Source organism: Gluconobacter wancherniae NBRC 103581, from assembly GCF_007988885.1.
In the GTDB taxonomy this organism is placed as follows: domain Bacteria; phylum Pseudomonadota; class Alphaproteobacteria; order Acetobacterales; family Acetobacteraceae; genus Gluconobacter; species Gluconobacter wancherniae.
In genome coordinates this window covers 115,343-169,274 of record NZ_BJUZ01000004.1, presented here as the reverse complement: position 1 = coordinate 169,274, position 53,932 = coordinate 115,343, and the positions used below count along the sequence as shown (strand labels likewise).

The 53,932-nt window shown below is 54.7% G+C and carries 44 protein-coding genes and 3 tRNA genes (1 of these 47 only partly in view); 20 read left to right on the top strand and 27 right to left on the bottom strand.

The genetic code is table 11. From position 1 onward, the window contains the following. Nucleotides 1–119: 119 nt before the first annotated feature. From GWA01_RS12375 to atpH, 6 genes are all read right to left on the bottom strand, one after another. Nucleotides 120–6,122 carry a DUF4011 domain-containing protein gene (locus GWA01_RS12375; RefSeq protein WP_228118619.1) on the bottom strand — a complete coding sequence of 2,001 codons (6,003 nt, stop codon included), beginning with the start codon at nucleotides 6,120–6,122 and terminating at the stop codon, nucleotides 120–122. A 171-nt stretch (nucleotides 6,123–6,293) separates the two neighbouring features. Further along, nucleotides 6,294–6,710, bottom strand: a complete 417-nt coding sequence (atpC, locus tag GWA01_RS12370; protein WP_146798493.1) for an ATP synthase F1 subunit epsilon — start codon at nucleotides 6,708–6,710, stop codon at nucleotides 6,294–6,296. Nucleotides 6,711–6,714: 4 nt separating this feature from the next. Continuing rightward, a complete protein-coding gene (atpD, locus tag GWA01_RS12365; protein WP_146798491.1) occupies nucleotides 6,715–8,178 on the bottom strand; it encodes a F0F1 ATP synthase subunit beta in 1,464 nt (487 codons plus the stop codon). Between the two features lie 22 nt (nucleotides 8,179–8,200). Continuing rightward, a complete protein-coding gene (locus GWA01_RS12360; protein ID WP_146798489.1) occupies nucleotides 8,201–9,088 on the bottom strand; it encodes a F0F1 ATP synthase subunit gamma in 888 nt (295 codons plus the stop codon). A gap of 9 nt (nucleotides 9,089–9,097) precedes the next feature. Beyond that, nucleotides 9,098–10,633 carry a F0F1 ATP synthase subunit alpha gene (gene atpA / locus GWA01_RS12355; protein ID WP_146798487.1) on the bottom strand — a complete coding sequence of 512 codons (1,536 nt, stop codon included), beginning with the start codon at nucleotides 10,631–10,633 and terminating at the stop codon, nucleotides 9,098–9,100. Then, nucleotides 10,633–11,205 (bottom strand): ATP synthase F1 subunit delta, encoded by a 573-nt coding sequence (gene atpH / locus GWA01_RS12350; protein WP_146798485.1) that lies wholly within the window; start codon nucleotides 11,203–11,205, stop codon nucleotides 10,633–10,635. Before atpH ends, atpA begins: the two co-directional genes overlap by 1 nt. 294 nt (nucleotides 11,206–11,499) lie before the next feature. Between atpH and GWA01_RS12345 the strand changes: the two genes are divergently transcribed. Then, nucleotides 11,500–12,036, top strand: a complete 537-nt coding sequence (locus GWA01_RS12345) for a cupin domain-containing protein (RefSeq protein WP_146798483.1) — start codon at nucleotides 11,500–11,502, stop codon at nucleotides 12,034–12,036. A gap of 40 nt (nucleotides 12,037–12,076) precedes the next feature. On the opposite strand, the gene GWA01_RS12340 is transcribed toward GWA01_RS12345, so the two are convergent. Beyond that, nucleotides 12,077–12,150: transfer RNA gene (locus tag GWA01_RS12340), tRNA-Gly, on the bottom strand. Between the two features lie 173 nt (nucleotides 12,151–12,323). Here GWA01_RS12340 and GWA01_RS12335 point away from each other — a divergent pair. The 3 genes from GWA01_RS12335 to nusG all read left to right on the top strand — a co-directional run bounded on the left by GWA01_RS12335 (nucleotide 12,324) and on the right by nusG (nucleotide 13,261). Further along, a tRNA-Trp gene (locus GWA01_RS12335) sits at nucleotides 12,324–12,400 on the top strand. 39 nt (nucleotides 12,401–12,439) lie between these two features. Further along, entirely contained in the window at nucleotides 12,440–12,721 is a 282-nt protein-coding gene (gene secE, locus GWA01_RS12330; RefSeq protein WP_228118621.1) for a preprotein translocase subunit SecE, read from the top strand. 9 nt (nucleotides 12,722–12,730) lie between these two features. Further along, nucleotides 12,731–13,261 (top strand): transcription termination/antitermination protein NusG, encoded by a 531-nt coding sequence (gene nusG, locus GWA01_RS12325; RefSeq protein ID WP_146798481.1) that lies wholly within the window; start codon nucleotides 12,731–12,733, stop codon nucleotides 13,259–13,261. A 104-nt stretch (nucleotides 13,262–13,365) separates the two neighbouring features. Here the strand turns inward: nusG and GWA01_RS12320 are convergent, their stop codons facing one another. From GWA01_RS12320 to GWA01_RS12310, 3 genes are read right to left on the bottom strand one after another with little or no spacing between them, the layout of a single operon-like run. After that, nucleotides 13,366–13,977, bottom strand: coding sequence for a PqiC family protein (locus GWA01_RS12320; protein ID WP_146798479.1), 612 nt, complete (start codon nucleotides 13,975–13,977; stop codon nucleotides 13,366–13,368). A 3-nt stretch (nucleotides 13,978–13,980) separates the two neighbouring features. After that, on the bottom strand, nucleotides 13,981–15,648 hold the full coding sequence (locus tag GWA01_RS12315; RefSeq protein WP_146798477.1) for a PqiB family protein: 1,668 nt from the start codon (nucleotides 15,646–15,648) through the stop codon (nucleotides 13,981–13,983). Further along, complete coding sequence (locus GWA01_RS12310) at nucleotides 15,645–17,120, bottom strand: paraquat-inducible protein A (RefSeq protein ID WP_146798475.1); 1,476 nt, start codon at nucleotides 17,118–17,120, stop codon at nucleotides 15,645–15,647. Before GWA01_RS12310 ends, GWA01_RS12315 begins: the two co-directional genes overlap by 4 nt. Nucleotides 17,121–17,275: 155 nt before the next feature. On the opposite strand from GWA01_RS12310, the gene GWA01_RS12305 reads away from it, so the two are divergent. Next, nucleotides 17,276–17,350: transfer RNA gene (locus GWA01_RS12305), tRNA-Thr, on the top strand. Nucleotides 17,351–17,498: 148 nt separating this feature from the next. On the opposite strand, the gene ahpF is transcribed toward GWA01_RS12305, so the two are convergent. The 3 genes from ahpF to GWA01_RS12290 all read right to left on the bottom strand — a co-directional run bounded on the left by ahpF (nucleotide 17,499) and on the right by GWA01_RS12290 (nucleotide 20,313). Beyond that, the gene (gene ahpF / locus GWA01_RS12300) at nucleotides 17,499–19,061 is read right to left on the bottom strand and encodes an alkyl hydroperoxide reductase subunit F (protein ID WP_146798473.1); all 1,563 of its coding nucleotides are present in this window, start codon (nucleotides 19,059–19,061) and stop codon (nucleotides 17,499–17,501) included. Between the two features lie 111 nt (nucleotides 19,062–19,172). Beyond that, nucleotides 19,173–19,736, bottom strand: a complete 564-nt coding sequence (ahpC, locus tag GWA01_RS12295; protein ID WP_146798470.1) for an alkyl hydroperoxide reductase subunit C — start codon at nucleotides 19,734–19,736, stop codon at nucleotides 19,173–19,175. A gap of 370 nt (nucleotides 19,737–20,106) precedes the next feature. Beyond that, complete coding sequence (locus tag GWA01_RS12290) at nucleotides 20,107–20,313, bottom strand: cold-shock protein (protein ID WP_146798468.1); 207 nt, start codon at nucleotides 20,311–20,313, stop codon at nucleotides 20,107–20,109. 362 nt (nucleotides 20,314–20,675) lie between these two features. Here GWA01_RS12290 and GWA01_RS12285 point away from each other — a divergent pair, with 362 nt between their 5' ends. Both GWA01_RS12285 and GWA01_RS12280 read left to right on the top strand, forming a co-directional pair. Then, entirely contained in the window at nucleotides 20,676–21,593 is a 918-nt protein-coding gene (locus GWA01_RS12285) for a hydrogen peroxide-inducible genes activator (protein ID WP_146798466.1), read from the top strand. A 109-nt stretch (nucleotides 21,594–21,702) separates the two neighbouring features. Further along, nucleotides 21,703–21,930 carry a hypothetical protein gene (locus GWA01_RS12280; RefSeq protein ID WP_146798464.1) on the top strand — a complete coding sequence of 76 codons (228 nt, stop codon included), beginning with the start codon at nucleotides 21,703–21,705 and terminating at the stop codon, nucleotides 21,928–21,930. A gap of 22 nt (nucleotides 21,931–21,952) precedes the next feature. Here the strand turns inward: GWA01_RS12280 and GWA01_RS12275 are convergent, their stop codons facing one another. From GWA01_RS12275 to GWA01_RS12255, 5 genes are read right to left on the bottom strand one after another with little or no spacing between them, the layout of a single operon-like run. Beyond that, on the bottom strand, nucleotides 21,953–22,609 hold the full coding sequence (locus GWA01_RS12275) for a glutathione S-transferase (protein WP_146798461.1): 657 nt from the start codon (nucleotides 22,607–22,609) through the stop codon (nucleotides 21,953–21,955). After that, nucleotides 22,609–23,694: a tRNA 2-thiouridine(34) synthase MnmA gene (mnmA, locus tag GWA01_RS12270; RefSeq protein WP_146798459.1), complete on the bottom strand. Its 1,086-nt coding sequence runs from the start codon at nucleotides 23,692–23,694 to the stop codon at nucleotides 22,609–22,611. The genes GWA01_RS12275 and mnmA overlap by 1 nt, the downstream gene beginning before the upstream one ends. A 5-nt stretch (nucleotides 23,695–23,699) precedes the next feature. Continuing rightward, nucleotides 23,700–24,014, bottom strand: a complete 315-nt coding sequence (locus GWA01_RS12265; protein ID WP_146798457.1) for a ferredoxin family 2Fe-2S iron-sulfur cluster binding protein — start codon at nucleotides 24,012–24,014, stop codon at nucleotides 23,700–23,702. A gap of 21 nt (nucleotides 24,015–24,035) precedes the next feature. Further along, nucleotides 24,036–25,175, bottom strand: a complete 1,140-nt coding sequence (locus tag GWA01_RS12260) for a cysteine desulfurase family protein (RefSeq protein WP_146798525.1) — start codon at nucleotides 25,173–25,175, stop codon at nucleotides 24,036–24,038. Between the two features lie 11 nt (nucleotides 25,176–25,186). After that, entirely contained in the window at nucleotides 25,187–26,278 is a 1,092-nt protein-coding gene (locus GWA01_RS12255) for a cysteine desulfurase family protein (protein WP_146798455.1), read from the bottom strand. A gap of 137 nt (nucleotides 26,279–26,415) precedes the next feature. Here GWA01_RS12255 and GWA01_RS12250 point away from each other — a divergent pair, with 137 nt between their 5' ends. The 7 genes from GWA01_RS12250 (at nucleotide 26,416) to GWA01_RS12220 (ending at nucleotide 33,352) form a co-directional block, all read left to right on the top strand. Then, nucleotides 26,416–27,081, top strand: coding sequence for an alpha/beta hydrolase (locus GWA01_RS12250; protein ID WP_146798453.1), 666 nt, complete (start codon nucleotides 26,416–26,418; stop codon nucleotides 27,079–27,081). Between the two features lie 154 nt (nucleotides 27,082–27,235). Further along, nucleotides 27,236–28,117: an ABC transporter ATP-binding protein gene (locus tag GWA01_RS12245; RefSeq protein WP_146798451.1), complete on the top strand. Its 882-nt coding sequence runs from the start codon at nucleotides 27,236–27,238 to the stop codon at nucleotides 28,115–28,117. After that, nucleotides 28,114–29,508: a hypothetical protein gene (locus GWA01_RS12240; RefSeq protein WP_146798449.1), complete on the top strand. Its 1,395-nt coding sequence runs from the start codon at nucleotides 28,114–28,116 to the stop codon at nucleotides 29,506–29,508. Before GWA01_RS12245 ends, GWA01_RS12240 begins: the two co-directional genes overlap by 4 nt. A gap of 167 nt (nucleotides 29,509–29,675) precedes the next feature. After that, nucleotides 29,676–30,917, top strand: a complete 1,242-nt coding sequence (gene tyrS / locus GWA01_RS12235) for a tyrosine--tRNA ligase (protein WP_146798447.1) — start codon at nucleotides 29,676–29,678, stop codon at nucleotides 30,915–30,917. Between the two features lie 172 nt (nucleotides 30,918–31,089). Beyond that, nucleotides 31,090–31,647: a hypothetical protein gene (locus GWA01_RS12230; RefSeq protein ID WP_228118622.1), complete on the top strand. Its 558-nt coding sequence runs from the start codon at nucleotides 31,090–31,092 to the stop codon at nucleotides 31,645–31,647. Next, on the top strand, nucleotides 31,644–32,750 hold the full coding sequence (locus GWA01_RS12225; protein WP_146798443.1) for a sensor histidine kinase: 1,107 nt from the start codon (nucleotides 31,644–31,646) through the stop codon (nucleotides 32,748–32,750). Before GWA01_RS12230 ends, GWA01_RS12225 begins: the two co-directional genes overlap by 4 nt. Then, on the top strand, nucleotides 32,747–33,352 hold the full coding sequence (locus tag GWA01_RS12220; protein WP_146798440.1) for a response regulator transcription factor: 606 nt from the start codon (nucleotides 32,747–32,749) through the stop codon (nucleotides 33,350–33,352). Before GWA01_RS12225 ends, GWA01_RS12220 begins: the two co-directional genes overlap by 4 nt. Here the strand turns inward: GWA01_RS12220 and GWA01_RS12215 are convergent. The 4 genes from GWA01_RS12215 to rpe all read right to left on the bottom strand — a co-directional run bounded on the left by GWA01_RS12215 (nucleotide 33,349) and on the right by rpe (nucleotide 37,838). Further along, the gene (locus tag GWA01_RS12215; protein WP_146798438.1) at nucleotides 33,349–34,257 is read right to left on the bottom strand and encodes a hypothetical protein; all 909 of its coding nucleotides are present in this window, start codon (nucleotides 34,255–34,257) and stop codon (nucleotides 33,349–33,351) included. The two genes, GWA01_RS12220 and GWA01_RS12215, sit on opposite strands and share 4 nt — an antisense overlap. Nucleotides 34,258–34,399: 142 nt before the next feature. Then, on the bottom strand, nucleotides 34,400–35,518 hold the full coding sequence (locus tag GWA01_RS12210; protein ID WP_146798435.1) for a glycosyltransferase family 4 protein: 1,119 nt from the start codon (nucleotides 35,516–35,518) through the stop codon (nucleotides 34,400–34,402). Between the two features lie 2 nt (nucleotides 35,519–35,520). Continuing rightward, nucleotides 35,521–37,164: a heparinase II/III family protein gene (locus tag GWA01_RS12205; RefSeq protein WP_146798433.1), complete on the bottom strand. Its 1,644-nt coding sequence runs from the start codon at nucleotides 37,162–37,164 to the stop codon at nucleotides 35,521–35,523. Further along, nucleotides 37,164–37,838, bottom strand: a complete 675-nt coding sequence (rpe, locus tag GWA01_RS12200; protein ID WP_146798431.1) for a ribulose-phosphate 3-epimerase — start codon at nucleotides 37,836–37,838, stop codon at nucleotides 37,164–37,166. Before rpe ends, GWA01_RS12205 begins: the two co-directional genes overlap by 1 nt. A 169-nt stretch (nucleotides 37,839–38,007) precedes the next feature. Here rpe and GWA01_RS12195 point away from each other — a divergent pair, with 169 nt between their 5' ends. Continuing rightward, the gene (locus tag GWA01_RS12195) at nucleotides 38,008–39,267 is read left to right on the top strand and encodes an AGE family epimerase/isomerase (RefSeq protein WP_146798429.1); all 1,260 of its coding nucleotides are present in this window, start codon (nucleotides 38,008–38,010) and stop codon (nucleotides 39,265–39,267) included. Here the strand turns inward: GWA01_RS12195 and GWA01_RS12190 are convergent. The 3 genes from GWA01_RS12190 to GWA01_RS12180 form a co-directional block, all read right to left on the bottom strand. After that, on the bottom strand, nucleotides 39,261–39,800 hold the full coding sequence (locus tag GWA01_RS12190; RefSeq protein ID WP_229316080.1) for a YdcF family protein: 540 nt from the start codon (nucleotides 39,798–39,800) through the stop codon (nucleotides 39,261–39,263). The genes GWA01_RS12195 and GWA01_RS12190 overlap by 7 nt on opposite strands. Before the next feature lie 59 nt (nucleotides 39,801–39,859). Beyond that, a complete protein-coding gene (locus GWA01_RS12185) occupies nucleotides 39,860–41,092 on the bottom strand; it encodes an MFS transporter (RefSeq protein WP_146798425.1) in 1,233 nt (410 codons plus the stop codon). Nucleotides 41,093–41,241: 149 nt separating this feature from the next. Next, nucleotides 41,242–43,323 (bottom strand): S46 family peptidase, encoded by a 2,082-nt coding sequence (locus tag GWA01_RS12180; protein ID WP_146798423.1) that lies wholly within the window; start codon nucleotides 43,321–43,323, stop codon nucleotides 41,242–41,244. Nucleotides 43,324–43,600: 277 nt separating this feature from the next. On the opposite strand from GWA01_RS12180, the gene GWA01_RS12175 reads away from it, so the two are divergent. Genes GWA01_RS12175 through pnuC form a run of 3 tightly spaced genes read left to right on the top strand, consistent with a single transcriptional unit; the run spans nucleotide 43,601 to nucleotide 47,643 of the window. After that, nucleotides 43,601–45,919 carry a TonB-dependent receptor gene (locus GWA01_RS12175; RefSeq protein WP_146798523.1) on the top strand — a complete coding sequence of 773 codons (2,319 nt, stop codon included), beginning with the start codon at nucleotides 43,601–43,603 and terminating at the stop codon, nucleotides 45,917–45,919. A 1-nt stretch (nucleotide 45,920) separates the two neighbouring features. Beyond that, nucleotides 45,921–47,063: a phosphotransferase enzyme family protein gene (locus GWA01_RS12170; protein ID WP_229316082.1), complete on the top strand. Its 1,143-nt coding sequence runs from the start codon at nucleotides 45,921–45,923 to the stop codon at nucleotides 47,061–47,063. A 1-nt stretch (nucleotide 47,064) separates the two neighbouring features. After that, the gene (pnuC, locus tag GWA01_RS12165) at nucleotides 47,065–47,643 is read left to right on the top strand and encodes a nicotinamide riboside transporter PnuC (protein WP_146798419.1); all 579 of its coding nucleotides are present in this window, start codon (nucleotides 47,065–47,067) and stop codon (nucleotides 47,641–47,643) included. A gap of 28 nt (nucleotides 47,644–47,671) precedes the next feature. Here pnuC and GWA01_RS12160 read toward each other — a convergent pair whose 3' ends face one another. Beyond that, nucleotides 47,672–49,243 (bottom strand): alkaline phosphatase D family protein, encoded by a 1,572-nt coding sequence (locus tag GWA01_RS12160; protein WP_146798416.1) that lies wholly within the window; start codon nucleotides 49,241–49,243, stop codon nucleotides 47,672–47,674. A 25-nt stretch (nucleotides 49,244–49,268) separates the two neighbouring features. Beyond that, on the bottom strand, nucleotides 49,269–51,584 hold the full coding sequence (locus GWA01_RS12155) for a TonB-dependent receptor (RefSeq protein ID WP_228118623.1): 2,316 nt from the start codon (nucleotides 51,582–51,584) through the stop codon (nucleotides 49,269–49,271). Nucleotides 51,585–51,777: 193 nt separating this feature from the next. Between GWA01_RS12155 and GWA01_RS12150 the strand changes: the two genes are divergently transcribed. Together GWA01_RS12150 and GWA01_RS12145 are read left to right on the top strand one after the other, a co-directional pair. Beyond that, complete coding sequence (locus tag GWA01_RS12150; RefSeq protein ID WP_146798412.1) at nucleotides 51,778–53,106, top strand: LLM class flavin-dependent oxidoreductase; 1,329 nt, start codon at nucleotides 51,778–51,780, stop codon at nucleotides 53,104–53,106. After that, nucleotides 53,103–53,932, top strand: the 5' portion of a protein-coding gene (locus GWA01_RS12145) for an ABC transporter substrate-binding protein (RefSeq protein ID WP_146798410.1). The gene runs 661 nt beyond the window's last position; the window shows 830 of its 1,491 coding nt (coding positions 1–830); it begins with the start codon at nucleotides 53,103–53,105; its stop codon lies beyond the right edge, outside the window. Before GWA01_RS12150 ends, GWA01_RS12145 begins: the two co-directional genes overlap by 4 nt.

Here is a 53,932-nt window from a genome sequence, read left to right as displayed (position 1 = left end):
CAGGAAAAAACCTAGCAAAACAGCGACAAATGAAGTTATCCCCGATTCTCATTTTTACATAAGAATGAAAAAATCTAAAAAAACAGCGACATTTTTATGCCGCCGTTCTCTTTCGCAGTTCAGGGGGTGGCTGTTTTCTCCCAGGCATCTTGCAGTCTTTTGCGGGTTCCTGCTCCCATGCGTCCCAGTCCACACGCATTGCGCATTTCTGTTAAAGCCTCTTCCCCGTTGAGCCCCGCCAAACGAAGCCTCGTAGCAAGCACAACAAGCATGCTCATTGGAATTTGGACGGGGTCCAGACTTTCTCCCGAGTTCGGAAGTCTGAATTCAGGCGGTTCTTCTGGACTGGAACCTTCCGGCCAAAAGAAGACATCCCCTTCCTCCTCCGAAGTTGGAATAGTTTGTGGGACTGTGCTCAGAATTCTGTCTCGGATTTGACGTCCCGCACGAGCATAACCATGGAGACGGGAAACAGATTGCACGAGAGTGCTTTCAAGCAGAGGCCCTTTTTCGTTCACTGTCTGCCGGATAATTTCCTGCAAGACTGTTGAATAGCTCTCATCTGCAAAACGATCAGGCTCTGCCTTCAGAGCGTCTGGCTCTTTGAGATATCTCTCAACAGGCTCGTGCATTGTGACCAGCCCCGCATAAAGAGGCTTTTCTGCCGGAATACCCATTTCTTCTTTCTGCAAAGGAGTCCCCTCCCCTGCACGCGGCATAGTATTGGCATCATGAAGGACCAGATTATCATTCTGCTCCACCCTCTTCAGGCGAACCAATTCAAGGTGATGCCTCAATACGTGATCGAGCCTGTCAGCTTCACGGCCTGAATTGAGCCACCAATCAGCAGACCAGACATGCAGGATGTTCCAACCCAGATTTTCCAGCACTGCCTTACGAAGACGATCCCGATCCCGTGTCGTGGCACTCTCATGATATGCCGTTCCATCACACTCCACACCCGCAAGATAAGCACCAGGAACATCAGGATCGACAATCCCTAGATCAATCCTAAAGCGTGAAGCGCCAACTCTGGAATGAACAGTCCAACCCCGTATCCTCAACAATTCGGCCACTTCCTGCTCAAACGCAGTCTCAGTAGCCTCCACTGGGTTTCCTGCCGTTTCCTTGACCCCTGCACCGCCATATTCCGCGAATGTCAGGAATTTTCTCAAATGTAGAACACCGAGAGCCGAGCTCCGGGCTGGATCAATCTGCTCGGCCCGTAATGACCCGAATACGATCAGCTTTTCCCTTGCCCTTGTAATCGCAACATTAAGGCGCCGCTCTCCCCCTGCACGATTGAGCGGACCAAAATTTACATAGGGTGCCCCCGTGAGCTCCGGCGCATATGTGAGGGAAAACAGCATGATATCACGCTCTTCTCCCTGAATATTCTCAAGATTACGAACAAGAACAGGCTCTCGCGCCTCATCGCTGAAGAAATTCGCCAGTTCAGGCTCATCGCACTGAGCCTTTTCCAACATGTCCGTAATCAGTGTCTGCTGTTCCGCGTTGAACGTGACGACACCAATAGAACGTCCGTCATTGCTCCGAAGCAGCCTCAACACTTCAGCGACAACTGAACGAGCTTCAGGGATATTGGTACGGGCACTACCACGTGAATAGATCCCATCAGGCACGAACCTAAAGGAAACTGCTGTATCGCTCGTAACTGGGGACGGAAATGTTACGAGATCACCGCCATAATATTGTGCGTTTGAAAATGCGATCAGGCTCTCATGACGACTGCGATAATGCCATCGCAGACTGACCTCCGGAATACCTGCAGCACGGCATTCATCAAGAATGGACTCCATGTCACAAAGTTCGCCTTCCCCGATTTCCTCTTCTGTATCTGCTCGTGCGAAAAAGCTTGTCGGTGGCAACTGCTTCGGATCGCCAACAACAATAACCTGCTTGCCTCGACCGACTGCGCCAATGGCATCCCATGTTGGAATCTGCGACGCCTCATCAAAAATCACGAGATCAAAGGGCTCGGAATCAGTCGGAAGATACTGCGCGACTGAAAGCGGACTCATCATTAGACATGGCGTCAGCGTCCGCAAAGCATCTGGCACCGCTGCTGCGAGCTGACGGATAGACATTTGACGAGTTTTCTTGGCGATTTCGCGCGTGAGAAGTACATATTGCGCCTCCCGACGCCGCGTCTCGATATCTGGCAAATTTGCAGCCAGACGCGCACGAACAAGACGTTGCGACAGCTGGGCCAGCTTCTGGTCTAACTCGCTGAAACGTTCTATCCGATCTTCCTGAGCCGCCGCGATAAAGCTGCGCAGGCGCGGAGTTTCATCAATAACAGCATTAGCCCACCAACGAGCATAATTGCCTTCGAAGACTCGATTGATGTCGACAGGCACAATATTTGCCTGCATCAAGGCATCTACCAGCGGCTTTAGGCCAAGATTTTCTGCATCATGGCAAACCTTACGCCAAGCACACCAGTCCCTAAGATTCCTTCCGTGCTCCAGCCAATCCGTCGTGAGTGCGCACAGTCGGGGGAGCCAGTCCGCTCCGTCCGGAACCAAGACGCTCAAATCATTTGCGGCCAGCGCGCTTAGTCCATCGCGATGGGCCTGAACCTCCGTGTATGCAATCTGAAAAGCATGAATCTGCCTTCCGATCAGACCTTCTGGTGCCAGAAGATCCCTCCCTTCGGTCAAAAGCTCGCGGACTCTACGCCTCGCGGACAGCAGCACTGCAATATCGTCCACACAACTCCCGAGGGTGGCACTGAGCTTTTTTCCCCACAATAATGCCGCTTCGATTTTTGAGAAATCTGTCTGGCGTCCCTGCCATAATGTACCGAGCGTTTCAGCATAATCGTCAGCATTTAGTTTTTGCTCAATCGCTGTGAGCTCGAGTAGTTTTTCAAACTCCGGAGCCAAATCTTCAGGAATTTCACCTTCCGACAATTCCTCGACCTGACGCCTGACGCTCTTGTATCCGCTCTTCCTTGCAAGAAGCCATTTTTCGCTGGCGTCCTTCCACTTATGTAGAAGTTCCGAGGCTGGCACAGCAGACACATCCCGCCAGCGCAAGACGAGAGAACTCTCAATCTGTCGATAGCGAAGTACGGAAGACTGTTCCTCTAACGCAGCATAAGCAATTTTTTCGGCATCATCTCTCAGTGCCCATGCGGCATATGCGGCTTCTGGCTGCAACAGCAGATCACTGAGCAATCTGACCCGTTCAAACTGAGCACAGGACTGTTCTCCGCCAGCCAGATCGTAGGACTTTACGAGTTTATCAGCGTGCCCTCCCAGATCCTGCAATGCAGCTCTTAAGCTCGCTGCTTCCTTAAGAAGATTTTCCTGCCAACGGGACGTCCAGTCCTCGTGCTCGATACCTTCCAGCTCCCTTACGAGAACTTTGGGCCCCAGCCTCGCATAGAGGCGGCCAAGCATTGCAACTACTTCCTGCAACCGCGCCCAATCCGCGAGCTCGTGCGTAGCCGCACTTTCCCAGGTCAGAGATATGTGAGGAACAGATGCTCGTTCTGCGTTCAGCACGGCGCCAATTGCACGGTAGGGCGTCCACCCATTGGGCCAGCAGTGATGGAGATCAGCCACATAAGCATTCAGCTCATTACGAAGAACCGAAACATGTTTCTGACTGCTCTGCCACTCGTCGTCCAAGCAGTTTTCAGATACATTCTGAGCATCACGAAACTGCTCAAGAACAGCGCTCCGCCCCGCATGTGGAGAAAACAGATCGAGACAGAACGCATCCAAGCCCACTGCCTTGAGGCGATTCCGTACGACCTCCAGAGCCGTGCGCTTCTCAGCCACAAAAAGGACAGTACGGCCTCGTGCCAAAGTATCAGCGATAATGTTGGCAATCGTCTGGCTTTTCCCGGTTCCCGGTGGCCCGATCAATACAAAGCTTTCTCCACGTGCTGCACGCATAACCGCAGCAAGTTGAGACGAATCAGCCTCCATTGGGCAGACAAGAGAAGCCTCTTCCAGTGCCTCATCCAAACACTGGACTGGTTCATTCTTTTGCAAAGGCGTTAGCAGATGCTCGCCCTCCGCCGCACCATCTAACAAACGAGTTGCAACAGGACTGATCCGTAGTGCGTCTCGGCGCTCCTTCAGATCTTTCCACATCAGAAATTTTGCAAAAGAAAGCGTCGTTAGACAGACACGCTCGTCTATTTCCCAATTGGGCTGGTCACGCAAACCTGCGCGGAAAATATCAAAAATTCGCCTGACATCGAGCCCTGATTCATCCTGGGGAAGTCGATCCGCCTCCAGGGCTGGAAAACGCATCCCGAAATCCTGCCGCAAAAGTTCCAGCAGGCTGCCGTTCACCATACTTTCGTCCCCATGCGGACGAAGGCGGAACGGCGCATTGATATTGCTTCGTTCCAAAACCACAGGCAGCAAAATCAGCGGGGCGCGGGCCTCCCTGTCCCGGCCACGAGGTTGCCAAACCAGTTCTCCAAGAGTGAGAAAGAGCACATTCGCTCCCCCTTCCTGCTGGGCCGCGCGTGCTTTGCGATAAATCTCCACTAGCGCCGCGTGAAGAGAACTCTCTTCACGCGCAACCAAAAGCTCTCCATGCTCCAGAGCCTGAGCCGCAAGCGTCCGGTTATGATCATCGTAATGCCGTTCTTGCTCGACCGCCTGACTTCTGGGATCTCGTCCGCTCATCAATTCTGGTCTGGCACGAAGACGTAACGGTGCCTGCCGCTCTCCCCCTTTCAACGCTGCAATCCTGTCCTCCAGAACCGCCGGATTGGCGCAGAAAAGTTCGATGATCTGCCTGTCCGATTTAGGTAGGTTCAGAAGACGACTGCGCCCGGAAAGATCCAGAAGGCGCTTGCACCAACGGTCCAGCCTGCCTTCTGGAGTTTCCAGAATATCAATATCTTCGTCGCTGCGCAGATCAGGAGCCACTTCCAGAGCTGGTAAAGCACACTCTTCTTCCGCGGCGGCTTCAGCTACCTGATGCTGAACCAGTATAGGCAACGGGCGAATACGGCGTAGCCGCGCTCTGTGGATATCAATGATCCCTTCAAAGGCATCATTCGCACCATTCCCTTCCAGTTGCGCGCGCCCACGATCACACGCAGTGCCGAAGCTTGGAGGCGTTACACCCGTTGCAAGAGTGGTCTCAAAAACACAGACATCATCAAGCGCTATGCGATTACGAATTCCAGGTAAATCCTGCAGGAGGGATATCCCGGACTCTGCATATGAAAGCCAAAAACCCGTAAACGCATGACCTTTCATCATGATCAGAACCGGCCGAATGCCCGCTGCCTCCAGACACGACGCAAACAGAATTGCGGTATCCAGACACGTGGCGAGTTTCTCTCCCAAAATCTGCGAAGGCAAACGGATACGCTGGCCGCTCTCAACAAACGATGCAGGTGCACTCACATAGGTGAGCTTCAGTGCGCAAATCACACACCATATGGCTTGAGCCTGCTCCCAAACCCTCTTTTTTCCTGCCTGATATCCCTCGAAAGAAGAGATCTGTCCGGCCACCTCCATCAAAGCAGATGCAGTGCGGAGAATAACGGAAACAGCAGGGTCATTGGGAAGTACGAACGCAGCCAAAAGGTCTGGCAATCCATCCAGTCCGCCCCACTCACTGCGTGAAAGAACACGAATGTCTGCTTCCTGTCGCGCAATCTCGGTACTGCTACCGTCGGGAAGCTTTTCTTCCGCAGTAATGATCACGGTCGCTCGGGTAGCCTCGCTCATGGACGCAAGAAGGCTTCCATCCAAAGCGATATCCAAAGATTCAATCTGACAATACTGCCTGACAGGCAGATCCTGAATTTCCCAACTTCGAGGCTTCAGAACAGGCGGCTCCGAACTCAGCTTCAAAGTCATACGCTCAATACGACGATCTGAAATATTACGGGCCGATAGCTCTAGAAGAACGGGAACACTGTTCTCCCACAAAGCAAGACTGACAGTTCCACGAAGGGAGCTTTTGAGCTCAATGCGGGGCTCGGACAGACATACATCAGCAACCACGCCATCAGCTTCAGGAGAACTGGCCAAATCCTGGTTGCTTATAGCGCTCCCCGCGGAGTGCGGTCCTGGCTCGATATCCATGGGCGCATCGTGAGAGGAGTTTGTCATCGTGTCGTGTCACCAGATAATCTCAGGTGAGCCCAGCATACAGCAAGATACGGGACACTCCATCCCAAGGTGCCATTCAGAAGCGTTTGCCGTCTATCAGTTCAACAATAAAAAAACCCGCCAGATCGCATGATCTGACGGGCCTCTTATTAATCTGAAGATAGAAGAAACTCAGAGAAATGCTGGGTTTTCTACTGCTTCGATTTCTGCGCGAACGCTCTGGATTTCACGTGACATACGGTCATGTGCATCAACGTCATTCGGCCCGATCTGAGCCCACTGCGTTTCCAGATCACGAAGACGATCGCGCGCTTCATCCGCAGACAGCTCACTCATCAGCTGCGCGGAGTCAGCGAGTACCGTACAACGGTCAGGCCCCATATCCACGAAACCACCGGCGACAAAGTAGCGGTCAACGATCTTGTCATTTTCGTAGAGAGCAACAACGCCACCACGCAGCTGAAGCATCAGCGGTGCACGGTCCGGCATCGCTGCAATATCGCCCTCCATGCCCGGCACAACGACCATGTCGATCTCGCGATCAACCAGACGCTTTTCCGGGCTGACGATCTCGATGCGAAGTGGCATCGGATCAGCCCTCCTGCTTCATCTTTTCGGCCTTGGCAACGGCTTCATCAATGGAACCAACCATGTAGAAGGCGCCTTCCGGCAGGTGATCGTATTCGCCAGCAACTACTGCCTTGAAAGAACGAACGGTATCTTCGAGCGAAACCAGCTTGCCAGGTGCCCCTGTGAACACTTCAGCAACGTGGAAAGGCTGAGACAGGAAACGCTGGATGCGACGTGCGCGACCAACAATCTGCTTGTCCTCTTCAGACAGCTCGTCCATGCCAAGAATGGCGATGATGTCCTGCAGGCCTTTGTAGGTCTGCAGCGTGCTCTGAACTGCACGTGCAACGTTGTAATGCTCTTCACCGATAATCTTCGGGTCAAGCGAACGAGAGGTGGAATCCAGCGGATCAACGGCAGGATAAATGCCCATTTCGGCGATAGAGCGATTCAGAACCGTCGTCGCATCAAGATGGGCAAAGGTTGCCGCAGGAGCCGGATCGGTCAGATCGTCGGCAGGAACATACACGGCCTGAACAGACGTGATGGAACCCTTCTTGGTGGAGGTAATACGCTCCTGCAACGCACCCATTTCTGTCGAAAGGGTTGGCTGATAACCCACAGCAGAAGGAATACGGCCGAGCAGCGCTGAAACTTCAGAACCTGCCTGCGTGAAACGGAAGATGTTATCCACGAAGAACAGTACGTCCTGGCCTTCTTCGTCACGGAAATATTCCGCAACCGACAGACCTGAAAGAGCAACGCGTGCACGTGCTCCCGGCGGCTCATTCATCTGGCCATATACAAGAGCAACCTTGGAACCAGCCGTGGAGCCGTCCTCGTTGATCTTGATGACACCTGCGTCCTGCATTTCGAAATACAGGTCATTGCCTTCTCGGGTACGCTCACCAACACCTGCAAAAACGGACACACCACCGTGTGCCTTCGCAATGTTGTTGATCAGTTCCTGAATGATAACTGTTTTACCAACACCTGCGCCGCCGAAGAGGCCAATCTTACCACCCTTGAGATATGGGCAGAGGAGATCGACGACCTTAATGCCTGTGACCAGGATCTCAGAAGCAGCGGCCTGCTCCTCGAAGGACGGAGCCTTGCGGTGGATCGGCAGATACTTATCAGTAACAATCGGTCCGCGCTCATCGATTGGCTCACCGATGACGTTCAGGATACGACCCAGGGTTGCAGGCCCAACAGGAACCATGATCTGCTTGCCCGTGTTTCGAACTTCCGCTCCACGGTTCAGGCCATCGGTGGTGTCCATGGCAATACAGCGGACCTGACGGTCGCCAATTTCCTGCGAAACTTCAAGAACGAGCGTCTGATCGCCATTCTTGACATGCAGGGCATTAAGGATGTGTGGAAGATCACCTTCAAACTGCACATCGACAACTGGACCACGCACCTGGGTGACGCGGCCGACTACGTTGTTTGCAGTATCAACGGGATGGTTGAGGGTTTCGGACATCGGTTTCGTCTCCTGCGTGATCTCAGACGGCTTCTGCGCCGGAGATGATCTCGATCAGCTCGTTTGTAATATTGGCCTGGCGGGTGCGGTTATACTTCTGGGACAGGCGGTCAATTGCCTTGCTCGCATTACGGCTGGCATTGTCCATTGCCGTCATGCGAGCGCCCTGTTCACCCGCAGCACTCTCAAGAAGCGCAGAGAAAAGCTGCACCTGAAGGTTGCGAGGAAGGAGCTGCGCAAGAAGCGTTGCCTCGTCAGGCTCGAATTCATACTGGGCAGCGTCTGACGCTTCAGCATTATCGTTTTCAGCGACAGGAAGCGGAACAAGCGGAGCCTGCACCGCAATCTGCGTCATTGCATTGACAAAGCGATTATAGACCAGCGTGCAGCGATCAATACCACCAGCCTCAAGCATGGTGATGATCTTAGCGCCCACCGCCGAAGCCTTGTCAAAACCGACGTCCTTGCCTTCCGTGCCGGAAAGCTGCTCCACGATCATGCTGGGGTAATGACGAACAAGGATGTCGCCCCCCTTACGGCCAACCGGCAAAATACGGACGGTCTTGCCTTCAGCAAGGAGAGAATCAATCAACTGACGTGCAGACCGCACAACGTTTGCATTGAAACCACCAGCAAGTCCGCGATCAGAAGTCAGCACAACGACCAGATGGACGTTATCTTTACCTGTCCCGGCGAGAAGCGTCGGAAGGCTCGCAGCATCTGCTCCGCGCGTGGCAGCAGCAAGTTCCGCCATCATACGGCGCATTGCTTCTGCATACGGACGAGCCGCCTCAGCCTGGGACTGGGCACGTCGCAGCTTGGAAGCTGCGACCATTTTCATCGCGTTCGTAATCTTGCGCGTCGATTTGACACCCGTGATTCGTCCGCGCAGTTCCTTCAGCGAAGCCATGGGCTATCCTCAGGCTGAAAAGCGCTTGCCAAATGCCTCGAGCAGCTCTTTGAGCTTACCTTCGGTTTCTGGCTTGATCTGACGATCGTTACGGATGGCCGTCAGGATGTCCGCACCAGCGCCACGAAGTTCTGCAAGCAGAGCGGCTTCATAGGCAACAACCTTGTCAACAGCGATCGGGTCAACATAACCACGTGTTCCTGCGAAGAGCACAACAACCTGCTCCTCTACTGGCAGCGGCGAAGTCTCAGGCTGCTTTAGCAGTTCAACCAGGCGTGCACCGCGATCCAGCTGCTTGCGGGTAGCGGGGTCCAGATCCGAAGCAAACTGCGAGAACGCAGCCATTTCACGGTACTGCGCAAGCTCAAGCTTGATCTTGCCAGCAACCTGCTTCATCGCCTTGATCTGCGCGGCAGAACCAACACGGGAGACAGAACCACCGACGTTCACAGCCGGACGGATGCCCTTGTAGAACAGGTCTGTCTCAAGGAAGATCTGGCCATCTGTAATCGAAATTACGTTGGTCGGGATGTAAGCCGCTGTATCGCCAGCCTGAGTCTCAATGACCGGAAGTGCTGTCAAAGAGCCACCGCCATTAGCATCGGACATCTTAGCCGCGCGCTCAAGAAGACGGGAATGCAGATAGAACACATCGCCCGGGAAGGCTTCACGTGCAGGCGGACGGCGCAACAGCAGCGACATCTGACGATATGCAACCGCGTGCTTTGACAGGTCGTCATAGCAGACGAGTGCATGCATCCCGTTGTCACGGAAGTACTCGCCCATTGCACATGCCGTGTAAGGTGCAAGGTACTGCATCGGAGCAGCATCAGACGCCGTTGCCGCGACAACAATGGAATATTCCATTGCGCCCTGTTCCGTCAGGGTCCGCACCAGGTTCGCAACGGTCGAGCGTTTCTGACCGACAGCAACATAGATGCAGTAAAGGGACTTCTTCGCGTCACCAGTAGCATTAACCGGCTTCTGGGCGACGATGGTGTCAACCAGAATAGCGGTCTTGCCCGTCTGACGGTCACCAATGATCAGCTCACGCTGTCCGCGCCCAACCGGCACCAGAGCGTCAATAGCCTTGATGCCTGTCTGCATTGGCTCACTGACGGACTGGCGGGGCATAATCCCCGGAGCCTTGACTTCTGCGCGGGTGAACGTGACGTCAGTCAGCGGACCACGACCATCGATCGGATTACCAAGACCATCAACAACGCGTCCGAGCAGGCCCTTCCCGACGGGAACCTCTACAACGGCCTTGGTACGCAGGACGGTATCGCCCTCGCGAATTTCATCACCGTCACCGAAGACGACGACGCCAACGTTATCGCTTTCGAGGTTCAGCGCCATGCCGCGCAGGCCCGTTCCTTCGAACTCGACCATCTCGCCGGCCATGACATTCGTCAGGCCATAAACGCGGGCGATACCATCACCGATGGACAGGACCGTACCCGTCTCGGAAACCGTCTCGGTCTTGTCGAACGACGCAATCTGTTGCTTGAGAATGTCCGAAATCTCGGCGGGACGAATCTCCATCACGCGGCTCCCTTCATGGCGTTCTGCAGGCGGGTCAGACGCCCAGCGATCGATGTATCAAATAATGTGGAACCGACACGTACCGTCATTCCGCCAATCAGCGAAGTATCCGTACGCTCGATCATGGACACGCGGCTATAACCTGCTTCGGCCAGACGGCCCTGAAGCTGGCTGCGCTGCATGTCTGTAAGTGGCTGCGTGGAACGAATTTCAGCGACGACCTCCCCGCGAAGGGTCGCATCCAGTGCGATAACTCCGTCAAGGATCGAGACCAACTCGGAAAGACGGCGGTTGCTTGCAATAACACCGACAAAGCGTCGCAGGGCATCCCCAAAACCGAGCTTTTCCATCAGTGCGCCAGCAACTTCAGCAGAACGGCGCTCATCTAAACGGGCGTCTCTTAGGAACACCCGCAGATCCGCGCTCTGGCCAATCGCTTCGCGAAGGCCGCGCACCTGACGCAGAACGTCAGAAATTGCACCCTGTTCAGAGGCATAGTCGTAGAGAGCCCGGGCGTAGCGCTGCGCTACACCACTTACCGGCCTGATCTGCGGCTCCTGTGTCACCGTCACACGCGTGTTCCGTCTCACCTTCTGCCGGAAACCGGTCACCCGGAATCCGCACAATCCGTTTGGACCGCACGCATGATAAATCCCGGGATCCGGGAATCGTCACGCCAATACGGCCCTCCACTGTTCGTGGCGCCTCTAGCACGCTGTTCGGGCCAAGCGCAACCAACAGAAATGCTTTCTGAAGACATGTAGGCACAACCATTTGCATTTACCTCTGGCAGGCTGGCAGTTAGGCCCCCTGGCCGCTATCTAGGCTGACCATAAAACTCTTCAATTTCTTTTTCTGGAAACCTGATGCCTCATTGCTTGCGCCTCATCACTACGCTCGGCACCCTTCTGAGCTGCGCCTTGACGCATAGCGCGTCAGCAACGCCCGTTTCAGACAAACCCAACTTTCCCACACTCATTTACTGGGACAACTGGACAGATAAACAAGGCGTCTCACACCTGACCAAGTGTAAACTTTCAGCCTTCAGGCAGACTCCTTCAATTGCGGGAGAAGACAAGGTCTGGGCCGGAACCGAGCACACCGGCATGGCAACCGTCATTACAAAGGTACAACCACCTAAATGGAAGGGCGGATGGTCTGAGACCAGACAGGTACAATGGGTGGTCCCGCTATCTGGCACCTATTTTGTACAAGCAATGGATGGCACAAGCGTCGAACTCAACGCTGGCGATATGCTCCTGAGCGAGGATCAAAATTCAGTTCGTGATCATGCCGGCCATGTCGGCCATTTGTCAGGGAATGTCGGAGATGATGCAGTTGCGCTGATGATTACGCAGTTTGCGAATGCGCGCGCATCACATATTCAATGCGACAGACCTTAAGGACAGGCATTAATCAGAAAATATACATTTTTGGGATTGTTGGAGCGGGCGAAGGGAATCGAACCCTCCTAAGAAGCTTGGAAGGCTACTGCATTACCACTATGCTACGCCCGCATTCCGGAGATGCTCATAACTTATCCATGCCGCGTACGGCAAGAGCGAGAAGCAAAGATTTTTAAAATTAGTTATTTTGCTTCTGGCTATTGACTTTACCTCCCGAACAGCCTTTTTTCCGTTCGCTGTCTACGGCGTTCTCACTGTTAAGTCAGGACGCTGATTCGGCCGATAGGGGTGTAGCTCAATTGGCTAGAGCGCCGGTCTCCAAAACCGGAGGTTGCGGGTTCGAGACCCTCCGCCCCTGCCACCTCGCATCCGTACGTCAGGATTTCGATCCTACGTCGGAATGCGGATTTCATTTGATTCGAGGATGATGGTGTCGGTCAGTACCCCGAAAGACGAGTCGCGGAAGACGGCGCCTCAAAAGAAAGGCCCGGGCTTCAGCCCAAGCCGGTATCTGAAAGATGTGCGCGCTGAAGCCAAGCGCGTTACATGGCCGACCCGACGCAATACCATTGTCACCACTGGTGCAGTGCTTGCCATGGTCACCGTCACCTGCATCTTCTTTTTTGTCGTGGACCAAGTCATTGGCTTTGGTATCCGCGGACTTTTTGGCGTTGGAGGCTAAGGCCGCACCATGGCAAAGCGTTGGTACGTTGTGCATGTCTATTCCGGATTCGAGAAAAAAATCGCGAATCACATTAAGGAACAGGCAGCGCAGAAAGGCCTTTCCGATCATTTCGAAGAGATCCTTGTTCCTTCAGAGGAAGTGACCGAGGTTCGTCGTGGCCGCAAGGTTAACGCTGAACGTAAGTTTTTTCCGGGTTATGTTCTGGTGAAGATGGAACTGACCGACGAGGCATGGCATCTCGTAAAGGACGCCCCAAAAGTCACAGGCTTCCTCGGCACACGTAACAAGCCTTCGCCCATCACGGCAGCTGAAGCTGACCGCATCATGAAGCAGGCTCAGGAAGGCGTTGAGCGCCCCCGCTCCGCGCTTACCTTCGAGATTGGCGAACAGATTCGTGTTGCTGATGGTCCCTTCACATCCTTCACCGGAACGATCGAAGAAGTGGACGACGAGCGTCAGCGCCTCAAGGTCAGCGTTTCGATCTTTGGACGCTCCACACCTGTCGAGCTGGAATATACTCAGGTTGAAAAGCTCTAGGGCTTCCATCAAAACTGTATAAAAAAAGGGCTCCGTTACTGGAGCCCTTTTTTATGTCTGGTTGCTTTGCTCATTCACTATCATTGGGCATAGAGCCTCAAAGACTATTGAGTGATATGAGGCAATGGCAACGTCCGTAGATGCTGGGCTGCCTGCTCTGAAATAGCAGCCACACCAGCACTGAGTTGAGCGACAAGACGGTCTGTATTGCCGGTCGTTACGTCTTTTGATTTCCACTCAATGGGATATGTCATCACAGGACTTACCATTGATCCTGCCGGATGAACGGAAAGGGCGCCAGATACGACTGCATAGCCAGAAGGATCTGCCTCAAAGCGATTGATGGTAAGTTCCACGAAAGCCTGCGGGGTGGTCGTTACCGCATCATTCTGGGCAAAAACTGTGGTGGCTGGTAAACGCTGAGACAAATCTCTGGTCAGAGCATGGCCTATCATGTCGCCAAGAGGCTCACTCCAGGAATCGCCTGAAGCCATTTTCAGATGATACCCACGATCTGCTTCCACGATTGTATCCCGGTCCAATCGGGGGGAAACAACTGGCGTGCGGATTTCTACGACTGCCGGGCCACCAGCAAGCGCATCTCCAGCCACAGCAGCCACGGTGTAGAGCGTCGGGTCACTGCTACATCCTGCCACGGAGCCAATCAGCCCAAGCGCGCAAAGCGACCTAAGCATGTAGTTCGAGCGATACGACATCAATCAGTTCCTGCGGCCAGTGATCAAAGCAGAGGGGTGGTGATCCAGATAATCAGTCAGGAAACGGAGCGAACGTGCCATCTGGGACATTTGCAGGATCATCCCCTCAAGATTACGGTGGAAGTCGGTATCCCCACCGTAAGCCCCGAGAAGCGTCTGTGCGTTATTCAAGGTACCTTGAATCGCGCTCATGAGTGCTGGCAGATGCTGATCTGCATTGCGCGTCAGCCGATCTACGTTCTGCAGAGAGTTTCGGAACGCAACGAGAGACTGCGTAACCTCGCGACTATTCAGACGTCCGTCCGCATGTGCAATCAGGTCATTCACATGATCACCAATCTGCGTGAGTGGCATAGCAGCAATCTTATCCGTGATTGTCGATACAGATGCCATGATCCCGTCGAAGCCACCTGGCTGACTGGGAAGGACTGCGACGTCCCCCTCATACGTTACCTGAGCCGGCGGAGCATTCTTGACGAACTGCAGACCAATCATGGACTCGCCTGTCAGGAAGCTTGCGCTCTGAACTGAAGCACGCATCCCGCTGGCAACAAAAGCCGTGAGAAACTCCTGCACCTGCTTGGCCTGTGTATCTGGAGCGGAAAGAATGCGCTCTGGCTCGATCTCCATTTCCACCCGCACCTTGGGTAAAATACGCGGATCAGAAATCTCCAGCTTAACATCCGTCACGGAACCTATCTGAAGGCCGAACATCGTGACCTGACTGCCAGCAGCCAATCCCTTGACCGACGTATCGACATACGTGGCCACCTTGAACCTCTGATGATAGCGGGCATTATCCGCTTCACTCTGGCTACCATACAGCTTGAAAACCGAATTGGCTGGCGCAAGAGGAGCATCTACGCCCACGCGTCTTTGCGGGAGGCCAAAGGCGACACCACCGGACAACAGCGCCTGAATGGACTGTAGCTGCACTTTCAGTCCACCGGCACCTACACCGACCTGAACACCGGATACGTTCCAGAAGCGGCTATCCGTCCGAAGATAGTGGTCGTATGGCGCCTGTACGAACACCTGCAAGACAATCGGCCCGTCGCCGCCGGGGGGCATCGTATAGCCCAGAACCTCACCCACAGGCAGGTCACGAAAGAAGACAGGAGATCCTTGCCCGAGAGATCCGACCGCAGGTGCCACGAGCCAGAATGTTGAGCCCGGCTGATCCGACCGAATGCCGGGAGCGGCTTCCAGCCCCTTGAATTCGGTTTGGTAGTGGCCGTTGGGTGCCCCAGGATCAATCGCAATGTAAGCTCCGGAAATCAGCGTATCCAAGCCGGTAATGCTGGCGCCATTGATCCTTGGACGCACGACCCAGAATCTCGTGTGGTCTGTCAGGATGTGTGCGCTGTTTGCATTCATCTGAACCTGAACCGTCACCCGGCGCATATCCGGGCTCAGGGTGATATCCTGTACCGTTCCAAGTGTAACGGCCTTATTTTTGACCTGCGTCTGCCCCGTTGTCAGCCCATCAGCCGTATCGAACGTGATGGAAATCAATGGTCCCTGCGTCGCGAAATGCTTCCACGCCAGCCATCCGGAGATAGCGATTGCAAGGACTGGAATCAGCAGGATCAGCGAGAAACGGGCTCTGCGAACCGGTGCTTCCTGCGAGGCCGCTGGCTGTCCGTTACCGGACTGTCGGGAATCACTCACGCGCGCTCGGGCTCCATATCATTATCGTCGGTATTATGAGGCAGGTTTTTCTGTGCATCCATACGCTCGGATGGCAGATTTTTCCCGGTGGTTTTCAAGACATTTCCGTTCAGCCCCGCAGCATCCCACATGCCTCTGGGGTCAAACAGTTCTGCCGCGAAGATCGTAAGGATAACAACAAGTGCGAAGCAGACCATGCCAAAATCTGCGGTGACGTTTGCAAGAAAGGCAAAATGCACAACGGCGACCAGGATCGATATCATGAAGACGTCGATCATCGACCAACGCCCTATGATGTCAACAAGACGATAGAGCTTCGACAGCCCACGCAAGCACCAGTTTTTCTTCAGACGGGTACAGATCAGCATGATCGTAAGAGAGGCGATCTTGAGCACGGGCACCGTGATGCTGGCAAACAGAACAAGCAATGCCAAGGGTACCATTCCCGCCTGCCAGAGCTCAATGACACCATTGATAATGGTGCTTGGTGCGCCATGCCCGACCTTGGTGTAGGTCATGACCGGAAGAAGGTTTGCGGGGATATAGAAAATAACGGCCGCAACCAGAAAACTCGTTGCTGAAAACAGGCTCTGCCGCTTTCGGCGGCGCAAAATCTGTCCACAACGAGGGCAATCGCCCATATCCGCTTCCTGATGAACAGGATGGTCGTAAGCCAGCACCAGATTGCAAGCATGACACGAAAGCATGTGCTCAATGGGAGGCATCGGCTCCACACGCGCATCATGATGTGCAACGTCCAGCACCCGTCCGCGACAATCCTCTACCTGAGGTTCAATGTCGCGGCTCTGCCAGATCAGTTCGTCGTCAAACGTGGAGTCTGTTGCAGCCATGGTGAGCATCAATGCGCCAAGCAGATAAACGCCCGGTTGAAGTATCACCAACGCCAGATCAACAAGCTTGGTGTACGCCACAAGCACGCCGAGAACGTAGACCTCAATCATGGACCATCCACGAAAACGGTCGTACCAGGTCAGGAGTCTCGGGGTCCAGTCCGGCATATGGGGACGTGAAGCACCATAAAGGATCGCCCCCATGAGTGCGATCACAACGCCCGGCATAACGGCGGTCACGAGGCCGATCAGCACGCCAATTGCGTTATATCCCTGATAGCCGAGTTCCACGGGACCGCTCAGCAGAGACACCGTATTTTCGCGGCCATAAACGTTAATAGTCATCAGCGAACTGAACAGCAACGCCAGGTAAACTGCAGCGGACGCAATACAAAACGCGGCCGGAGCACCTATCAGCGAGGTCTTCCTGCGACGAGCCAATTGCCCGCCACAACGCAGACACTCAGCAAGATGCCCGGGCTGAAGCCGTGGAACATGCTGAAAGAGACCGCATGTCGGGCACTCACGCAGCCCCTCGACGACCTTCAGAGAATTGGGTTGCTGCGGCTTGGCAACATTGACGGCTCTCTGCCACAGACGCTTGTGAAAGCGATCGCTCATCTGACTCGTGCCCTCATCCGATCACTCTTGCGCTGACGTGAACGCTCGGGCAACCCCCCAAAGTTCAATGTGAACCCGTGAGCTGGCCAATATAGAGATATTTTCGGCGAAGGGCATTGCACTGGTAAGAGAGGTTCGGTATACGCCCCGTCAGCGCCGACATAGCTCAGGGGTAGAGCAACTGATTCGTAATCAGTAGGTCCTCGGTTCAATTCCGAGTGTCGGCACCACCATAAAATCTTCTTTCCTAACTGGCACTACAACCAGTTTAATTCGTGCATATCACAGCACGATAATGCTTTTATTTCCCGACAAAAAACAGCCCCCGCATGCCTCCCTGTCAAGCGGGGAGCCATGCGAATAGCCATCTTCTTGTCGTCAGCCCTGTGCAGGCATCCTGATAAGATAATCAAAGGCAGCCAGTGAGGCCTTCGCGCCCTCGCCCGTGGCAACGACGATCTGTTTGTAAGGCACTGTCGTGGCATCGCCTGCTGCGAATACTCCGGGTACAGAAGTGCGACAGTGATCGTCGATCACAACTTCTCCATAAGCTGTGAGCTCAAGAGAGTCCTTCAGCCAGTCCGTGTTGGGAAGCAGTCCGATCTGGACAAAAACCCCCTCCAGTTCAACGTGATGCTCCAGGCCGTCCCCGCCACGATATGTCAGTCCGCTGACAGTCTCGCCATTCCCTTCAACACGCGTCGTCAGTGCTTCACGAAGAACCGTAACATTCTTGAGGCTAAGAAGCTTGTCCTGCAAAACCTTGTCGGCCTTCAAGTGCGGTCCACGCTGCAGCAGCGTGACATGAGACACGATGCCAGCCAGATCGATGGCAGCTTCAACACCGCTGTTTCCACCGCCCGTAACAGCAACGCGCTTTCCCTTGTAGAATGGACCATCGCAATGCGGGCAATAGGCAACGCCCTTATTACGATACTCTTCCTCTCCGGGAACACCGAGCTGGCGCCAGCGAGCACCCGTTGCGAGAATAACCGTTTTCGAACGAAGACTTACGCCACTTTCGAGCACGATTTCATGCAGCCATTCCGGCTCGGACGCGGGTATAAGCTTGGCCCCGCGCTGTGAAGCAATGATCTGAACATCATACTGACGCACATGCGCTTCGAGAGCTGCTGAAAGCTTTGGCCCCTCAGTTTCCTGCACGGAAATGAAGTTCTCAATCCCCGCTGTATCCATGACCTGACCGCCAAAGCGATCTGCAATCAGACCAGTACGTAACCCTTTGCGCGCAGCATAGATCGCAGCAGAAGCACCAGCGGGCCCAGCGCCAAGAATCAACACATCAAAAGGAGCGACATCTTTAAGTTTTTCAGCGGCACGCACGGCCGAACTGGCATCAAGCTTGGCCAGAATTTGCACCACATCCATACGACCAGAGGCAAACGGCTCTCCATTCAGATAAACCTGAGGCACAGTCCTAATACCGCGTGTCTCCACTTCATCCTGAAAAAGCGCACCATCAATAGCCACATGTCTGATTCGGGGATTGATAACGCTCATGGCATTGAGCGCCTGCACAACGTCCGGGCAGTTCTGGCAAGATAGTGAGAAATAGGTCTCGAAAGCGAAATCGCCGTCCAGAGCACGAATTTGCTCAACCTGATCTGCGTCGATCTTTGGTGGATGTCCTCCAACCTGAAGCAGGGCCAAAATCAGGGACGTGAACTCATGACCCATTGGCAAACCGGCAAAACGGACTTGCTCAACAGAGCCTGCACGATGAATCAGAAAGGACGGTCGACGCGCATCATCGCCCGCATCGGAAAAAGAAACCTTATCGGACAGACCGGCAATATCTTCCAGCAAGCCGCGCATCTCGACAGATTTATCGTCCTTGCCGAGCGTAGCCTCAAGCACGACATCATGACGCAGGTGCTGCATATAGGCGCGCAGCTGGGTTTTCAGATCGTCCTGAAGCATCGATTTTCTCCGATTTTTCGAGAAGCATTTATGTGTTGAAATCTGCCGGAGCAGTGCCCGCCCCGGAAAGGGCGGGTCCGGTGGAGCAGCAAAGCCCCACCGCAGTCTGGTTCAGATCTTGCCGATGAGATCCAGGGAAGGTGTCAGCGTTGCGCTGCCTTCCTTCCACTTGGCCGGGCAGACTTCGCCGGGGTGGCTTGCGACGTACTGAGCTGCACGGACCTTGTCGAGCAGTTCGGTTGCACTACGGCCAACACCACCAGCAGTCACTTCAATGTACTGGATCTTGCCTTCCGGATCGAGCAGGAACGTACCGCGATCAGCCATTCCGACTTCTTCGATCAGGACGTCGAAGTTGCGGGAAATGTGGCCCGTCGGATCACCAAGCATCGTGTACTTGATCTTGCCGATTGCCGGGGACGTATCGTGCCAGGCCTTGTGCGTGAAATGCTTGTCTGTAGAGACTGCGTAGATCTCAACATTCAGCTTGTCGAACTCAGCCTGGTTGTCGGCGAGATCTTCGAGCTCTGTTGGGCAGACGAATGTGAAGTCTGCTGGGTAGAAGAAGAAAACTGACCACTTGCCAAGAACATCGGCATCGGTGACCGTCAGGAACTTACCATCGCGAAACGCGTCGGTTGAAAAGGGCTTCAGCGGGGAATTGATGCGGGGCATCGGTGTGACTCCTGCCTTGTTGAACGTCTTTAAGTGCGGAACCTTGTGTCCCACACGGAGAGAGAAACGGGAAACTGTTCCTGTCAATATGAATGATCGGTCTGACCGAATACAGAAACCTCCGACCTCAAAACGACCGATGCAAGATTGCACGCACTCCCCGGCTCAAAACGTGGCCGAAGCCGCCTGTTGCGCACCAGAAGAACTGTTCAAAGGTGTATGAGAATTTATCAAAGCGCGGAATATCAACGCGACGGAAAACAATCCCGGTTCACAAGAAGCATCGAGTGAAGCGGTCTTCCTGCTCAAAGTAGGGCAATGTTCAGTGTTCAAGGCAAAAAAAATGGCGACCCGAGGGCCGCCAAATTCTTCAAGCTACCTTAAGGTTAGCGGCAGAAGTCTTGCCGTTACGCCCAGTTTCGAGCTCGTAGGAAACCGTCTGGCCCTCGGAAAGGGTGGACAGTCCAGCGCGCTCAACGGCAGAAATGTGTACGAAAACATCGGCGGTTCCGTCCTGGGGCTGGATAAAGCCAAAACCCTTGGTCGAGTTGAACCACTTTACGGTACCTGTCTTCATGGCAGGTCTCCTTAGCAAACGGCTTACGTACAAACAGGCACGCAATCAAACTTTCTACTTGGGGAGACACTCAGCGCTGCAAAACAGCGAAACGCAATCTATCCGACCAAAAAGCCAGCCGTTCTCCCTTGCTACCTATCTTTTTCTACAGATGCACGATTTATTTTTATATATTCGCATTTTATGGGGCATGAGCGATTTCAGAGAGAAAATATTTTCTATAATTACGAATTAATTGTTTTTTTATCATGAAAATTATCGAATCTATCATCAGTACTTCCCGTAAGGTCATCCACGCATAAAATTTCCTAACAAGTAAAACCGGTCTTTAATTACGATCAATAAGACTATATCTATATCCCATGGCATATGTTCCCCTTTCTGGCCTCTCTCTCCGTGACATCGAATACGTCGTCGCGGTCGATGATCTGCGTAATTTTTCACGCGCTGCGGAACGCTGCGGTGTAAGTCAGGCGGGTCTTTCAGAGCAGGTCCGCAAACTGGAGCAGCTTCTGGATGTGACGCTGTTCGAGCGCTCGCGGCGCCATGTCGCACCAACACCCGAGGGTGAGCACCTGATCGGTCTGGGCCGGGAAGTCCTTGCGGCAGCACGAAATCTTCTCGAAGTTGCCAAAGCCCACACGGGACCTCTGAGTGGGCTTCTGAGAATTGGTGTCATCCCGACGCTTGGTCCATATTATGTTCCTGGCCTCCTGCCACCTCTACGGAAAGAATATCCGCAACTCGGTCTGCGCCTGACAGAAGGACGCACCGAAAGTCTGGTTCATGCTCTACGCCACGGAGAACTTGATCTGGCTCTCATGGCGTTACCAGCCCCCGCGGATTCTCTGGATAGTGTCATACTGTTCGAAGAAGAGTTCATGGGAGTTTTTCCTTCTCATCATGAACTCGCAACAACACCATCGATTTCGTTAAGCCAGCTTGGGCGGCCTGATCTTCTTCTGCTGGAGGACGGACACTGCCTTCGTGATCAGGCATTGTCCATCTGCCCTACCGCCCCCCGCCCCAAGGACCAGCGGCTTGCGACCAGCCTTGAAATGCTGTGGCACATGATTGGTGCGGGCGAAGGCTTTTCGCTGATCCCCAAGCTCGCGCTGCGTAATCGCACCGAGTTTGAAGACCTGGTTTGTATCCGCTCCCTGCCAGAGCCTGAAGCACGCAGGACCATCGGACTGGTATGGCGTGCTTCCGACCCACGCGCAGGCGCATTCAGGGAACTCGGCGCATTTCTGCACGGAATTGCGCCAGCCAAGGACTAGGTTCTTTCATCCGATATGCTCAAATAATTACGTTTTATCACTGTTCATGACGTGACAGTCGTTTGCGAAGGCATTCCATTTCTCTCCATAAAGAGATGGGAAATTGTGCGTGAACGACCTGAAAAAATTGCTACCTTTCGCTGCGATGCTGCTTCTAGCGGGGTGCGCATCGCACCAGCAGTCAGACATGAACGAAGATAGTGGCAATGGAGAGTACGCTTCCAACGACTCCTCGGGGGAGCCGGGCGGAGGGCGCGGTCATGGCGGCGGCAATAGTATCTGGTCAGACGTATTCCGTACTGCCCTTCAGACCGGGATGGGCTTCGTTCATCACTAAATAAGACCCGACTTAGGCTGGATTACTTGTCAGTGTAGGATAATCGCCAGCCTGCCGGCTCAGCTTCAGCCGCAACACACCATTCCCGCACAAGCGGATGGGCCAGAATTGTTTCTACCCAACCCTGAACAACCGGATCAACGTCCAGAGCATACTCATAAATGCGCAGGGCGACAGGCGCGTACATGCAGTCCGCAATCGTGGGATCAGCACCAAAAAGATATGGAGTAACAACGCCGCTACGCGTCAAGGCTTCCAGCAGCGTAGAATTCAGAAAGGCTACGTCCGCAGCCAGTTCGTCGCTGATTTCTTCCAGAGGTGCGGGCACACGCTCAACATCCATCGGGCAGGCCTGACGAAGTGCCCGGAAGCCTGCATGCATCTGTGCACTGATGCTGCGGGCATGCGCGCGCGCAACCCTTTCCTGCGGCCACAGCGATGGCTCGATATCTGCGCAGTATTCGCAGATGGACAGGCTTTCCCAGACGCGCGCGCCATCGTGTTGAAGATATGGAACAAGCTTGTTCGGAGACAGCGCATGGATCTCGGTTGTCTTTCCGCCGCCCTTCAGTGCAACGACGTGTTCCTCAACATCAAGGCGAGCCAGCTTGATTGCCATCCAGCCGCGAAGGGACCACGAAGAATACCGCCTCGAGCCGATCAGGATCGTTCCCGCCATCAGCTTTCTCCTGCAACAATGAACCCACCGCCCAGAACACGGCTACCGTCATAGAGCACACATGCCTGGCCTGGTGCAGGCGTCGCGGGCTCTGTAAGCTCCACCACGGCTCCGCCGCCTTCAAGAGGTCGCACAACCGCGTCTCTCAACTTTTCACGCGCCCGGATTTGCACACCGCAATGCACGCCTTCCGGGGAAGCATCGATCAACCAGTTCATATTGCGCAGATGTACCGTGCGGCGGTTTTCCGCCTCGATGGCCTGAGCACGTGGACCAACGATGATGCGACGACGAGGGACGTCAATGCGCGTCACCATCTGGCGTTCACCCACCCCGGTGTGGATATCACCAAGGCGCTTGCTCTGGCCTACCGTGTATCGCGCAACGCCTTCATGACGCCCCAGAACACGGCCTTCCTCATCGACTATCTCGCCTTCACCCTGGATCTCGGGGCGAAGCTTTTCCACGAGCTCGGCATAAGAGCCTGTCGGAACGAAGCAGATGTCCTGACTGTCTGGCTTTGCAGCAATCTCGAGACCAAGCTCTTCTGCGAGTGCCCGAACATGCGCCTTGTCTGGCACATCTCCGAGAGGAAAGCGGAGGTACTCAAGCTGGTCGCGCGTCGTGGCAAACAGAAACCAGGACTGATCCCTGTCCGCGTCAACGGGGCGATGCATTTCTGCCCCGTCGTCCCCCTCAACGCGCCGGACATAATGTCCTGTGGCCATGGCTTCGCACCCGAGATCGCGGGCCATTCCAAGCAGATCCGTGAATTTCACGCCCTGATTACAGGCAACACACGGCACGGGCGTCTCACCACGCGCGTAGGAATCTGCAAAGCTCTCGATCACGCTGTCCCGAAAACGGCTTTCCGCATCAATAACGTAATGGGGAAATCCAAGCTTATCGGCTACGGCACGAGCGTCCATGATGTCGCGCCCGGCGCAGCAGGCTCCTGGCTTCGATGCCTGACCGTGATCATAGAGCTGGAGAGTCGCGCCAATAACCTCGTGGCCCTGCCGTTTGAGAAGGGCGGCCACTACGGAACTGTCCACGCCTCCCGACATGGCAACGAGGATACGCATGACGGTCAGCCTGCCTTCGGGAGGCGAACAGTCAGACCGTCGAGTGCTTCGGTCATGACGATCTGGCAGCCCAGACGTGAAGTCTTCTCAAGACCGAATGCAAGATCCAGCATGTCTTCTTCGTCATCGGTGGAGTTGCTCAGCTTGGCAGCCCATTCCGGATCAACGACGACATGGCACGTTGCACAGGCGAGCGAGCCTTCGCAGGCGCCTTCCAGGTCAATATCGTGCTTGTGAGCGATCTCAAGCACCGACAGACCGACCGGCGCGTCAACTTCGCGGCGTGAACCATCTCTCTCGATGAAGATCATGTGCGTCATGAGTGTCTGTTTCCAGTGTTATCAGGTTTGGCAGGCATGTACGGCTGCAATCAGAAAAGCTGCCGCACGGTCGATTTCGGCCTTGGAGGTAGAGCGTCCGACCGACACGCGCAAGCATCGTGATGCTTTCTCGCGCGAAAGGCCCATTGCAGTCAGCACATAGGAGGGGGTCAGTTCGGCGGCAGAGCAGGCAGATCCGGTCGAAACCATGACATCGGGCATGCGCTCGATGACGGCAAGAGCCTCCACATTCTCAGGCAGGCAAATATTGAGTGCACCGGGCAAACGCGGCGCCTGATCACCATTCATGCTGCAACCGGGGATTGCTTGCGAGACGAGCATCCAAAGCCGGTTCCGCAGATTTTCAATCGTCTCTGCGTCTCCGGCCAAACGAGCGCGCGCCAGTTCGGCAGCACGTCCAAAGCCTGCGACAAAGGGTGTCGGGAGCGTACCAGAGCGGACTCCGCGCTCCTGCCCTCCCCCAGAAAACAGAGGCTCAAGCCGCACTCTGGGCCTGCGTCGAATGAAGAGCGCACCAATCCCTTTGGGGCCATACATCTTGTGAGCCGAGAAGGACGCCAGATCGATATTCTTCAACGACACGGGCAGTTTTCCGGCCATCTGGGCCATATCCACATGCAGCAGTGCCCCGGCATCCTTCACAATCCGGGATACGGCCTCCATATCCTGAAGAACGCCAGTTTCATTATTGGCAGCCATGATGCTGACAAGAAGCGTCGGCACTTCGAGGGCTTTGCGCAATTGGTCCGGGTCCACGCGCCCATCTGCCTTTACACCCAGCACAACCGGCTCAAAGCCCTCAGACTCTAGCTGCACTACGGATTCCAGAACGCATTTATGCTCGGTTGCCAGCGTGACGATCCGGCGTCTGGGGTCGCCAATGCGCTTCAGGTGCCTTGCCGCACCCTTTATCGCGAGGTTGTTCGCCTCCGTTGCGCCCGATGTAAAAACGATTTCCCGCGCTTGTGCCCCGACAAGCTGCGCCACAGCCTCACGCGCGGCTTCCACGGCACCTGCAGCCTTGAGGCCCATTGCATGTGTGCTATGCGGGTTTCCGAAATCCTGTGTGAACCAGGGAAGCATCGCCCTCACAACCTCTGGGTCACAGGGCGTAGTCGCAAAGTAATCGAGATAGATCATTGCTTTATCGCTCACTGTTTTTTCAGCCGGGCAGCCATCTCGCGATAGGCCTTGCAAAAGGCGACGACATGATCCTCCTCCACATTCCAAGGCAACGACACCCGAATGGCCTGCGAGGCGCCTTCGGTTTCGCCCATGGCCGTCAGAACGTGGGACGACGATACTTTTCCCGATGAACAGGCGGACCCGGCAGAGACACAGAACCCGCCAAGATCGAGCGTCATGAGCTGTATCTGTGCGGAAACGCCATCAAGGATCAGGCAACTTGTATTCGGCAACCGGGGAACGCCACGGCCAGCAACGCGCGCGCCACATTCCAATGCCGCCTGCTCAACCTGCTCCCGCAGAACATCAATCCGCACCCAGTCCTGCCTGCGGCTCTCTTCGAACGCAGCAGCCATGCCCAGTATGGCCGGAAGCGGCTGTGTACCGCCGCGTCGTCCCCGCTCCTGACCGCCTCCGATCGTCAGCGCATCTATCGGGTCCTCGTTTTGCATAAGCAAGGCTCCCGCACCTTTGGGGCCTCCCATCTTGTGCCCGGAAATCGCGACACTGCATTCACTAAGCGTGAACGGCACCCTCCCTGCACCCTGAACAGCATCAACATGAAGATGCGATCCCGAGTCGCGGCATACAGCTTCGATGTCCTGTAGCGGCGAAAGCACCCCGGTCTCGTTATTTGCCGACATCACACACACCAGTGCAGGACCAATCTGATGCAGGCGCTGGCGCAGGTCTTCAGGATCCAACAAACCGAAACGATCTACCCCCAGAACCTCGGCATCGGGAGCAGCCTTGCGGATCGCATCATGCTCAGTGCCCCCTATCAGGACAGGACGACTGCGCCCGAAGGCATGGATAGCCATTGCATCGGCTTCCGTTCCTCCTGATGTAAACACACAAGTGCCGGAAATCCGCCCGAAACCGGCGCTGATGCGATTCCGGGCTTCTTCCAGAAAACGCCGTGCCTCACGTCCGTCAGCATGCACCGAAGAAGGATTTCCAGAGAGCATCATTCCGTCAAGCACAGCCTGTCGCGCGGCGGGGCGCAGTGGTTCTGTAGCATTCGCGTCGAGATAGGTCGTTTTGAGGGCTTCGTTCATGCTCATCAGATCGTGTCGGGAGGCAGAAATCGCAATGTTAAGTCGATTTTGGTGGAAATTCACACTTTTAGACCGATATACAGAGCCCCACCGGAAGGCAGGGCCGTAATCCTGCCTGACATAGCGCGAGAGTATTCATGCCTGAAGTGATGTTTGCCGGCCCAGACGGTCGGCTAGAGGGTCGTTACCACCACTCCAGCGAACCCAACGCTCCCCTCGCCCTGGTGCTGCATCCGCATCCGCTCCATGGCGGGACGATGAACAACCGCATCACCTATACGATGTACAGAAGCTTCGAGAAGATGGGCTTCTCCGTCATGCGCTACAATTCGCGTGGCGTCGGCCGTTCGCAGGGCCGTTACGATGGTGGCATCGGCGAGATTTCCGATGCGGCAGCTGCACTCGACTGGATGCAGATGGTCAACCCGAACTCCTCGGAACTGTGGATTGCGGGGTATTCCTTTGGTGCGTTCGTTGGCATGCAACTGCTGATGCGACGCCCGGAGATCAGCGGCTGGATCAGCGTTGCTCCGCCTGCAAACGATTACGATTTTGGTTTTCTGGCACCGTGTCCATGTGGTGGCCTGATGGTCGCAGGCGGCAAGGACGACATGGCGCCTGAGCCTGGTATCCGGAAACTGGTCGACAAGCTGAACACCCAGAAAAACGTCACCGTCGATTATCGTATCTTCGAAGACGCAGATCATATTTTTGCAAAGCAAGCTGATCAGGTTGCGGATGCACTTGAAGATCACGTCATGACCATGCGTGGCCGCAAGGCACTCGCACTGGCTGCTGACTGAAGTTCAGCCCGAGCTTGCGATTAAAAAAGGCCTGCCCTCCTTGGGGCGGGCCTTTTTTGTTCCAATCACCCTCGTATCTGACACCAATGTTTTAATCATTTTGACATCGGAAAAAGCTTGCAGGCCGCAACAGGCCTTTGCAATCATATGTTACATGACAGCTCAGCCCCTTCTTCCCGCACAGGTTTCAGGCCTGACGCGCCGCTTCGGCTCCTTCATAGCGCTGGATAACGTCTCTTTCTCGATTGCTCCCGGCGAGACTGTGGCGCTTCTGGGGCGAAACGGCGCTGGAAAATCCACGCTGATCGGTTGCCTTATGGGCTTCCTGATGGCCGACAGCGGCAGCATCAAAATTTTTGGCGAAGATGTGGTCGACCTGCCTCGGAGCGCCCGCTCAAGGACAGGGTTCGTTCCCCAGACCATGTCTGGATTTGGAACATTTCGCGTCCGCCAACTCATTGATTACATTTCTGCATTCTACGAAAACGTCTCTGATCCTGACCCACAGCTTATGCAATGGGCAGATCTTGATCCAAACAAATATGTCCGCGCCCTTTCAGGCGGGCAGAAGCAGCGTCTGGCTATTGTATTGGCCATGCAGCACAAGCCCGATTTTCTGGTGCTGGACGAGCCTGTAGCAAGCCTCGATCCTCACGCGCGCCGTGATTTCATGAATCTGTTGAACGACTACCGTCGCAGGCAAAACGCGAGCATTCTCATCTCGTCCCATATTCTTTCGGACCTGGAGCGCCTGTGTTCGCGCCTTCTTTTTGTACGGCAGGGACGCGTCGTCCTTGATACCCCAACCGAGATTTTCCACGCCGAAACACGCACCCTGACCCACCCGGACCCTCAGCGTCTGCTGGAAGCATTTCCAGCAGACCTCCAGATCCTTATGTCCAGACCAGACGGATTTCTAGTCCATGGCTACAGGGATCACTTTGCACTGCCACAGGAAACGCTGATTTCCGTTCCGGACTTTGAAGATGCTTTTCTTGAAATCACAGCACCTCCGTCAGGAGACGTTCCAAGATGAAAAGTAATTTTTCATCTCAGGACAGACGTGAGCTGAAATCTGCATTGAGCATATACGGCACCAATGCTTTCTGGCGCGGAAACCCGATGGTGATTTCGGGCCTTCTTTTCATTTTTCTAGCATTCGTGAATGCATTCAGCATCAGACACAAACTTGCGCACCACCCTATTGCAGAAGTGCTGCACGATAGCGGTCTGTTCAGTTTTTTCATCGGGCCTAACTTCGTCCAGAACTGTATCCAGTTCTATGCTTCCAGTCAGGTTGGCGCATCACAGGCACCCTCCATTCCCGGACTTGCGCAGGCTGAGGCGAGAGCAGCAACAATCTGGGCATGCATGATCCCGCTTTTTTTTGCGGCGGTCATGACCATCGCGGGCATCCCCTTCCACGATTGCCTTTTCTTTGTCCTTTTTAACAGCATTCCAGCTCTGGCAGGCTGGTATAGCCCCGGTCAGGCTGGCTCTATCCGAAAACGACTGATCCCTGTGATCGTGGGCATAGTGCTCTTTCTTGCATTCGTAATCCTTTCCCTGGTTCCCGGCGCCCAGCTATGGATGGTGACAAGGCCTGCCTTCTTGACCGTCCCCTGCAGCATTGCACTTTCCACTGTGCTTGCGTTTACGGTTCTCACCCTTCCGAACCGCGTATATCAACCCGCCCATATCGGCGATGCACGTTCTGCACGCTCCAAAACAAAAAGCGGCAAACGGGAAACGCCTAAAAGAGTATTCCACCGGGTTGGGCAGTACGAGCTTAGTCAGATGCTTCTTGCACCGAGCATTCCGCTCTCCTTGCGGGCTGATGTTCTGGCAAGTTGCATCGCTATACCGCTCATCGCAACGGTGATCGCGGTACTATTTGGCGGCCATGGCAGCTTCACGCACAGATGGATATGGGCAGCGCGCACCCTCGTGATCACGATCGCATGCACCAATAACTGGCTTATCCATCGTGAGCATTGGCCCATACTTTTCGTTACGGGTCGCTTTGGGAGCCGCCTTCAGTTCGTCCGTTCGGTTTTTAAAGCAGCGCTGTCGCGCTCATTGCTGACGATTTCTCTGCGTACCCTGAGTCTGGTCATTCCATTCGCTATTCTTGCTCATTATACCTTCCCACACGCCCTCATGATCACCGTGGAACTCATTGCCTGCATTACGGGTCTGGCGTTTGTTCCGGCGCTCGCATTCCTTTCCGGGCATGCACCTTCCAAGGGATTAGTAGTTGCCGCTTCGTTTGTGAGCATTTTCCTGACGCAAATCGTTAATCCATTCGTGCTGGGAAGCAGCGTATTTGGGATCGCTACGATCGTAGCCGTTTTGGTCGGCGGATTTTGTTATTTTATGGCACCACGCCGCATCAGCCGCTCAGACTGGCCGTTCGGTAGCGAATAACCGGCCATAACGATACGAGCAGCCTGTTTCATGCGCCCTAAAATCTGCCGCTCGCATGCACTGACATGAGACAGGTTCATCAGCTTTGCGCTCCTGATCGTGATTTACGACGGTCTGTGCTAGGGTGATGTCCTTCCTTCATGACAGCGCAGAAGCATTAACAATCCATGCCAAAGAGTCCGTTCCTCCTTGAAGCTCAGGCACGCGGCCTGATCTTTCAGTGCACCGATCTCGAAGCCCTTGACGAGGCACTTCTGGCTGGACCGATCACGGCGTATATCGGCTTTGACCCAACCGCAGACTCCCTGCATGTCGGCAATGCGCTCTCGATCATGATGCTGCGTCTGCTGCAAAAACACGGGAACCGCCCCATAGCCCTCATGGGCGGCGGCACGGCCAAGATCGGCGATCCGTCTTTCCGTGATGAAGCGCGCTCCCTGATCACTAACGAGACAATCGCGCACAACATTTCAGGCATTGAGCAGTCCCTGCGTCAGTTCCTGGACTTTTCGGACGATCGCGCGATCCTCGCCAACAATGCCGAATGGCTCGACAAGCTCTCCTACATTGGCCTTCTTCAGGATGTTGGCGTGCAGTTCTCCGTCAGTCGCATGCTCTCGTTCGAGAGCGTCAAACAAAGGCTGGACCGCGAACAGGGACTTACCTTCCTGGAATTCAACTATTCCATCCTCCAGTCCTATGATTTCCGCGAACTGAACCGCCGCCACGGTGCTGTCCTGCAACTTGGCGGGTCAGATCAGTGGGGGAATATCGTGGCAGGTATCGACCTTACCCGCCGCACCGATGCCAAACAGGTTTTTGGCCTGACAACTCCCCTCGTCACGACGTCATCCGGCGCAAAAATGGGTAAGTCCGCAAAGGGCGCCACATGGCTCAATGCCCAGCGTCTTCCGGTCTTTGAATACTGGCAGTTCTGGCGCAATACCGAAGATGCCGATGTCGGGCGCTTCCTTAAGATGTTCACTGATCTTCCTGTCGAGGAATGCGAACGTCTGAGCGCGCTTGAAGGCTCGGAAATCAACGAAGCAAAAAAGATCCTCGCCACAGAAGCGACGGCAATCTGCCATGGGCGTGCTGCCGCAGAAGAAGCTGCCGAGACCGCCCGACGTGTTTTCGAACAGGGTTCCATGCAAGCCGCCGCACTTCCCGAGCAGGAAGTTCCAGCAGCCCTGCTGACGGAAGGTGTACCTGCTTTCCGCCTGTTTCAGGAAGCAGGACTGGCAGCAAGCGGCGGAGAGGCCCGGCGCCTGATCCGCGGCGGCGGCGCACGCGTGAACGATACTGTCGTATCAGATGAAAACCATGTCTTCTCAGCGTCCGATTTGCAGGATGGTGTGTTGAAGGTTTCGTCGGGCAAGAAAAAGCATATTCTCGTTCGCCCGGTATGACATCTGTCACTCAAACAGTCTGACACTGCACCCATCCTCCTGTCATGGCACACTGCTATGATAGGAGGAACAAGACCCGGATCATTGTGATCCTGGACTGCCTTGTCAGGCTAAAGGCGGGCAATCAGAGCCAGACGTCCTTCGCGCCTGCATGACATGTAGTGAGGACGAGATGGTTGTGACTACAGACGCAAAGAACTGGCGCGGCCTGTTCAGTGATGTATTCGGGCTGTTATTTGCTCTGGCATGGGCTACACGTGGCGCACAGGCAGCAAGGCTGCCTCTCGTGCCTGTCTTGCTGGTGATCGCACTCGTCAGCCTGCCGCTGCTTGCAGGCTTTGTTCACCGCGACATCATCCTGCGTCACCCTGAAGTCCCGGGCGACAGGGAATTGATGCGTAAGGTCAAAATCATGCGTATCGTTTTGATCACCGCGGCTTCATGGTGGGCACATGCCACACATCACATGCCACTCTTTTTACCTCTGCTGGGCATTGTGATTGGGCTATCCTATCTTCCGCTTGGGAAGGCTTTAAACGAGCCCGTTCATTACGTCGTGGGGAGCGTGATCGTGTCTGTTTCCGTGTTATCGTTTCTTCTGCAGGAGCCTCTTCATATGGAAGTTGCAGGCTTTGGTACGGCGATCGCCATCTGGCTCGGTTGTGTCGCCCGCCTCTGGCGCTCCGGCATCGTGTTTCGCTCCCCTTCAGGGGCGGCACTTCCTCAATGAATGCTGTGTCGGATGCACCAGAGGTCTTTCGCTTCGGTGGGCAAAACCTGAACAGGTATCGGATCGCCTATCTCAGCTACCTTCTGCTGTATCCGGTGCCATGGTTCATCCACCACAAGCCCACGCCATCACAGCTCCTGTTTTCGTTCTGCGCGCTCCTTGTCTTTCTGCCGCTCTATTTTTCGCCATACCGGAAAGACAAAACCTACGGCCTTCCTGAAATCATCATGACCGCTTTTCTGGGCTTTGCTACGGCCTGGACGCACGGGGACTGGCTAGTTTACAATATTTACGCTACCGGAATGTCTGCCCGCATCCGCAAGCGCAGCCATTCCATAGCCACGATTATTCTTCTGCAGTGTGCCCTGCTTTCTTTCTGCTACTTCGCCAATCGCTCTGCCATAGAAGCAACGGTGGGCGTCATTCTGAGTCTCGTGACTTATGTCGGTACGTGGATGCAATGGGAACTTGGGTACAGGAACCAGCAGCTACAGGAGGCACAGCACGAAATCAGAACGCTTGCCGCAACAGCCGAACGCGAGCGCATCGCACGGGACATGCATGATCTTCTAGGGCACTCCCTGACGGTAATCTCCGTCAAGGCTGAGCTTGCTGAACGACTGTTTCTTGGAAATCCGGAGCGCGCGCAGCGTGAGATTGCAGACATCACACAAATTGCCCGCACATCCCTGCATGAAGTCCGCCAGGCCGTCTCAGGCATGAATGGCACATCACTACAGCAGGAACTGACCCCCACTCGCAAAGCGCTCGAGGCCGCGGGCATCGCACTGACCATTCAGGGCGAACAAGACCTTCTGGACAAACCTCAAAGCAGCGTCCTTGCCATGGCCCTGCGCGAGGCAATTACCAACGTTATCCGGCACTCCAATGCCCGTCGATGCATGATTTCGTTTGAATGCGACCCAGAAGGTCACGCCCTTGCCATCAAAGTGGAAGACGATGGCAAGAGTAGTGCCCCCGTTCCAATTTCAGAGGGAAACGGCCTACAGGGTATGCGTGCCCGCCTTGCCGCAGCAGGTGGCTCGCTCTCCCTTCATCAAACACATTCCGGCCTTACCCTTAAAGCGAGCATTGCCTCATGATCCGACTTGTTATCTCCGAAGACCAGGCCATGCTTCTGGACGCATTCGAAGCGCTCCTGAGCCTGGAGACGGATATCGAGGTTGTCGGGCGTGCGCTTGATGGTCAGGCGGCGCTGGACCTTGTGACGACGCTCAAGCCGGATGTCCTGATTACCGATATCGAAATGCCCCGGATGACGGGCATAGAACTGGCAGAACATCTGCGCGCTGAGAGCATACCCACCAAGGTCATGATCGTGACGACCTTCGCACGCTCGGGATATCTGCGGCGTGCGTTGCAGGCAGGCGTCCGGGGATACATGCTCAAGGACGCGCCCATCACACAACTTGCTGACGCCATTCGCAAGGTTCACGCAGGCGGCCGCGCGATTGCTTCCGATCTGGCAGAGAGTGTCTGGGACGCCCTGCCCGACCCACTCTCGGAACGGGAGCGCTCCATGCTGCGTCTGGCAGAAGGTGGTCACACCAACCGAGAAATTGCTGAAAAGCTCTCGCTTTCTGCGGGTACGGTCCGAAATTATTTCTCTGAAATCGTCCAGAAACTCGATGCCCGTAACCGCATTGAAGCCGGGCGCATCGCCCGTGCGAATGGATGGCTTTAGTCGCGTAGAAGCGACAGGAAAGATCTGGAAGAAAGTACCGGAGATATTCCGGCCGTTGACGAAGCGAATTTGCAGTTCACCCGGCAATCCTTGTTCTGCTCGATTTGATGTTTTGCGTCCGATCTACAGCATTTTGGCCTCTTACCGCTCGCAGCATGTTCGACGCCCCCGGTGGGGCGCCGGGAATTTGCCTTCAAGAACAAAGCGCCGGCTATTTCCTGCTGTAGGACATTGATCTGTTCGGGAGTAGTGGGCAGCATCTGAGAAGAAGAATTACCGATTATTGTCCCTTGCATCGCGACAAAGCTGCTTACCACATCCTGTTCAATAGTTACGGCTCCGGTATCCAGCGCGATCGGCCGTCTCATTGAGTATGCGGAAGATACATCAATGGAAGACGTATTTTTTTCCATAACCACATCGAAAAAACGAGCCAGCATTCCTGTATTTTCGGGTTTCGACAGCGCTGTAAGAAGTGCTGTCGAAAGGTCGCTCAATACCTCGCCGGACATTGCAGGCGATGAGAGAGAGATCGCCACTTTCATGAGGGGGCTCCCCTGGGTTGCCTGAAAAAATGCATCCCCAAGCCCTTGAACAGTAGGCGCAACACCGCTTGGAGATTGGGCATCCAGAACGGTCATGACAACGCTCAGCAAGGCGTCCACCTGCTGCGAAGGTGATGCTGTTGAGCTATTTATCGTTGCTGCGGCGTTGCTGAACACACCAGCCAGCGCATTAACGTCAGAAGCATAGGCCTCCGAAGCGCTCCCCTGAGCATTTGGCGGCTGGGATGATGTTGCCGTTCTGAGGGCATTATTCCGGTATGCTTCAGCAGGTCGCGCGTTCTGTCCGGCCTGCTCCGCCGATGCACCTGACATTCCCTGAACATATGGTGAAATTGACATTGATGCGTCCTGACTGAACCATAATCTCCTGAACAAAATAGTCCGAAACTTATAAACACCTTTATAATTTGGCAGATTTATTCACTGCACACGCTCAGGCGTATATTCCAAAAAGTCCATGCTGGTTTTATGCAGCCGGAATTTATTTCAAACTGCCGTCAATCAGACCAACGATATGTGAGATGACTGTTTTCTCACTGTATTTCTCAATCGCACGCGCCCTGCCTGCTTTCCCCATTTTCGCGGCTGCGGCTTGATCGGATGTCAGCTTGTTCAGTGCTCTCGCCAGTGGCCCGCTCAAACCAGGTTCCACGAGAAAGCCAGTTGTCCCGTGGACGATCTGTTCCCGAGGGCCGCTGATATCCGTTGCTACCACAGGCAGCCCTGTGAGCATCGCCTCAATCACAGACATGGGCAGCCCCTCGAAATGGCTAGGCAGCGCAAAAATATCTGCCGCCATTAGATATTCAGCCACGTTTTCCTGATACCCCAGCATCCTAAGCCGGGGCCCCAACTTGCTTCTTGCCCGCGCAAATACCGGCTCAAGATCATCTCCATGATCAGATGGCAACCGCTCTCCCACGATCCATAACTCTGCGTCTGGAACGGCCTCCATGGCCCTGAGAAGTTCCGGGTATCCTTTATGTCGCACGAGCCGCGACACTGCGATGACAACCTGCTTCGTCTCCGAAACCCCAAGCTTTGCTCGCACGCGAGCTCTGACGACCGGATCAGGATGATATCGGAGCGGATCTCGCCCGTTTCCCACGGCAATGGGATGTCCATTCAGATACAGACGTTTGGCATCGGCGGCCTCTTCGGAGGAGACCGTCATGTAGAGATTGGTCAATCGCCCGGCGATAGCCTCCAACACCAGCGAAAGCCCGCGCCTGCGCCATGAACCCGGCTGGTTGAAGAGAAAGCCATGGCAGGTATACGCAATGACGCGCGTTCCACAGATCTTGGCCGCCACACGCGCTAGAATTCCGCTGATGGGCATATGGCCATGAACCAGATCCGGTTTTTCACGTCGGATCAACCGCACCAACGCAACAAAAGCCCGAAACTGCGCAACAGGTGAGAGCGAACGGGCCATTGGCACACTGTGAACAACAAATCCTTCAGAACGAACGGCAGCGAGATGCGGCCCGTCCGCACAGGCGCCCTGAACGTCATGTCCGGCGTCTCGAAGCCCCTGCATCAGCGGCAGAACAAACTGCCGTAAGGCAAAATCGACATTCGTGACCTGAAGGATCTTCATGTTTATTCTGGAACCCTCTCAAGCCCCCATGTAAGCGACTGGCGCATTGTCTTTGGCGCCTCAGTGAGCTTGTCAGCGTCTTTGGGTAGTTCCGAAGCGACAGGAAGAGCCGCGATACGCAAACCGGTTACAACAATCTGCTTCGTTTTTTCGAGACGACCCCGCGCAAGATAAACGCTACTTTCCACGTTCATCACGCCGCCTTCCTGACGAAAGCGCCAGATCATGCCATCTACGCGCAGAATGACATCTTCATCATCCTGCGTGACCTGAACGGCGGGGTGCACATGAAACCGCAGGGCAAAGCTGACTTCACGCTCTCCCTCGATGACTTCCTGTCCACGAAGGTCCTCACCATCCGCACCAAAATACAGACGACGGCTCCATTTGGCGCCCAATGGAGCGTGGTATCCATCGTGGGACAGGTCAAGCCAATGCGCTTCACCATTTGTCTGATGCTCGCACGTCACATGCGCCGGGCGGCGCGTGACGCTTCCATCTGCCCCGAAATCCGACGATGACTTGCCATCGGCAACAAGCAGCGTATGCGCCGGGCTTCCACGCAGAGCTGCGTTCCACCCGCCTGACAGGGCACTGCCACAATTGACGAAAAGGCGATGGCGATGGTGGGAAAATTCAAAAGACAACGTACTGGCATGTGCGGTCCTGTCATATCCCGCTGCCGCTGGCGGTCCACTGTCGACGATCAGCATGGAACGGCCAAGTGACAGACGTGTAAAGCGCCCCAAGGGCATTGCCGGCACAATTACACGCTGGCGCTCGCCCTGTGCCAGAACTGCCTCAATGTCCGAAGAACGGCGCTCTGAGGCACCGTTGAAAATCGCAAGACCACCATCCCCATGTCGCAGGGCGCGCAGCACAGGACACGCCTTGTCGAGCGCGGAATTTATTACGGGTGGCACATCAGAAAATGTCGTGCGGAACATCCCCGACATCTCGGCCAGTTCCCGGACGATCTGAAACTGTGCTTCGGGGCTGCGTTCTGCGCCCACACCATCTGCGAGAAGGAGGCGCTGGAGTTCAGGCTGAAGGTAGCGCAGATACCTGGCCATGAAGCCTGAATATTCAGGTGCTGCCATAGCCGCAGCCAGCAATCCACGAAGGGCAGTCAGATTGCGCCATCCCTGTGCGGGAAGTGGAAGAAGAGCTGCAACGGTGCGGCCTTCGACCAGAACACGATCCATTAGACGACGCTGAAAACGTGTATCGGCTGAGGCCGTACAGAATTCATGATTCCCCAGCCACGCCGCCAGCCGCGATCCGGTGACACAGGCATCGCGGACAAGCGGGTCCGTAGGCGGATGATTGATCCATTCCGCCACGAGCGCACGCGCCGTCAGTCTTGCGTCATCGCTACCCAGTGTTCGCAGATCACGAAGCCATGTGAAGCCATGCAGCCATTCACGCACGGTTTCAGGCCAGGGGCCACTTTCCCAATCTCCTCGTGGAAGACGGTATTCCTTGCCATCGAACAGGAAATAGCCTGCGATGAGGCGGGCCCCCTGTTCGGCATCACCAACCCAAGGGTCACGATAGGTATGCGCAGGGCGTTCTGGCGCATGGATACCAACAGGCAGACGCGCAATGGAAAGACGTGCGCCCCGTGTCCAACGGCGAAAAAGCATCAAGCAGTATCTTCCGTCCGCACTGCTTCAAGTGCACGAATAGCAGCTTCACGATCTTTCTTCCCAAAAATGGAAGAACCTGCAACCAGCATCGTGGCTCCTGCCTTTATAACACGCGGAGCAGTTTCAGGATCAATTCCGCCATCCACACCCAGCACGATATCACGACCGCTGCTGCGGATCATCCCGGCAATCTTACTGATTTTGGAAAGCTGGCTTTCAATGAATTTCTGGCCACCAAAACCGGGATTCACGGTCATCACGAGAATGATGTCCACCATGTCCATGATTTCGGATAGAGCCTCAGGCGGCGTACCTGGACAGATGGCAACGCCGGGCTTGCACCCAAGAGCACGGATCGTCTGAAGGCTACGATGGATGTGTGGCGCGTTTTCGATATGAATTGTGATGTGGTCCGCACCAGCTTTCGCAGTCGCTTCCAAGTACGGATCGGCAGGCTCGATCATAAGATGTGTATCGAACTTGGCTTTGCTGTGCGCTCTCAGCGCGGCAATTACCGGCGGTCCGAACGAGATGTTCGGGACAAAATGCCCGTCCATGACATCCAGATGTAGCCAGGGCGCCTGAGAGACTGACGCCATCTCTTCTCCCAGGCGGGAGAAGTCGGCGGCCAGGAGGCTTGGAGCAACAATGATCGAAGGACGCTGTGTCATATCTACCTGTATCGGCAATGGGAGCGGGTCACGCAAGATATACAAACGTCTTCATTTGCAGCGCGTTCACTGTCTCGCGATCTGGTGTCCTGTAATCGCAACCCTGTGACGTGTGAGGCGTGTTGACCCCAGCAACCTCAATTCCATCGCATTTCATCTGGAGAAGCCGATGTCTGACCGCCTGTCCCCTTTTCTTCTGAGTCGGGACGCATGGATCCGCCAGCCTTCTCACCGTGCATGGCTTCAGGTGCAGGGCCGTCGACTGCTCGATTTCTCGAAAAATGCCTGTGTTGAAAAAGGTTTTGCAGCACTTGATATGGACGGGAATCTGTCGGGTGATGAAACCCCGGATGCGACCCTCACCGCCCGCTACACACATGCTTACGCCATGGCTGCGCTTCAGGGGCTTCCAGGATGTGCGCCGTTGGTCACACATGGCGTAAACACCCTGCGTCATGACTTCAGAGACATGAAGCATGGTGGTTGGATGGACACGCCAGATGAAGAGAAAGGCCGAAAGCAGGCCTATCTTCATGCCTTTGTAGCACTTGCAGCGTCATCAGCCGCATTGATTGGCACCGAGGGCGCACAAGAGCTTCTGGATGATGCAATTGACCAGATCGAAACGCATTTCTGGTGCGAAAAAGAGGGTGTCATGCGGGAAAGCTTTTCCGCAGACTGGTCTCACGAAGAAGATTATCGCGGTGCCAACAGCAATATGCACTCCACCGAAATGTGTATGGCGCTGGCCGACGTCACGGGCGATCTCAAATGGCTGCATCGTGCACTGAGAATTGTCACGCGTTTCGTACACGAGCTTGCCCCGACACAGGGGTATGCCATGCCTGAACATTTCAGCCGCGACTGGACCCTCCTGCAAAATTATCATCAGGACCAGCCTTTCCACTCCCTGCGCCCGTTTGGCATGACACCCGGGCACTTCGTCGAGTGGTCTCACCTCACTCTCAAACTTGAAGCAGCCCTCCTTCGTAATGGACAGGACGCACCCGACTGGATGTTGCACGATGCCAAGGCGCTATTCGAAAAAGGCATGAGTTCAGGCTGGAACGCGGACGGCTTCCCGGGGCTCGTCTACACAATCGACTGGGGCCACAAGCCACATGCGCACCCACGCGCACACTGGGCTCAGGCCGAGGCGATGACGGCTGCCATAAACCTCTACAAACGGACCGGAAATGCACGTTATGAGCAGTGGTACCGCACGATCTGGGATTATATCGACACCACGCTGATCGACCGTGATCGCGGAAGCTGGTTCAACGAAGTGGAATCCAACGGCACGCCATCCGAGCATATTTATCAGGGTAAGTCAGATCTTTATCACGCCTATCAGGCTACTCTGGCGCCAATGCTGCCGCTGAGCCCGTCACTGGCAACCGCAATAGAGGAAATGGGCGTTCCTTACTGAAGAAACTCCGGCCGCACCTTGGTCACGATATAAACTGGGAACGCGGCCCCCTCCCTGAAGAGATACCATAGCTCCGACATCCTGAAATGCCGGGGCCATGCACCTGATACGCTGGCCACTCCCGCCCGGCGCAATGCCCATTGCGCGCGGGCGACATGGAACCACTGCGTTATGACCACAGCGGAAGGGGCCTTAAGCGCGGCAACATGCAGCCCGGTCAGCCACGTGTTGTTGCCGTGGGAATCAACGATGATTACCTCTGACGGTACTCCGTGGACCTCGAGCCATTGTGCCATGATGCGGGCTTCGTCTTTGTGATTGTGGTGTTCCACCGCGCCACTGACCATTAGCTTTGAAACCACGCCGTCCTGCCAGAGCTTCAGGCCCTCCTGAAGGCGTTCACGCAGTGCAGGCTTCGGTACGCCATCATCCGTTACTGCTGTTCCGAAAATGACCCCAACCGCAGATTTGTGAGGTTGCGCCAGCAGGCCATTGACGGCGATCCCTCCCAACCAAATAACGGAAATGACCACCAGACTTCCTATCGCCAATATTATCCGGCGCAAGTGTCCATACACCCCCTGATTTTTTTTCATTTACTGGCCATCCGGTCCCGCGCTCCGGATTCGTTGGCTTTAGCCAGAAACATCAGAGCCACGACGGCTGCAGACGCCCCAGCAAGACCACCCACGCCAAGTGCCCAGCGGGCGCCGAAGTGATTGGCAACCCAGCCTACAATCGGCGCCCCTAGCGGTGTCCCGCCAGCAAACACGGCAAGCCTTATCGCGATCACGCGTCCTCTCATACCCGGATCGCTTGTCATCTGCATGAGGCTGCTTGTGGTGGCGGTAAATGTCAGAGACGATATCCCCAGAACCACAAGCGCAAGCCCGAACACAGCATAATCCGGCGCGAAGGCTCCCAGAAGACATCCGCCTGTGAAAATCGCAGCACCGACCGGCAATGTCGAAAAGGTCGCAGTTTCACGTCCCGCAGCAAGAGCTGCGCCAATCAGGGTTCCCATTGCCATGATGGAGGTCAGCATGCCGTAGCCATGGGCGCCCACATGAAAAACCTGCACGGCCATGGTTGAGATGAAGATCGGGAAATTAAATCCAAATGTTCCAATCAGGAACAGCATGACCAGAATGGCCCTCAGATCAGGCCTTTTCCAGACATACCGAAAACCCGCCAGAAGCCCCTGTGTCTCCCGGGACCTGTGCTGGCTGCGGAAAAGTTCTTTTACGCGCAGAAATTGCAGGGAAATGAAGACGATGAAAAACGATGCGCCGTTCAGGACAAAAGCCCAGCCAGAGCCGATTTCCGCAATGCAGACACCACCAACAGCGGGACCAATCATGCGGCCCACGTTGAAAGACATGGAATTCAGGGCGACCGCATTGGATAAATTTTCCTCCCCGACAAGCTCGCCCACGAAGGTCTGACGCGCGGGGGCATCGAAAGCGGCAACGCATCCGAACACAAACGCGAACAGATCCACGTGCCAGAGTCGCGCGTGCCCGGTAAGAATCAAAGCGCCAAGCCCGACTGACAGCGTGCCCATCGCAGCCTGCGTACCCATCAGCAGCAGGCGTTTTTCAAAACGATCTGCTACATGCCCCGTCCAAGGGAGAAACAGTAAGGGTGGCGCGAGTTGAAGCGCCATCACGATACCAACTGCAGTTGCATCGTGATGGGTCATTGCCGTGAGCACCAGCCAGTCCTGCGCCGTGAACTGCATCCAGGTGCCCACGTTCGAGCAAACCGACCCGATCGTCCATATCCTGTAATTACGCGTACGCAGGGAGCGGAAGATCTGCTTCATGACAGCTTCGCACCGAAAACCCACAACAGACGCGAATTGTTGGAGATAGCGAACATCTTCCTACTGTCGGGGATAGGGCACCAGATGTCGAGGTCACATATTCGGAACGGATGGCCGGGCGTCGAAAAACCCGGCCATCGTATCAGGTTTCAGAGATGACCTTTTGTGAGTTCATCCGCCAGGGCATCTGCGTGATAGACGTCTTTCAACGCAGCCATGATCGCGCTTGTATCGGTGGACACAGCGCGGTTGTTGCTGATGTCGTAATACAGATCGCCCGCAAGGCTCGCGCTATTGCCATCAAAGATCAGGCCCACGACGTGCCCCTTGCGATCAATAACTGGTGAGCCGGAATTTCCGCCAACGATATCGTTCGTCGAAACGAAATCCAGTTTCGTGGACAGATCAAGATGTGGCTTCGCATCCATCCAGACCTGCGGCAGGCGAAATGGATCGCTTCCAGTCGCATGATGATACATGCCCCGGAAATCCGTAAACGGAGCAATGGTTTTGGTACCCTCCGTCAGGCCTTTCACCGTGCCGTATGACAGTCGAGGCGAGAATGTCGCGTCTGGATAGAGCGCGCTGGCTTTGCCTTCGGCCTGTGCACGCGCAAACTGTGCTCGTGCAATTGCTCCCTGCGCCTCACGCATTGGTGCATCAATACTATCCCGGCGGCGCGTGCGCATGGCGTCCATGGTTGGCTGAAGCTGACGGGCCAGAATAACCATCGGATCGGTGGAGGCTGCAATGGCCTTTGCTCCCCCCTTGTATAGCGCAATGCGCGCAGCAGGATCATCCAGCTTTGTGCCCTGAAGGAGCTCAGCCGCTCTTTCATCGGGTGTTTTGGTCCCCAAAATCAGACGCACATCCGGATCGTCCTCACCAAGCGCCTGACGCATTGTCGTCAGTGCAAGAGACAGCACCATCGTATCCAGTTCCTGATGGCTGGGCTCTCTGGCGGCGATTTCAGCCTCCAGACCCGTCAGTTCCGTATCGTGGAAACCATTGCGGCGCTCCGCATCCGGCTTACGCAGTTCCGATGCAGCGGACACCAGAATGGCGGCATTACCCAATGGCCCACGCAGAAGACGCGCCAACACGAAATCATGAGCATAGTATTTGCGCTGCAGCGCCAGCGCTTCCTCAACTTTCGCAAATGGCTTGCCAAACTCTTTCTGGCGCGCCGGATCGGCATCAATCCAGGCCTGCAGAGCAGCGTCTTCCTGTTTCCGTTTTGCGATGACATCTGAAGAGCGCAGAGCTGCCGCTGTTCCGGAGAAAGACTTCAAACCGTTCTGAACCCCAAACAGCATATCCTGTGCATCTACATGATGGAGCGTGCTCTCACGTGAATACTGCCAAAGTGCACCTTCAAGTGTGGAGTAATAGTCAATGACCGTGGGCAAAACGACATCACGCTGGAACATCAAGGCGCTGGCCGGGAGCGCTCTTTGGGTACTGCCGGGATTGCCGGACGTGAAAACCAGATCTCCCGCCTTGGGACCTGCAGGATCAAACTTAAAAAACGGCGTATGAACGGGCTTTCCGTTCTCGAAGACACGCAGCATCGACAGATCAATGTCATAGCGTGGGAAGGTGAAATTATCGGGATCACCACCAAAGAACGCAATATCCTGATCAGGTGCCATTACGAGGCGCACATCTTGATATCTGCGGTAGCGATAGAGTGCTGTCTGGCCGCCATGATAAAGCGTGACGATGTCACAGCGCCAATGCTTGGGATCGTTCTGGGCGCACTCCTTTGTCAGTGTGCTCGTTACAGCCTGGAATGTCTTGGCATAATCCGCACCATGCCTGCCCTGCGTCTGAGCTGCGACCTGCCCGGTGACATCCTTCACCTGATCCAGACGATCCAGTTCCATACCGGGGCATTGTGGTTCACTAGCGAGATCTGCGGCTGAAAAACCGTCATGAAAATAGTCATGCTGTTTGTCTGAGAGCGCAGACAGGCAGGAATTGGCACAGTGGTGATTGGTCATCACCAGACCATCACCCGAAACAAACGAAGCCGAGCAGCCTTCCGCCAGACGGGCCGAGGCCTGAATGGCATTGGAAATCCATTCTGCGGAAGGTGTGAATCCATATTGCTTCTGCATCTGCTGGACGGGCAGGTGGTCGAATGTCCACATTCCTTCTTCTGCCCGGGCAGTACCCAGTGCGGTACTCGCAACAAGCAGCGCAGGAACGATATGTTTCAAATGCAGCATAGCGGTCAGGATCTCCAGAGCGATGAATATGTTACAGGACCATACAGATTTCACAGGCTGTGCTCATGACACCACATTACATTTGCGAAGCCTGCCGGACACATAATCGGGGCGAGATGAACATTCGCCTTCGGCCCTGCGTTTCTCTATGAGAAGCCTCCAGACAGACAAGCTCGCGGGAACAGAACAATTGCGCGCCAGACAGACATTACTTCTACGACAGGGTTTTCGGGCGCGGAAACTGCTTCATGCGGGTCTGTCCCTTCCCGCTCTCCTGATGGGCTGCGTAGTCGATCAGGCTCACGCCCAGGGTGCCTCCCCCAAAAGCATTGACCAGAAACCTGCCTCTGCAGAGCACATTGTCGTTCATCGAAGTTCGGACACCGCCTCAAATCATCAACCCGGCGGGGGACTCATCCGACCACAGCAGGGAACACGCTCCGTCAGCACGGTGGATCGTGATTTCATGGATCGTCAGTCCCCAACATCCACGGCCTATCAGCTTGCCGCAATGCTGCCCGGCGCGAATGTTGCAACGTCTGACCCCTTCGGCTTTTCGCCCAGCACAAACCTTACAGTGCGCGGGCTGAACAACGACGCTATCGGGTATGTGCTGGAGGGGATGCCCCTCAACGATATCGCCTACTACAGCGGCTATCCAAGTCAGTTCGCTGACAGCGAAAACTATCAGGAAATTGCTCTTGCGCAGGGTTCTGCCGATCTGGACAGTCCGGTCCTGAATGCAGCCGGCGGTCTCATGAGACTAACATTTCTGGACCCATCCCGAAAAGCAGGGGGATATGCCAGCGTCTCTTACGGCTCCTACAACACCAACCGCGAATTCATCAGGTTGGAAAGCGGCGAGATCGGCCACTCCGGCGTACGTGCTTTTGTTTCCTACTCTCACGGAGCAACGGATAACTGGCGCGGGCCTGGCCGGGACGGGCGACACCATATTGATTTCAAGATCCTGAAAGAATGGGGATCTGGAAACAGGGTGAGCCTGCTTGGAACGTGGAACAGCACCATCACCAGCTATTATCCACAAGCCACCCTGCAAAGCTGGAGACAGGACGGAGTTCGCGGCTCCAACAACCTTGCCGCGACCTACGATGTAAACAACGCCAACGGAGGCACCGATTACTGGCGGCTGTGGCGCGCGCCGGAGCGGACACTTTATGCAGGCGCCCCCATACATCTGCGCCTGACGGAAAATCTCTCGCTGGACACAACGCCCTACGCACAATTCGCCTACGGCAACGTGCCAGGCGGTTCAACCCTGAGCGAAAGCGGGCTCTATAGCGGAACACAAGCACTGTCGGACGTTCTTTCCCTGCCCAGCGCGCAGGACGGTACGGCAGTTGTCCGCGCAAATTACACTCAGCGAAGCTATCGATCGGGCTTTACATCTGCACTTCACTACAAGGTCGGATGGAACGACTTCGTTGCAGGATACTGGTACGATTATTCAGATGATAATGAGCAGCAACCGTTCACATCCGTCGCTGTAGATGGTGCATCAGCAGATATCTGGGCCACGCGTAATAGCGCAACAATCCACCTTTCGGACGGACAGCAGCTTCTGGGAGGAAGTAATCATACGATCTCCCAAACAAGCGCCCTTTACGTGGGGGACCACATCTCTTTGTTCCGTGACAGGCTGGCGATCGATCTGGGCTTCAAGGAAGTCATGATGTCACGCAACGGCACTAACGCTCTTCCCGGCCCGCAATATCATGTCAACACGAACAGCGCTGTGCCACTGCCCAGGCTAGGCCTGAGGTGGCGTTTTACCGATCAGGACCAAATCTTCCTGAACGCCACGACCAATTTCCGCGCACCTGATGTGACGGCTTTTTACAACACGTATGATCCGTCTTCTGGTGCTCTTGAAGTGGCCGGAACGGGCAACACCCGCAATGAATATTCTATTGCCGAAGAAATAGGATATCGCCGCAACGGACGCTGGATTGTGGGAAGCGTTACGCTCTTCAACTACAATTTCACAAACCGGCAGATCTCGACATTGGTTTCACAAAACGGCGCACTTATTTCTTCTACAATCAACGCAGGTGGCCAGACATCGCGCGGCGTGGATGTGGAGATCGGGACGCGTCCGTGGCATCATTTCAGCCCATATTTCTCCGGGGAATATCTGCACGCAACGATCGACAATGATATTGCATCCAATGGGGATCTGCTTCCCACGCGCGGTAAAATTGCGGTCCGCAGTCCGGCACTGCAGGCGTCCGCAGGTCTGACTTACGATGATGGCCATATCTTCGGCACAGCAACGCTGCATTATACCGGCCATCAATTCGCAACATTTATGAACGATGAGCGCATTTCAGACCACACAACGGGCGATCTTGCCTTGGGGTATCGCTTTGCCGACATATCGCGCCTGCAACACCCAACACTACGCATGAATTTCATCAACATTACGAACGAACATTATTTGTCCGGCGTTGCTGCCACGACGCTCAATGCAAAGGAGACAACTGGGCGTTACGGCACCACAATTGAGGGAAGTGCGCCGAGTTATTATATCGGCGGTGGATTTGCAGCTCTTTTCACCGCATCAACAGGGTTCTGAGGTGTCAGCTGCGATCGGACAGTTTGGCGTTCATGGTGTCGAGGCGCGACGGGATTGGCCTCCTTTCACCCTCAGCGAAGCGCAAACTGTGCTCGCACATTATCCTCTGAATTTTGAAGCAGAAGATATTGTCTGGCATGGTCAGCGCCCCTTTTCGGCAACAGGGCTGATCCAACTACACAATGGTACAAAGGTTTTTCTCAAGCGCCACGACCATCGTCTACGGAATCAGGCAGCCATCGCGGAAGAACATGCGTTTATTCAACACCTGGCTCTACAGGGCATGCCAGTCAGTCGCCCTTTTTCGACCTGCACAGGCACACCGTCACTGACGATTGGAGAATGGGTCTATGAGGCTTTCGCGCCCCTGAAGGGTCTGGATACCTATCGCGATACCCCGTCATGGGAACCTTATCAAAGCACCGTAGATGCTGGTGCTGCGGGGGAAATGCTCGCGCGCTTGCATCTCAGCGCGGCCACATTCGATGCACCACGCAGAAAAGGACGACTGCTTCTTTCGAGCATGGATGCACTTACCGCACCATCGCTACTGGGTGGTCTGGAAAAATGGATTCCAACCCAGCAAGGTCTTCGGCAGGCGCTAAATAAAAGGATGTGGAAGCAGGATGTCTCTGAGGCTCTGACCCCCTTCCATACCCTGCTCGTACCCCTACTTCCTGCCCTCCAGACATTCTGGGGACATGGCGACTGGCATGGATCAAACCTTTTCTGGACGAAAAATACGCAAAATACCGAAATAGCGGGTATTTTTGACTTCGGCATGTCAGACCGAACATGCCCTACATTCGACCTTGCCGTAGCAATCGAACGCAGTGGCATCAGATGGCTTGATATTGGCAACACAAAAAAGGTTTTTCACGATCAAATCTCAGCCCTCGTTCGGGGATACACCCGCAACCGCCAGCTCAGCGACACAGAACGCGCTCTGGTATGTGCGTTCCTGCCCCTCGTACATGTTGAGTTCGCGCTGTCTGAGGTCGCTTATTACGAGGCACTGGTTCAGGACCCATTTTCCGCAGAGGTCGCTTATGAGGAATATCTTCTTGGGCATGCCCGTTGGTTTCAGGCTGACGAAGGCAGACGCCTGCTCGCTTGGCTGAGCGATGTATTAGGGGCTTCCTGATATGGCGCCTCTTGAACTTGTCGCTGCCCTTCTCAGTGCCCTGGGTGTGTGGCTTACCATTCAGCGCAGGCTGATCTGCTGGCCTGTATCTCTTGCCGCCGCCTTGCTTTACGGCTGGGTTTTCCTGGATGCCCGGCTCTATGCAGACGCAGCACTTCAATGCGTTTTTTGTGGTTGTCTGCTTTATGGATGGGCGCACTGGAAATACGAAACAACAAACAGCGTGCCTTTAAGAATCAGATCTGCATCATGGAAAATACTGGCATCCGGGATGGCTTTGGGGATGTTGGGGGCCGTACTCTGGGGCATTGTCCTGAAGCGTTGGACAGACGATCCAATGCCATTCACAGATGCGGCGCTCAGCAGTTTCAGTATCGTCGCACAACTCTGGGCAGCAAGACGTTATCCCGCAAACTGGACACTGTGGATCGTTATCGACATGCTCTATGTTGCGCTGTTTGTCGCACGCGATCTGTATCCAACGGCCATATTATATTCCGCATTCGTACTTTTGGCCCTTCATGGCGCGTACAAATGGCGAAAGCTGGAAGGCACTGATCTGCGCCTTTCTCAAAACTAATTTTTCAGTCGCGAGCGGCCATCGTCAATCAGCTTGAATTAATGAAGCCCTTTCTGCCGCTCTCGACAGTGAAAGTTCTTGTTAACGAGACTTCAGATTGTGCATCGCGGGCATCAGCAATGCTCATAAGTTTTGCGGTCATCGCCTGTCGTGTGAAATCGGCTATGACGTAACCTCTCTTTCGGCTGTCAAAAAATCGGATATCGGGATTTTCCGGCAGCACTTTCTGTATGGCCTCATATGGCGGCCCTAGCGACGTTATGGATGTTCCTAAAATCTCTGATGCGACGACTGGCGCCTTTTCATCATAGGGACGTGCGCGGATGTTACTGGCGAAAAAGGAATGATAATCGCCGCTGAAAATGATGGGATTTGGAGGCCCATAATTCGCGAGAGCCTGCGTCAAGCGATCACGTGCGAGCGGAAAACCATCCCATGTATCTGTCCAGTAATTATAGCCCCCAGACGACGGAAATCGAAGAGGTGCAACCTTCAAATCCTGAGCCAGAATTGTCCAGACTGCAGAATGATCGCGAAAGCCATCGTAAAGCCAGCGCTCCTGTTCAACGCCAAGAAACGTACGCCGAGCGTCATGAAAATCAGAGCAGCTTTCAGATATAATGCGACCATCCCCATATTTCGGGGGAACTGGGCACGGCTGCCGAGAGCGATACTGACGACCATCCATCAAATCAATAATCGCCAGATCACCAAATTTTATCCGGCGATATATTCTCATACCCCCATCAGCAATCCGTACATTTTTACGAACGGGCATATTTTCATACCAGGCCTGCCATGCGGCCAGCCGACGGCGGCGAAAAGCCTCTGCACTTTCTTCTGGAGACGATGGCCATACCCCTGAATAATCATCCTCAATTTCATGATCGTCCCAGATCGGGAGCCATGGCGCCACCGCGTGAGCTTTCTGCAAATCAGGATCTGTTTTCTGCAATCCGTAACGCCATCTATAGCCCTCCAGATCAGTCGCCTCAGATGCGCCATACGATCGCACGGTCAGGCCCTGACGAGCAGGCGGCGCATTGTGCTCGTAGATATAATCGCCCAGAAAAAGAACAATATTCGGGTATTCATTTGCCAGGTGTCGATAAGCGGAATACCAGCCCATTTCCCAATGAGCACAGGACGCAACTGCGACACGCAAACTGCTGATTGCCTGTCCGCTTATGGGGAAGGTCCTGCTCCTGCCAATCCCACTTTGATTACCTTGGGCACGAAAACGATACCAATATGGTCGCCCAGGCTTCAGCCCCTGGATTTCGACATGAACGCTATAGCCGCTAATGGCCGCAGCGTAAGTCTGCCCTTCCTGCACAATACTGTGCATGCTCTCGTCTTCGGAAATTTCCCAATAAACAGGCACTTTCTGCGGCAAGTCCGGAGCTATGCCATATATCAACGGAAGAGTTCCAAGCCGTGTCCATACGACAAAGCCATCTTCCGCCGGATCGCCACTGGCCACTCCGAAAGGAAAGACAGTGTCTTTACCGCCGCGAAAATTCTCAGCATGCCCGATAGCTGGAATAGCCAGCCCTGCCCCGAAAGCCTTGATGATCGTCCTGCGAGACAGATTTGGCATCTTCGTAATTCCAGATCTTTATCCGTTAAAAGGAGCCGCTCAGACGGACTTCCCATGTGGCAGGCAATCCCGCGACAGCAATATTATCTCCGCCCACAAAATACCCGCGCGTGACGTCATATTGCTTGTTCAGAATATTGCGCCCGATACCTTCGACTTTCCAATGCCCCTTTTTCGGCGCAAAGGAAAGATAGCCACCCCAGAGGGTGTAACCAGGAATTGTATCCACGGTCGTGAGAGAATGATTCGTTGTACGGAGGCTGTAATCTGCGCCAGTTACAAGATTATATCGGCCCACAGACCACGTATAATCTACCGAACCATTGGCCGTGAACCGTGGTACTTCCTCGCTACGTCCGGAGACATCCTGGGTAATTCCTACCCATACTCCATTCACCTTCTGCGCCCCGGTTACCGTGTTGAACTTGTCAAACGCTCCAGTTACGTAGGCACCGGACTGGTTAATATTCAGTCCAGGTAGCGGTGACCATGCCACTTCGTATTCCCCACCAAAAAGATGAGAGCGCGGCGCATTGACGAACAGACCAATTGCCGAGCCTGTGGTCGGGCTGTAGACCTTGGATTGTACCTGCTGGTTGATATAATCATAATAAAAGAAATCAGCATTGACCCGCAGATTGTATCGCGGAAGAATAAGCTTGTTTCCGACTTCAAACGAATAAAGTTGTTCAGGCTTGAACGGGTTTGTCATTTGGGAAACATCAGAGCTGTTATAAACCGTGAAACCACCCGACTTCACACCTTTACTGAAGGTGAAATAAGCCATGTCATGGCTGAAGGGATGGTACTGAATTCCAAACTTGGCGGAAGGCAGTGTGTAAGACTGCGCCTGCTTTCCAACGTAATTTCCCGGATTGGTAACGATGCCATTCGACAGATAATGTGCGTAGGCATTATCCAGAGAGCGATGTTCGTGCTCAATACGAATACCGCCGATGATCTGAAGCTTTGGGGTAAGGTCATAGGTGACCTGCCCGAAACCACTGATCGTATTGACAGTCTGTGAATAGCGGACGTCTCCATCCAGGCCATATAATGCGCCAAAGCCTGACTGATACCGATCATTCAGCCACTGATGAGCGTAATAAATGCCTCCGATCCAATGAAAGCGGCTCGTTGTATCATTAGAGGAAAAGCGAAGTTCGTTCGCAGCAACGCTTGCGCGCGTCTTGAACGCGACGTCTGCCAAAGCAAGAGCAGAGTCATCGAAATTGTCGTATTCGTTGCGCTGCATGTAGTCGTAACTGGCGAGGTTCGTGACCGTGAATGTAGGCAATTGCTTTTCTACACGAAGGTTAACGCCACCCGTGTCAATGTGGCTGTAGGGCTTGGTATCGGGGCTGATGCCTACTTCTTTTGCGAACTGACTGGATGTACCCCATCGTGTCTCATATCGGTTGGCCGACGCAGGGAGAGGGTTGGTGGAACTGAGGCTGGTGATCGGTGCCCATGCATAGGGGCCAGTCGCATCAGAGCGATCCCTGCTTCCATGCAGGTTCAGTTCGATCTTCCATGTATCAGCCGGAACATAGTCAATCAGAAGACGAGCACCCCCGCGATTGACGTTCCCCAGATGCTGACCATTATCGGGGTTATATTGCCAGGCACCCCCTTGCTGCGTCTGGCCGGAAAGACGAAAGCTGAGCTTGTCATTGATTGGTCCGGAGATATAACCGTCAATCTTTCCGCTATCGAACCGTCCATATTGGCCGGAAATCCCTGCCTTCAATGTGTCCGTGGGTTTATTCGTAATATAATTAATTGCGCCGCCGGTTGTATTGCGCCCGTAAAGGGTACCCTGCGGGCCACGAAGAACCTCGACACGAGACATGTCGAACATCATTCCGTTGATGCCAAATGGAACCGGATTGGCAACTTCGTCAATATAAATTCCTACAGTAGGAGAGTTATTACTTGAATAGTTGTTAAACCCTACGCCACGGATCGTATAAGTGTATTGTCCACTCCCGTAGGAAGGCTGAATCTGCAGTGATGGTGTAGCGTATTGGAGATCAAAGACATTATTGATGTTTCTGTTTTCCAGAACTTTCGCCGAGATCACACTGATGGATGTTCCAATATTCTGTGGGCTGTCAGCATGGCGCTCGGATGTGACGACGACATTCTCAACGCGGGATGCTTCATGTGCTGCAGGTACAGTCTTGTGGGTCCTGGCTGATGCAACAGGCTTGTGCGCGTGCGCTACCGGAAGACTGGATGATGTTTTATGAGGGGTCGTCGCCTCGGCAAACGCGGCGCTGCACAAAGGAAAAAGCGCCACGCTGGAAACGAGCGCCATGCGCCCCTTGAAGCCTGTCATCTTTTTCCGGGCAGAAACCGAGTATGCGTCCAACATGATCACTTTATCACTATAAAATATCGTTGATATTATTAACAACGAACAACAAAGGCATAAGGTATAGAAAAACGATTCTCAATGCGTTATATTGCTGTGAATTCATTTGGTTCGTATTTTCGCGCAAGCGATCAGAGCAAGAGACCTGGAAAACAGCATGTCAGCCCACATGAAGCTCGCCGCTTTTCTGCTTCCCACCGGACATCATGCTGCCGCATGGCGTCATCCTGGCTCGGCGCCTGATGCAGGGAGCAATTTCCAGCGCCAGCTGGATCAGGCAAAGCTGGCTGAACGAGGCCTTTTTGATGCTGTTTTCATTGCTGATTTCACCAGCTCCATTGATGAAGCGACAATGGACGGCTTCAAGCGCATGACCTATGGCGCGTCCTTCGAACCCATAACGCTCCTGTCCGCGCTTGCCGCCACGACATCCAGAATAGGCCTCATTGGCACAGTCAGCACGACCTATTCCATTCCCTACCATCTGGCGCGTCAGTTCCTGTCGCTGGATCAGATCAGTAACGGGCGCGTGGGTTGGAACCTTGTCACGACGGCGAATACGCGTGAGTCGGTCCATTACGGCAAGACGAGCCATGTTCCACATGCTGACCGCTATCGGCAGGCTCGTGAATTTGCGCACATTGTCCAAAATTTCTGGGACAGCTGGGAGGATGACGCATTTCTGCGCGACACAGACAGCGGCAAATTTTTCAGCCCCGAAAAGCGTCGTCCGTTTCATTTTGAAGGCGAATTCCTTTCAGCTTCCGGCCAGCTGGACATTCCACGCTCTGTGCAGGGGCGTCCTGTTCTTGTGCAGGCAGGGTCTTCGGAGCCGGGTCGTGCTCTGGCAGCCGAAACAGCCGAAATGGTCTTCACGGCGCAGCAAACTCTTGAAGAAGCAAAAGCATTCCGGTTTGATCTACACAGGCGCATGCGTGAAATCGGGCGCAATCCTGAATCACTCAAAGTAATGCCCGGCGTATATCCTCTGGTCGGCCGCACGCAGACGGAAGCAGAAGACCTGAAAGCGGAGCTGGACGCCCTCACCCATCCGGACGTGGGGCTGTTCCTGCTAGGCGGCATGACAGGGACAGATCTACGCGGCCTGCCTCTGGACGGTCCCCTGCCCGAAGTACCGGAGAATTTTAACGGAAACCGCAGCCGCCAGTCTCTCCTCGTGGAAATGGCAAAGCGCCGCAACATGTCGCTGCGGGATCTCTATCTTGAGGTCAGTGGTGCACGCGGTCACTGGTCCATCTATGGCGGCCCCAAACAGATTGCAGATCAGCTGGAGGAGTGGTTCGTGGAAGGTGCGGCTGATGGCTTCAACATCATGCCCCCAATCCTCCCTCAAAGCCTTGAGACGTTTGTCGACCTTGTGGTTCCCGAACTTCAGAAGCGTGGCCTTTTTCGAAAGTCTTATGAAGGGCATACGTTGCGCGAGCATCTGGGGCTACGACGCCCTGCCTCCGGCGAAGCTCCATGAAGCGAGCCGTTTTTCTTCTCGTAGCCGCGGGGCTCAGTCTTGCGAGTCAGGCAAGGGCCGAGAGCCCAGTGCCTGCGCGTGACACATTGAGCATTGGGGTCTCAATCGAGCCACCCGGGCTCGATCCTTCCCGCAGCCCCAGTGAGTCCATCGGCACGATCACATATAACAATATTTATGAAGGCCTTACCCGTCTGGATCGCTCAGGTAACGTCGCACCTCTGCTGGCGCGGGCATGGACGCTTTCGGATGATGGGCGCCTCTATCATTTTACACTGCAGGAAAACGTCCATTTCCATGATGGAACACCCCTGACCTGCGATGCCGTCCGCTTTTCCCTTCTCCGGGCGAAAGCCGCAGACAGTACCAATCCCGATCGGAGCGTCTTTACCAACATCACGGATGTATCGTGCCCTGATGATGGTCATGCAGATGTCCGCCTTCGCGACGCCCATGGAAGTTTTCTCTATGAGCTAGCCTGGAATGATGCGTCCATATTCTCCCCGGGATCTTCAGGAAATAATATCCATCACCCGGTTGGAACGGGGCCGTTTCTTTTTCAGGAATGGCAGCGGGGCGACCATGTATTATTGGCACGCAACCCCAACTACTGGGGTAAGCCACCAGTTTTAAAAAGCGTGACCTTCCGGTTTATGCCTGATCCTCTGGCAGCCAGTAACGCACTTCTGGCCGGTGAACTTGATGCCTATCCCTCATTCCCCGAACGCGAAATTCTCGGACGCTTTGCTGATGCGCCAGAGTTGAGGGTCATAAGAGGAAGCTTTCCATTCAAGGCAATCCTTGCTCTCAATAATGGCAGGCGCCC

Coding starts and splice junctions, on each gene's coding strand:
- GWA01_RS12310 (WP_146798475.1), bottom strand. CDS start 17,120: ATGAGCGATCGCTTTCACAAGCGTCTGTGGCAGAGAGCCGTCAATGTT.
- pnuC (WP_146798419.1), top strand. CDS start 47,065: ATGGCGCCTCTTGAACTTGTCGCTGCCCTTCTCAGTGCCCTGGGTGTG.
- atpA (WP_146798487.1), bottom strand. CDS start 10,633: ATGGAGATTCGTCCCGCCGAGATTTCGGACATTCTCAAGCAACAGATT.
- ahpF (WP_146798473.1), bottom strand. CDS start 19,061: ATGCTTCAGGACGATCTGAAAACCCAGCTGCGCGCCTATATGCAGCAC.
- nusG (WP_146798481.1), top strand. CDS start 12,731: ATGGCAAAGCGTTGGTACGTTGTGCATGTCTATTCCGGATTCGAGAAA.
- GWA01_RS12210 (WP_146798435.1), bottom strand. CDS start 35,518: ATGAAGATCCTTCAGGTCACGAATGTCGATTTTGCCTTACGGCAGTTT.
- atpC (WP_146798493.1), bottom strand. CDS start 6,710: ATGCCACTTCGCATCGAGATCGTCAGCCCGGAAAAGCGTCTGGTTGAT.
- secE (WP_228118621.1), top strand. CDS start 12,440: ATGCGGATTTCATTTGATTCGAGGATGATGGTGTCGGTCAGTACCCCG.
- GWA01_RS12265 (WP_146798457.1), bottom strand. CDS start 24,014: ATGACGCACATGATCTTCATCGAGAGAGATGGTTCACGCCGCGAAGTT.
- tyrS (WP_146798447.1), top strand. CDS start 29,676: ATGCCAAAGAGTCCGTTCCTCCTTGAAGCTCAGGCACGCGGCCTGATC.
- GWA01_RS12275 (WP_146798461.1), bottom strand. CDS start 22,609: ATGGCGGGAACGATCCTGATCGGCTCGAGGCGGTATTCTTCGTGGTCC.
- GWA01_RS12345 (WP_146798483.1), top strand. CDS start 11,500: ATGCCTCATTGCTTGCGCCTCATCACTACGCTCGGCACCCTTCTGAGC.
- GWA01_RS12155 (WP_228118623.1), bottom strand. CDS start 51,584: ATGACAGGCTTCAAGGGGCGCATGGCGCTCGTTTCCAGCGTGGCGCTT.
- GWA01_RS12220 (WP_146798440.1), top strand. CDS start 32,747: ATGATCCGACTTGTTATCTCCGAAGACCAGGCCATGCTTCTGGACGCA.
- GWA01_RS12255 (WP_146798455.1), bottom strand. CDS start 26,278: ATGAACGAAGCCCTCAAAACGACCTATCTCGACGCGAATGCTACAGAA.
- GWA01_RS12260 (WP_146798525.1), bottom strand. CDS start 25,175: ATGATCTATCTCGATTACTTTGCGACTACGCCCTGTGACCCAGAGGTT.
- GWA01_RS12240 (WP_146798449.1), top strand. CDS start 28,114: ATGAAAAGTAATTTTTCATCTCAGGACAGACGTGAGCTGAAATCTGCA.
- GWA01_RS12180 (WP_146798423.1), bottom strand. CDS start 43,323: ATGCTGCATTTGAAACATATCGTTCCTGCGCTGCTTGTTGCGAGTACC.
- GWA01_RS12290 (WP_146798468.1), bottom strand. CDS start 20,313: ATGAAGACAGGTACCGTAAAGTGGTTCAACTCGACCAAGGGTTTTGGC.
- GWA01_RS12225 (WP_146798443.1), top strand. CDS start 31,644: ATGAATGCTGTGTCGGATGCACCAGAGGTCTTTCGCTTCGGTGGGCAA.
- GWA01_RS12195 (WP_146798429.1), top strand. CDS start 38,008: ATGTCTGACCGCCTGTCCCCTTTTCTTCTGAGTCGGGACGCATGGATC.
- GWA01_RS12150 (WP_146798412.1), top strand. CDS start 51,778: ATGTCAGCCCACATGAAGCTCGCCGCTTTTCTGCTTCCCACCGGACAT.
- GWA01_RS12175 (WP_146798523.1), top strand. CDS start 43,601: ATGGGCTGCGTAGTCGATCAGGCTCACGCCCAGGGTGCCTCCCCCAAA.
- atpD (WP_146798491.1), bottom strand. CDS start 8,178: ATGTCCGAAACCCTCAACCATCCCGTTGATACTGCAAACAACGTAGTC.
- mnmA (WP_146798459.1), bottom strand. CDS start 23,694: ATGCGTATCCTCGTTGCCATGTCGGGAGGCGTGGACAGTTCCGTAGTG.
- GWA01_RS12205 (WP_146798433.1), bottom strand. CDS start 37,164: ATGCTTTTTCGCCGTTGGACACGGGGCGCACGTCTTTCCATTGCGCGT.
- GWA01_RS12230 (WP_228118622.1), top strand. CDS start 31,090: ATGGTTGTGACTACAGACGCAAAGAACTGGCGCGGCCTGTTCAGTGAT.
- GWA01_RS12215 (WP_146798438.1), bottom strand. CDS start 34,257: ATGTCAATTTCACCATATGTTCAGGGAATGTCAGGTGCATCGGCGGAG.
- rpe (WP_146798431.1), bottom strand. CDS start 37,838: ATGACACAGCGTCCTTCGATCATTGTTGCTCCAAGCCTCCTGGCCGCC.
- GWA01_RS12185 (WP_146798425.1), bottom strand. CDS start 41,092: ATGAAGCAGATCTTCCGCTCCCTGCGTACGCGTAATTACAGGATATGG.
- GWA01_RS12375 (WP_228118619.1), bottom strand. CDS start 6,122: ATGACAAACTCCTCTCACGATGCGCCCATGGATATCGAGCCAGGACCG.
- GWA01_RS12360 (WP_146798489.1), bottom strand. CDS start 9,088: ATGGCTTCGCTGAAGGAACTGCGCGGACGAATCACGGGTGTCAAATCG.
- GWA01_RS12320 (WP_146798479.1), bottom strand. CDS start 13,977: ATGTCGTATCGCTCGAACTACATGCTTAGGTCGCTTTGCGCGCTTGGG.
- GWA01_RS12250 (WP_146798453.1), top strand. CDS start 26,416: ATGCCTGAAGTGATGTTTGCCGGCCCAGACGGTCGGCTAGAGGGTCGT.
- GWA01_RS12285 (WP_146798466.1), top strand. CDS start 20,676: ATGGCATATGTTCCCCTTTCTGGCCTCTCTCTCCGTGACATCGAATAC.
- GWA01_RS12160 (WP_146798416.1), bottom strand. CDS start 49,243: ATGCCAAATCTGTCTCGCAGGACGATCATCAAGGCTTTCGGGGCAGGG.
- GWA01_RS12245 (WP_146798451.1), top strand. CDS start 27,236: ATGACAGCTCAGCCCCTTCTTCCCGCACAGGTTTCAGGCCTGACGCGC.
- ahpC (WP_146798470.1), bottom strand. CDS start 19,736: ATGCCCCGCATCAATTCCCCGCTGAAGCCCTTTTCAACCGACGCGTTT.